We start from the raw sequence: 56,972 nt of genomic DNA on the forward strand, positions 1-56,972 counted from the left end.
GATTAATACAATTTTATTTTTATTTTTTTGTTCTTTTCGGGTAATTTTGGCGACTGGAAATAAAAGACGACATCAAGAATGAGTTTAGAAAATACAGAATCGACCTCTGAACAGGGTGATTTAAAACGGAGTTTATCCAACCGCCATTTACAACTCATTGCGATTGGCGGTGCGATTGGTACAGGTTTATTTATGGGGTCGGGGAAGACGATTAGTCTCGCTGGGCCATCTATTTTAATCATTTACATGATTATTGGTTTTATGGTGTTTTTGGTCATGCGCGCGCTTGGCGAATTACTGCTGTCTAACTTGAAGTACAAATCGTTTATCGATTTCTCTACCGATTTGATTGGGCCGTGGGCAGGCTATTTCGTTGGTTGGACCTATTGGTTATGTTGGATCACGATTGGTATCGCGGACTTATCAGCCATTATTTATTACCTTCAGTTCTTTAATGGAGGGATGCCGTTCACACCTGGGGAAGGGGTGATGATCAGTGTTGCGGCCATTGTGTTCATCATGGGCTTGAACTTGGTCACGGTGAAACTGTTTGGTGAGCTGGAGTTTTGGTTTGCACTGATTAAGATTATTGCCATTGTGGTGTTGATTGCCGTTGGTTTATGGATGATCTTTACAGGTTTCACTTCAACGACGGGTGAAATTGCATCATTTAGTCATCTTTGGTCACATGGAGGAATGTTCCCAACAGGCGTGACAGGCTTCCTTGCGGGTTTCCAAATTGCGATCTTTGCCTTTGTAGGTGTAGAGCTGGTCGGTACCACGGCTGCTGAAACTAAAGACCCAGAAAAGAATTTGCCTAAAGCGGTGAACTCGATTCCAATTCGTATCATTGTTTTCTATGTGCTGTCTTTAGTGATTGTAATGTCTGTGACACCATGGAACGTGATTGATCCGGCGGTTTCGCCTTTTGTGAACTTGTTTAGTCAAGCGGGTATTGCAGCAGCAGCAATCATCATGAACTTGGTGGTATTGTCTTCTGTGATGTCATCAATGAATAGTGGTGTGTTTTCAACGTCGCGTATGTTGTTTGGTTTGTCTCGTGAAGATCAAGGACCAAAAGCATTTGGCCACTTAAACAAGCGTGCTGTTCCTGCAAATGCATTGTACTTTTCAGCAATTTGTTTACTGTTAGGTGCTGCACTGCAGTACTTTGTACCGAACACCGTTGAAGCCTTTACTTTGGCAACTACACTGTCGACGATTTTGTTTATCTGCGTCTGGATTATGATTATCTGGAGCTACATTGTGTATTACAAAACACGTCCAGAGTTACATGCAAAATCGACCTTTAAATTACCGGGTGGTCTGTTTACCTGTTGGTTTGTGATTGTTTTCTTCATTGGCGTGATCTATGTGTTATCACTAGAAGCCGATACCATGAAAGCTTTAATGGTGAGTCCAATTTGGTTCATCATTTTGATTATTGGTTATTTTGGTTTCTACAAACCGAAACATAAATAATCGATACGATTGAGAAAAACGCCAGTCTTTAACTGGCGTTTTTTTTTAACTCACTATAATCTTTAGAGCTTAGTGGTTTGGTCATGTATGTTGATCAGGTTATACTTCTTCAAAATATCAAATAGGTGATCAGATGCGTTCTGTCATTTGCTGCATCAGTGTCTTGGTGATGAGTACTGCATTCGTCGGTTGTGGTCAGTCTGGTACATTACATATGCCAAATGATCCAAACTACGACAAGCGAGCGAAATATTTGCTTTATAAAGACGCAGCATCTAAGCCGTCTGCACAAAAGGAAGATACAGCGCCCGTGAAGCAAGAGTTTGCTGCACCTTCAGTTGAAACCAATCAGCCTTAATACCTTAAACGCTTCATAGAAAGGATACATTCATGAGTTTTACCCGCAATCATGGGGTTTTGCATGCTGAGCAATGCTCACTGCAACAGCTTGCGCAGCAATTTGGTACACCACTGTATGTTTATTCAAAAGCGACTTTTGAAAAACACTTTACAGAGATGGATCGTGCTTTTGACTTTATCGATCATCAAATTTGTTTTGCGGTTAAGTCAAACTCAAACATTGCGGTGTTGAATATCCTTGCAAAGCTCGGTGCGGGTTTTGATATTGTGACCGGCGGAGAGCTGGCTCGTGTACTAAAAGCGGGTGGCGATGCTTCTAAAATTGTCTTTTCGGGTTTGGGTAAAACTGAGATCGATGTTCAAAAAGCATTAGAAGTGGGTATTGCATGCTTCAATGTCGAGTCCCATGCAGAGCTAGATCGGATTCAAAAAGTTGCGGCGAAGCTCGGTAAAAAAGCACCCATTTCACTGCGAGTCAATCCAGATGTAGATGCGAAAACGCATCCTTATATTTCAACAGGCTTAAAAGAAAATAAATTTGGTATTCCTTCAGATACGGTGTTTGAAACCTATCAATATGCTGCAACGCTGCCGAATTTAGATATTATTGGTATTGACTGCCATATTGGTTCCCAGTTGACCGAAACACAGCCTTTTGTGGATGCGCTAGATCGTGTGATTGTGATGATCGATCAGCTGAAAACCATGGGTATTCAGTTGAAACACATCGACATTGGTGGTGGTTTAGGCGTGACCTATAAAGATGAAGTACCGCCTACCGTTTTTGAATATGCCAATGCAATGAAGCCCGCTTTAGAAAAATTGGGTTTGAAAGTGTATATGGAACCGGGACGCAGTATTTCGGCAAATGCAGGGGTACTCCTGACCAAAGTTGATTTACTCAAACCGACCATTCACCGTAACTTTGCGATTATTGACGCAGCTATGAACGACTTAATTCGTCCTGCACTGTATGAAGCATGGATGGATATTCAGCCCGTTACACCGCGTTCGGATGTCGAGGCAAAAGAGTGGGATGTGGTTGGTGCGATTTGTGAAACAGGTGATTTCTTAGGTAAAGAGCGTGTGCTTGCACTCAAAGAAAATGACGTACTGGCTGTATTGGGTGCTGGCGCTTATGGTTTTGTCATGAGTTCAAATTACAACAGTCGCGGTCGTGCCGCTGAAGTGATGGTGGATGGTGAAAACGCACATTTGATTCGTGAGCGTGAAACCATTGAGTCACTTTGGGACAAAGAACGTTTATTGCCTGAAGGATAATTCAAGATGTTACTAGAATTTACCAAAATGCATGGTCTAGGCAATGACTTTATGGTGGTTGATTTAATCAGTCAAAGAGCATTCCTTGATACTGTTACGATTCAGCGCTTGGCGGATCGTCATTTCGGCATCGGTTTTGATCAGTTGTTGATTGTTGAGCCACCTGATTTACCCAATGTCGACTTCAAATACCGTATTTTCAATGCTGATGGTTCTGAAGTTGAACAATGTGGTAATGGCGTGCGTTGCTTTGCACGCTTTGTACATGAGCGTCAGCTCACTACAAAGACCAAGATTAAAGTACAAACCAAGGCTGGAATTGTAGAACCCGAACTCGGTCAAAATGGCTGGGTACGTGTGAATATGGGCTATCCAAAGTTCTTGCCGCAGGAAATTCCATTTATTGCGGATGCACCAGAAACTTTGTATGACATTGCTTTGGCGAACAATGAGCAATTGACCATTGATGTGGTTAATATGGGTAACCCTCATGCAGTTACTATCGTTCCCGACGTGATCACAGCTGATGTTGCACGTCTAGGACCTCAGGTTGAATCGCATGAGCGTTTTCCTCAGCGTGTGAATGTTGGGTTTATGCAAATCATTGATGAAAAGCATGCGCGCTTACGTGTGTTTGAACGGGGTGTAGGCGAAACCTTGGCCTGTGGAACAGGAGCTTGTGCGGCTGCGATTTCAGGTATGCGCCGTGGTTTACTCGATTCATCTGTTGAGATTGAGCTAGCAGGTGGTAAGTTGCATATCGAATGGCGTGAAGGTGATGTGGTTTGGATGACGGGCCCAACCTCAAATGTCTACGAAGGACGTATCGATCTGAGTTACTATCAAAACTAAGTTTAGCGTCACACAAGAAGCACTGATTCATCAGTGCTTTTTTTATGAAAAATGAAATAGGCATATAAAGAACTGAGACAGTGCTACTATACAAAAGCCAATTAATTTTTCACCGAATAGAACTATAGAGGCTGACTTGTGACTTTTGAGCCGATGCAACTGCTCGCGATGTGGTTAAAACAACGAGAAATACAAAATCAGTCTGCCCATACTTTGCAGGCTTATGAACGAGATGCGTCTGATTTTTTATTGTTTTGCGAACAGAAAAAGCTTGAGTTGGGCGATGTTGAAGCCACTGATTTACGCGAATTTATTGCGCAAAAAGTTGAATATCAACAGTTGAGCTCTAGTAGTTTACAGCGGATGTTGTCCTCTATTCGTCAGTTTATGAAATGGGCTGAGCAGGGGCAACATTTGGCTTTTAATCCTGCCGATGACTTTCAACTTAAACGTAAACCTCGTCCTTTGCCAGGTCTAGTGGATATTGAAACCATCAATCAAATTTTGGATCAGGCCTTGCCTGAGAAAGAAGTCGAACAGCAAATGTGGTATCGAGACAAAGCTTTGCTTGAGCTGCTTTATGCAAGTGGTTTACGCTTAGCGGAAGTGCAAGGCTTAAGAATTAAAGATATCGACTTTAACCGACAGTTACTGCGTATTACAGGTAAGGGGAATAAAACTCGGGTTGTGCCTTTTGGTTCTAAAGCCAAAGATGCGGTAATGAAATGGCTGACAATTTATCCGCTGTGGAATGGTGACTTTGTTCCCGATGCACAAGTTTTTATTACTCAAAAGGGCAATCCTTTGGGGATGCGCCAGATTGAAAATCGGGTTAAGTTTCAAGCACAGCGTGCAGGTGTAAATATTGATCTGCATCCGCATTTACTCCGTCATTGTTTTGCTAGTCACATGCTATCAAACAGTGGTGACTTACGTGCAGTGCAGGAAATGTTAGGTCACAGTAACTTAAGTACCACCCAAATTTATACCCATGTCGATTTTGACAGGCTGGCTCAAGTGTATGATCAGACACATCCACGAGCACAGCAAAAGGTGAAAACTTAGTTCATTCATACTTTAAAAATAGTGTCACATAATGCATGCACTATAGCGCTGTGTTTTAGGTTAAATGCCAAAGGTCAGAACAAACAGCGTAAACACATTAGCGGATATCTATGAAAGCGCTAGGGCGCTCTGTGAGATTCGGCATTATTCTTGCTTTACTTACTTTTGCTTGAATCAACTTGATCAATAAGTAGCAATGATCGCTCACTTTTGTTGGAAAAAGTGTGATTATGAACTTTTGTAGAATAATAAATCGGCAAAAAATAGAGTATAAACTTAAAAGAGGATGGGCTTAATGTTCCAGTTTAATGAAACGGTAGATTTAAGCTTATATTGAAGATGACAAATGTGAAAATAGGTCAGTATATGATTTCAGATATACAAGCAAAGTATGATCAACTCAGCTCCGCGCAAAAAGAAATTTTTGCGGGCTATGGTTTGCGTCAGGTCAAACACTTTGTTGAAATTAGTTTAGCCAATATTGAACCTGTACTGCCTGAAAATGCATTTGTTCAAGGCGTCAATGCAGCAGGTAAAGTTCAGGCTTTTAATGCAGAGACTGGGCAATACTATTTATGGATTTCCGATTTACAGTGGCAAGCGACTGCACAGCCCTCAAATAGCATTGATTTAAAAGACGACTTTCTTGAAGTCTGGAAAATTTTTAATCTTGGACAATATGAATTGATTGATTTAAGTCATATTCATCGTGATTTTTTAGAAAGTCAGTTGGCTTAATGGCATAGAGCGTATGTCGAAGCAGAGGGCTATTTTGGTCGAGTTTAGGATGATTAAAATAGCCACGATGTTGCATGCCGAGACGTTTCATTACCGCTTCAGAAGCCCTATTTTGAACTGCGGTAAAACCAACAACTTCATCCAGTTTTAAAACCGAAAAAGCAAAATATAGACAAGCCTGTGCAGCTTCTGTGGCATAACCCTGATGCCAAAACTTCGAGTCCAATCGCCAACCAATTTCGACACAGGGTGAAAAATCAAAGCACTCAGGTTGAGCATCTAAGCCTGTAAACCCAATGAATTCCTGACTATGCTTCAGTTCGACTGCCCAAAAGCCCCAACCATTTTGATTGATGAATTGCTGAAACGTTTGCGCAAGGGCATCGCTTTCTGTTTGCGTGAGTGGACTAGGAAAATAACGCATCACTTGAGCATCGGCATTTAACTGCGCAAATGCAGGAAAGTCATCTGCGCGCCAAGCTCTTAGACGTAAACGCGCCGTTTCTATCGCAAAATTGAAATGCGCTGACATTAGATTTCATCGAGCGGGAGTTGGAAACTTTGTTTAATGATTTGACTTGGCAAGTCTGTTTTGACACTGGTAATGCCATTCTTTTTGGTCAAATGCGTGGATTGGAATTCACGATAGCTTTCTAAATCAGGTACTACAACTTTCAGCATTGCATCGCATTCCCCTAAAATAATGTAGCATTCCATGACTTGAGGGAGCTCTTTCATGGCTTCAATAAAGGTGTCGATGGTTTCGGCATCTTGACCGACCAGCCAAATACGCGAGAACAGGATCAGTTGAAGGCCAATTTTTTGTGGATCGACCACTGTGGTATAATTTTGAATGACGCCTGCTTCTTCTAATAGTTTGACGCGTCTTAGGCACGAAGACGGTGATAGACCGATTTCTCGTGCTAAGTCATTATTTTGAATGCGGCCATTGTCTTGTAAGTGGCGAATGATATTTTTATCAATACGGTCAAGTTTTATGCGCACAGACTTTGGTGATTGTTTCATATCTTAGAATATAATTTGAAAAATACGTTTTATTATAGAATAAATTGAAAGCCAATTTTGTATTATTTCGCACATACTAATTTTCACTTTCTAATGGATGAAAGGGGAAAGAAAATGTCTGTATATGTACTCTTTGCATTGACCGTGCTGCCACTAATTTTTACACCTGGGCCAGATATGTTATTTATTCTGTCTCAAGTTATGGGCAAAGATGCAAAAGCAGGCATGATGGCGACTATCGGCGTATGTACAGGCTATTTACTACATTCAATTTTAGTGGCTTTGGGTATTGCTGCCATTATTGTGTCTTTCCCGCTTTTGTTTGAAACCATCCGCTGGCTGGGTATTGCATATTTGTTGTATTTGGCCTTTGGTTTATTAAAGTCGGTTTTTAGCACTAAAAAATTGCAACTAGACCGAAAAACGGAAAATAACCCGATCAAAAAAGGCTTTTTTACCGCACTGTTAAATCCTAAAGGTATGCTTATCTATTTTGCAATCTTGCCGCAATTTATCGACAAATCTGCCAACACTGTCAGTCAAGGTTTGATTTTATCTTTACTTTTTATCGCGATGATTTTTGTGGTCTACTGTAGTTTGAGTCTGGTTTTTGCAAAACTGACACAGAAGTCCCCAATAGATGAACGTAAGCAAAAATGGATTGATGGCACTTCAGGTGGTTTGCTGGCATTGGCCGCGACATGGCTGATTGCCAATTAAACTGAGAGAAGCATGTCAAAATGGCATGCTTTTTTTTGAGGAAATTTTTAAGATCGCATAATAAAGCAGCAATATTGTGTCATCCTATGTCTAGAATAATGAGTATTTGAATCTAAGGATGTGTGATCTATCTTAAATGACAGATTTGTGAAGCCTGATAAAGATGTGAACAGACAGTCAATAATCTATTTGATGGTGAATGTTAGAGAAAAGAAATCAAATCTTTGAATAATGTAAATCAGATAAAAATATAATAAAAATCATAACTTAATCTGAGTGCGATTTTGTGCAAATATAGTGCGTACAAAAAAGTATGAACGCGTCGTTCAGCTAAATTTACGCATTTTTACAGCTCTTTGGTGAATTGTGACTTGACCGAAATGCCGTACACATTGCAAGATAGGGCACCTAAAAAAATTTAAGTGAAGAGTTAAACTAACTTTTCTCAACATTTACATTTGCTAAAACAGCCGAGGATTACATGAAGGCTCTTGTTGCTGTAAAACGTGTGGTTGATGCCAACGTTAAAGTTCGCGTTAAGCCGGACAACAGTGGTGTTGACTTAACCAACGTTAAAATGTCAATTAACCCATTCTGTGAAATCGCAGTGGAAGAAGCGGTTCGCTTAAAAGAAAAAGGAACTGTTTCAGAAATCATCGTTGTTTCTATTGGTCCTAAAGAAGCGCAAGAGCAAATCCGTTCTGCAATGGCGCTTGGTGCTGACCGCGGTATTTTAGTTGAAGCTGATGACAGCCAACTGGGTGCTTTAGAAATTGCGAAAGTGTTGAAAGGCGTTGTTGACGCTGAACAACCTCAGTTGATTCTTCTTGGTAAGCAAGCAATTGATGATGACTCTAACCAAGTCGGCCAAATGCTTGGTGCGCTTCTAGGTGCAGGTCAAGGTACTTTTGCTTCTGAAGTTAAAGTTGATGGCGACAAAGTACAAGTAACTCGTGAAATCGACGGTGGTTTACAAACTGTTGAACTTGCACTTCCAGCGATCATCACCACTGACTTACGTTTGAACGAGCCACGTTATGCTGCTCTTCCAAACATTATGAAAGCGCGTAAAAAACCGCTGGATACGAAGTCTCCTGCTGATTTTGGTGTTTCTACAACAACTAAACTTAAAACAGTTAAAGTTGAAGCGCCTGCTGAACGTAAAGCTGGCGTACAAGTGAAGTCTGTAGACGAACTTGTAGAAAAACTAAAAAATGAAGCGAAAGTGATCTAATACAGAAGGATAAAATCATGAGTATTTTAGTTATCGCTGAGCACGACAACAAAGCACTAAATGGTGCAACTTTAAACGTTGTTGCTGCAGCTCAAAAAATCGGTGGTGATATCACTGTGTTAGTTGCTGGTTCTGGCGCTCAAGCTGTTGCTGATGCTGCTGCAAAAGTTGCGGGTGTAAGCAAAGTATTGCTTGCAGACAACGCAGTTTACGCAAACCAATTGGCTGAAAACGTTGCAGCTTTGGTTGCAGATATTGCTAAAGGTGGTTTCAAACACGTATTGGCTGCATCAACTACAACGGGTAAGAATATTCTTCCACGTGTGGCTGCTCTTCTTGATGTCAGCATGATTACAGACATCATTGCTGTTGAATCTGCAAATACGTTCAAGCGTCCAATCTATGCAGGTAACGCGATTGCAACAGTTCAGTCTGATGAAGCAATCATTGTTGGTACGGTACGTGGTACAGCATTTGACCCTGTCGCTGCTGAAGGTGGTTCTGCTGCGGTTGAAGCTGTAAGCGAAGCAAAAGATGCTGGTATCTCTAAGTTTGTTGCTGAAGAGATCGTAAAATCTGAACGCCCAGAATTAACTGCTGCGCGTATCGTGGTTTCAGGTGGTCGTGGTGTGGGTTCAGGTGAGAACTACCATACTGTTCTTGATCCATTGGCTGACAAATTGGGCGCCGCTCAAGGTGCATCACGTGCTGCGGTTGACGCTGGTTTCGTTCCAAACGACATGCAAGTAGGTCAAACAGGTAAAATTGTTGCACCTGACCTGTATATCGCTGTAGGTATCTCTGGTGCGATTCAGCACTTGGCAGGTATGAAAGACTCTAAAGTGATCGTTGCGATCAACAAAGACGAAGAAGCACCTATCAATGCAGTAGCAGATTACTGGTTAGTAGGTGATTTGAATACCGTTGTTCCAGAATTAGTATCTAAAATCTAATTCCTAACAACGTTTCAAAAACGCTCCGAAAGGGGCGTTTTTTTATGTACGCTTTGTTTGATAATGCATACTGCCTTTATGCAAATGAAGGGTGAAATAACTTATCGGTATTTTGTTGTTTTAAATCATTGTAATCTGAAAATTTAAGAATTTATTAAGGTTTTTGTGCATCTGAATATTCAGATTTATGATACTATTTGCCATCCATTTTTAAGCTTAACTTACACAAAACATTTTTTGTTAAGTTGGGAGTTGTAATCTTGCTGATTGATATGCGTGTATCTTGGTCTGTTCTGATCCTTGCTGTTCTGTGTCTAATTTTTCCATTTTTAGCTGATCTGCAATTTCCACTTTTAGGTGGTGCTGTTGTACGTGGCGTGGAAAATATTCAAGCGTTACTTTTATTGATATTTGCTGTATTTAGCTATTTTTACATGCAACCGATGCATCTTCCTGAGGGTAAAAAGTATTTTTGGATCTGGGCTGTACTGTGGTGGTTGCTTTTGTTTGGACGTAGCACCAGTTGGGGAGGAGACTATTTCCCTGAAGTCCCAAAAGTATATTTTCGTGGCATCTCGGTGGTTTTGATTGGTTCAGTCGTATTTATGTTGTTGGTTAAACCACTGCGCGATGAGATTGCGATAAAAATGAAGAGCATGGCGATTCCTGCTTGGGCAATGCTGCTCACGGTGTTGGGATTGATTATTTCTGACGGCATTGAGCACAGCCGCATTTATGGTGGAATTTTCTTACATCAGATTGCTTATAAAGACCTTATGGAGGAGCTGTATGAGTTTCCTTTAATACTGGGTTTGTTTATGGTTGCATTTCATATTATGCAGCGCGATAAGCAAGGGATCGATCAGTAAGTCCAAAGATAGGCAAGACATGGCTTAAAGCTCTCAAAAATGAGGGCTTTTTTGCATTTTATGCAACGCTGATAGGGAATGTGATGGAGCTGTAAATGTACATCCTATACATGTGTAAAAAATAACCCCTAAATTAAAGAAAATTAACGAGATTAACTGGGGTGACGTGACACAAAAATCAGAGTGTTTATGCTATAATTTACGGCTATATTTCAGTTTTTAGTTCAGTATTTTGAACTAATAATTTTGCAAGTTTTACGACATATAAATGCAAGCGGTTTTACGTTTGTAGAATAAGGAGTATGCATGAGCGTATCGGAAATCAGACCGATTGCGATTGAGGATGAACTCAAGAACTCGTATCTTGACTATGCAATGAGCGTGATTGTTTCTCGTGCTTTGCCAGATGTTCGGGATGGTCTAAAACCTGTTCATCGTCGTGTGCTTTATGCAATGCACGAATTGGGTAATGACTACAACAAAGCTTATAAAAAGTCTGCCCGCGTGGTTGGTGATGTGATCGGTAAATATCACCCACATGGTGATTCTGCTGTTTATGAAACCATTGTTCGTATGGCTCAAGACTTTAGCTTGCGTTATCAATTGGTTGATGGTCAGGGGAACTTTGGTTCGGTCGATGGCGATAGCGCAGCTGCGATGCGTTATACCGAAGTTCGTATGCGTAAGTTGACTCATGAAATTCTTGCCGATCTTGAAAAAGATACGGTGGATTGGGAAGATAACTACGACGGTTCTGAACGTATTCCGCAAGTGATGCCAACGCGTATTCCTAACTTACTGATTAACGGTACTACAGGTATTGCTGTGGGTATGGCGACCAATATGGCGCCGCACAACATGACTGAAGTCGTGAACGCTTGTTTGGCCTATGCTGAAAACCCAAATATTTCAATTGAAGGATTGATGGAATATATTTCGGGTCCAGACTTTCCTACAGGTGGTATTATTTACGGTAAAGCGGGCATTGTTGATGCTTACCGTACGGGTAAAGGTCGTTTGCATATTCGTGGTAAATACCACTTTGAAGAAGACCAAAAAACAGGTCGTACCACGATCGTTTTCACAGAAATTCCATATCAAGTCAACAAAGCGAAAACCATTGAACGTATCGCTGAGTTGGTGAAAGAGAAAAAACTGGAAGGTATTTCTGAGCTACGTGACGAATCTGACAAAGATGGGATGCGTATTGCCATTGACTTAAAGCGTGGTGAAAACGCTGAAGTTGTGGTGAATAACTTATTCCAAAACACGCAGTTGGAAAACTCTTTCAGCATTAATATGGTGTGCTTAGACAACGGCCAGCCAAAGTTAATGAACTTGAAAGACATTGTTGCGGCATTTATTCGTCACCGCCAAGAAGTGGTAACGCGTCGTACCATGTTTGAGTTGCGTAAAGCACGTGAACGTGGCCATATTTTAGAAGGTTTGACGGTAGCATTAGCAAATATTGATGCGATCATTGAAACCATTAAAACTTCTGCAAACCCGGCTGAGGCGCGTGAGCGTTTACAAGCAGGTGAGTGGGCAGCAGGCAATGTAATTGCACTGCTTGAAAAAGCAGGTTCTGTTTCTGTACGTCCAGACGAAATTGAAGGTGAAGATCCAAGCCGTCCGTTTGGTCTAGATGGTCAGATATATCGTTTATCGCCTGCGCAAGTCGGTGCGATTCTTGAACTTCGTTTGCACCGTTTAACGGGTCTTGAACAAGACAAGTTACAAGCTGAATATACTGAAATTTTAGGTCAAATTGCTGAACTTACAGCTATTTTAAATGACTTCAATTTATTGATGGCAGTGATTAAAGAAGAATTAGCTTTAATTTTGCAACAATACGGTGATGCTCGTCGTACCGCAATTGTTGAGTCTCGTATTGACTTCTCGCGTGAAGATTTAATTCCTGAAGAGCAAGTGGTACTGACTGTTTCAAAAACAGGTTATGCGAAAACACAACCGCTTTCAGACTATGCTGCGCAGCGTCGTGGTGGACGTGGTAAATCTGCGACCTCGATGAAAGAAGATGACTACATCCAGCATCTGATTGTGACCTCTAACCATGCCACAGTGTTGTGCTTTACCAATGTTGGTAAAGTCTATCGCCTGAGAGTGTTTGAAGTGCCTCAAGCATCGCGTGGTTCAAAAGGTCGCCCAATGGTGAACTTATTGCCACTGGATGCCGATGAGACGATCACAGCAATTCTTCCTGTGATTGATGCGCCGAAGAAATTTAAAGAACGCTTAGCTGAGTTCAAAAACTTTGTGCGTAGCAATGTCGCGACATTACGTGAAAATAGTATTATCGACGCGCATTATGAAGCGTTAAAATCTTCATTCGATGAGTTGGCTGAAGATGCCGATGAACTCTCTGATGCATTACGTAAGCAATTGAAAGAGTTGGGTGTTGAGCTTTCAACCACAGATTTGGACAATGAAACAGTTGCTGAATTTGCTGATCTTGCAGAGAAAATGCGTAAGAACTTCTTTGTATTTATGGCAACTGCATCTGGTACGGTCAAGCGTGTTGAATTAGAACAATTTAGTAATGTTCGTTCAAACGGCTTACGTGCAATTGAGCTAAAAGAAGAAGATACTTTGATTGGTGTTGCAATCACCGATGGCGAACAGCAAATCATGTTGTTCTCAAATGAAGGTAAAGCAATTCGCTTCTCTGAAACTGATGCACGTGTGATGGGACGTACTGCAAAAGGGGTGCGTGGTATGCGCGTCACTTTAGCTGCAGCTCAGACCGAAGATGATGTTGAAACCGACACAGATTCAGATGATGAAGAATCTTCTGATTTAAATGTGGCAAGCCGTATTGTTTCATTAGTTGTTGTACCTGAAACTGGCGAAGTACTGTGTGCTTCTGCAAATGGTTATGGTAAACGTACGCCAGTGGATGACTTCCCAACCAAGAAACGTGGTGGTAAAGGCGTTATTGCCATCAAAACATCTGAACGTAACGGTGAATTGGTAGGTGCGGTTGCCATTGATGAATCTAAAGAGCTGATGTTGATTTCTGATGGCGGTACTTTAGTTCGTACTCGTGCCTCTGAAGTTGCTAGAACGGGTCGTAATGCACAAGGTGTACGTCTGATTCGTTTAGGTAATGAAGAAATCTTGGTCGGTGTCGTTGCTGTTGAAGCCGTTGAAGTCGAAGATGATATTTTAGATGCTTCTATTGAAACAACTGAAGAAACTGTGGTTGACGAAGTAAATGTAGATGCATCTGAAAATACAACAGATACCAATACATCGAACGAAGACTAACTGAATGAAAAAGAAAAGGGCGCTTCGGCGTCCTTTTTCATATTGGCGATGACCTAGTGGCGGAGACGATTTTATGAAAGCAAAATTACTGGTTTTGAGTTGTGTATTGGCTTTAACAGCGTGTGATAAATTGGGACAACAGGCATTGGATTCGATCCCAAATCCGAGTCCTGCTCAAGAGCAAGTGGCTCAGCAAGCTTACCAAGCCTTTACTCAGGGGGATTTTCCGCAGCTCTATACTTATTTTGAGCCAGAGTTACAGCGTGAATTTAAAACTCATGAAAAAGACATGCGCAAATTTGCAAAATCGATTCCTAAACAAGCCATTACGACTCAAAAAATTGTATCGAAACACATTGAAAAATCGACGGAAAAACCAAGTTTGTACGCAGTTACCTATGAGTATGCTTATAGCAATAAAAACCTAGTTCAATACGATGTTGGTTTTGATAAAGCAGGCGGAAGCACAAAAATTCGCAGCTTTGATGTCAAGCTTTATGGGGCTTCAACGGATTAAATGGGTAGGATTGCTATCAATACGTTCTAAAATTTAGCGATGCTTGAGACGCCAATAAGCAAATGCTGTGCAAGCTATACCAAACACAAAGAGATAGAGTAGTTTCGGCAGAATAAGTGCAGTTGGTACACCCATTTGGTTCAGTTGAATAAACATTTGAATCCCTTGGGTCGATGGCAAAACATTGCCCAAGTATTGCATCCAAACGGGCATTGCGGCGTGTGGCCATGCTGTTCCTGAGAGAAGAAATAGCGGAATAGAGGTAAATACAATGACATGTCCTGCACGCTCAGGCATATCGAAAAATGTTGAAATCAACATACCTAATGCCACGATACAGCCTATAAAAATCGGCACGGTCAGTAACATGCCGCTAAAATTCCCCCCATGTGGGTAGTCATTTAACCAATAAATAAAGCCAAATAAATATAAACAACCGAGCATACCAATGGTCAGAATGGCGCAAAAAATCGCAAAAAATTCCGTCGTCGTCGGTCGCCATTTCTGTTCGCGGTATCCGGCCAATAACATCCCTAAACCGAGCACGATGGCTTGATGAATAATCAGCGGAGCAATGGCGGGGAAAATATAACTACCATAACCCGACATGGTGTTAAAAAGCGGCGTTTGATGAATGGAAATGGCTGGAGAAAAGTGCGAAATATTACCAAATTTTTCCACGTGCTCGCGTACAGCATTTTCAATAGAGGTAGTGAGACCTAGTCCAATTTGCTTGGTTTTTAAAAAGTTTGCCGCGCTGAGATAGAGCCCAATCCCACCGACTTCGCCATGCCGAAGACTATTGGAAAGATTTTCGGGTAAGAGCAAAATACCATCGACTTGCTGTTGTTTAATCATATTTTCAGCATCGAGGAAATTGCCTGTCACAGCCTTCACTTCAACATTTGGACTGAGCGAAACTTGCTGAATGATGTTATTGGTCACGATACTTTGTTCTTCATCCACAATCACAATCGGTAAAGCTTCTGCTTGCTGTGCTTTGTAGGCAGTCGGATAAAAAATACTATAGAAAATCACCGAGAGGATGAGCGTGGTTAAAATCGACTGATTGGCGATAATGTCTTTAAATGTCTTGAGGTAATAGTGCAAAAATGACTTCATGACACTGTTCCTTTGCTTCGTTTTTTGAGGAGCAGGACAGAGGTCACAGCGTAAAAGACCACATAGAGAATAAGAATGAGTAAAGGCAACAGCGATGAACTGATTGGGCTACCAATGACCCATTGTTCGGTTTGTAGTTTGGCATAAGGTGTGTAAGGGATAATATTGGCCCAAAATTTGGTAAACAGTGGTGCGTTATTTAAGGGGAGGGTCACTCCTGCAAAACTGAGCGAAGAGCCGCCATACACAGCAATTAAACCAAAGGTTTTAGATAAGTTGTTGGTGGCTAAAACAATGGTACTACTGATCAAGGCATAGGCGCTATAAAATAAAAGCTGTGCCAACATGATGAACCAAAGCTGACCAGCAACAAACCAACCGCGAATTTCGACTAGCCAAAACATCCACGCCCATGTCCATAAGCTAAAAATAAGTACATAGGTCAGGTTTTTCGTGAGGATGGCTTTAAAAGCAGATTGGTTGTTTAGCCAATTTTGCGCTGTATGAAACTTAAATTCTTGACCGACTGAAAATGCGACACAGCAGCAGAGTAGTAAATGCAAAATCGCAGGAATCATAAAGGGTTCTAAATAGAACTCATAACTCAAATTTGGATTGTATAAGGTCGAAATTTTAACGTGTGGCGTAGGTACATCTAAATAAGGAATAGTATTTTCTAAATAGCTTTCACCAGCATAGTCTGCCATGGCTTCAACTGTGCTGAGTAACATGGCTGATGAAATGGTGTTACCCACACTAAAGTAACTTTGGTTATAGGCAATGCTGATTTCAGCATCTTTAGCTTGAACAAAACGTTGTTCGGCGCCATTGGGGATACTGACGTAACCCCAAACTTTGGTTTGGTTCAGCAGCTTTTCAACTTCGGTATTTTGATCACTGACGATGGCGACATCTAAAGTATGGTTGAGTCTTAAGTAGCGCTGTATGTTTTGGCTTAGCTCACTTTGGTCCTGATCAATAATCGCAATAGGCAAATGTTCAGGCTTGCCTTGGGCAAACATGCTGGAAAACAGTACGATAATAAACAGTGGGGCAAGCGTGACTAAACATAGATCCCACTTATGTTTGAGTAAATAGTTCAGTTCCCGCAGTAGTCCCCTTAGCATTATTTGCTCTCTTTGACTTTAAACAACACACTCATGCCAACTTTTAGGTCTGGAATGGCTTGCGCAGGCGTCAAATGAACTTTAAAGCTACGAATGTCATAGCCCCCTGTTTGGCGTGTGGTCTTAATGGTGGCAAATTCGCCTTCAGCATCAATATTCTTAATATTAAAGTTGGTATGTAGGTTTAAGGCTGGAATAAAGCCTTCAATTTGTTTTGCCTGATAGATGTTGGCATATTGGTCTTCACGAATATTCAGTGATACCCAAAGCTCGCGATCTTGAATAATACTGACAATCGGTACCCCCATTGCTACCAATTCAGAGGGTTTGCCATAAGTTTTAGAAACGGTACCGTCAATAGATGAGAGTAGTTTGGTTTCAGCTTCAAGTGCATTGACTTCAGCAACAGCTGCTTTTGCAATTTGCACTTGCGCATCTGCTGAACTTTTTTGCTGTGGAGTGCTGCCACGTTCAGCCCGAGCATATTGTTGATATGCGGCTTCTGTCATTTGAGCAGCTGATTGCGCCGCAGCATGCATTTCATCGCGACGTTGGCGTGAGATGACACCTTGTTGGTACAAGTTTGCACCACGTTGATAGGTGGTTTGTGCCAAAGTTTGCTGTGCTTTCAGTGCTTGCCAGTTGGCGTATAAACTCGCAATATTTTCTTCCTGAGAGCCGCGGTCAGCGGTGGATTGTAGTGCTAAAGCAGCCTGTAAGCTGGCCAGCGCTTGCTGTTTTTTGGCATCGACTTCTGGGCTATACAGTCGAACGAGTTCTTGGTTTTTGCTGATCTTCTGTCCGTCATGTACATAAATTTCATCAATTCGACTGGGCACTTTGGTACTGACATGGATCGTTTCTGCCTCAACCCGACCTTGGATTTCAACCGTTTTCGGTTGATAGGCCTTCCACAGTCCAAAAGCAATCACGATGAATAGAATAATAAGAGCGAGTCCCCCAATCAGCTTGATCGCTTTGGACTTTTGCTCGGGGTTTGTATTGGTTGATGCTGGCTCAGTCTGTTCGCTCTCAGTCTGTGCCTGTTCTTGAGTATTATTTGTGGTTAATTCCTCTGTTGATGGCTCCACTTGATCTTCTTGTTTTTCAGGTTTTTGCGGATCAGATTGGTTTTGATCTTGATTCATTAAATGGCTCTCATCAAAGAATTAACGAATAAATCGCGTATTGGGTTGCAGAAGATAGGTTTGGAACTGATGGATCGAACCATGACTTTGTAGAAGCGTCGCCAGTGACATGACATATTTATAGGCATTCAGTGCGGTTTCTGCTTTTAAAGCACTGAGCATATTTTGTGCATCGATCACTTGGGTCGCTGTTCCCATATCTTCTTTAAAGGACAGTTCTTGTATACGTAAATTTTCTTGCGCTGCTTTTATATTTTGCTGTAATAACTGATCACTTTGCTGCGCTGTGGTGGCTTCGCTATACGATTTATAAATCACATTTTCAATTTCTTGTTTAGTCCGTGCTGTCATCAGTTCAGAAGCGTAGCGTTGTAACTCTGCTGCTTGGACATTTTTGTTTTTATCAATGCCTGAGAACAGATTGTACTGTGCGGCTAAACCAACGATCCAGTTATTTTTATCGTCCAGACTGTATTCACCAAAGGCAAAAATATGTGGTTTCTTGGCGGCGTTTTGTGCGGTGACATTGGCTTGTGCCAATTGAGTGTCCATTTGCAGTTTTTGTACTAAAGCCGATTGATCTGCATACGACCTGAGTAGGGTATTCAGATCTTGGTTTTGGGTACTGTTAATAAAGAGTGGTGTGGTGAGCTCAGTAATTTGGCTGCTTTGCAAAAGGTTATTCAGTTGAAATAAACTGGCTTTTAAATTGGCCTGACTGGCTTGCTCACTGCGTTGTGCATTGTTTTTTGCCACTTCAAATTGCATGCGCTGGCCTTTACTAATAAAGCCCTGTTGTTCGAGTTTAAGTGCATTGTCATAGTGTTTTTGCATTGCATGCCAATTATTTTGGCTAGATGCGAGTAACTGTTTTTGCAGTTGGACATTGAAATAAGCTTGAATCAGCTCAAAGCGTTGTAGGTCTTGCTGTTGTTTACTGTTGAGTTCGCTACGTTTTGCTTTGATATTGGCGACTTGTTTTGCACTTGAGGTTAACCCACCTGTATAAAGCGGCATCATTGCAGAAATGGTCGGGCGTATGACTTGATCTTCTAAGGTAATTTGCGAGCTATTCGGAATAAGCCCGACACCATTATGGATGGTTTGATTAATACCTTCTTTTAAAGGATCAGAAATATTAGGTGGCAGGTTTTGTTGATTTATACGGTCATTAATGTTTTGAGAAAGTGTGTGTTCTAAATTATTTTTGAGTGCACCAAGAGGCACATCAAGTTCATTATGAAAAGCATAGGCACGTACGTTCAGATCGATACGGGGGAGCCCCAAACCTTTGACCGCTTCAGCTTCTAGTTTTGAGGCTTGTTGTAAGGCTTGGGTGGCCTGTGTGCTATACGAGTCTTGTAACACACTTTGCTCAGCTTGTTGATAGCTGATAGATGCAGCAAAAGTCGTCGAGCTGATTCCGAGACTGAGACCGAACATGCTTAATGACAAGATTGATGGCAGTGATGTACGCAATAAGAATTTGTTGGCTGGTGTATTAAGCATGTTGAATAGTCTTTGTGGCATGAGCACGACTCTTTTCTATGTTTTTGCACATTATACGCATAATCTAACTGTTCTGAATGCTGACTCAGTTACTGAATTGTTTAATTTGCAAATGTATATCAATAGATTAGCGACATTTTTAAGCAAAGGAAATGCTTTCGTTTGAGCTTAGGTGAATGGGAAAGCACTGCTGTAATTGATTGAGCAGTGCTGGGTTAAAACTGGATCGTTGATCTTGATTGAGTTTTTGACTGTAAAGGTGAGATTACATTGAAATATTTTCAGTTGAATTTACTGCAAACACTGGCTATCTGTGGTTAAATGCCATCATTTTATTGTGTTTCACTTTGAAAGGAAAAATCATGCGCGCGTACAACTTCTGTGCTGGTCCTGCTGCATTACCTACTGCCGTTTTAGAAAAAGCACAAGCTGAAATGCTTGATTGGCAAGGCAAGGGTCTTTCCATCATGGAAATGAGTCACCGTAGTAAAGACTATGTTGCTGTGGCTGAAAAAGCAGAAGCAGATTTACGTAAACTCATGAACATTCCAGAGAACTATAAAGTCTTGTTCCTTCAAGGTGGTGCTTCACTTCAGTTCTCCGCGATTCCTTTAAATTTGTTGGGTAAAAACAGCAAAGCGGACTATATCCATACTGGAATTTGGTCTGAAAAAGCACTGAAAGAAGCGCAGCGTTATGGTGATATCAACGTCATTGAAGCGGGTACGCAAATTGATGGAAAACTTGCCATTACAGACTCAAGCACTTGGAACTTATCTCAAGATGCGGCTTATGTGCATTATGTAGACAATGAAACGATTGGTGGTCTTCAGTTTGCGGCTATTCCAGAAACCAATGCGCCATTGGTTGCAGACCTGTCTTCAAGTATTTTGTCTGCACCTGTTGATGTGACTAAATTTGGTATCATCTATGCAGGCGCGCAAAAGAACATTGGCCCAGCGGGTTTAACCTTGGTTATTGTTCGTGAAGATCTGCTAGATCAAGCCAAACCTGAAATTCCAAGCATCTTGAAATACGCTTCGCAAGCGAAGAATGATTCGATGGTCAATACACCGTCGACCTATGCTTGGTACTTATCCGGTCTAGTATTTGAATGGTTGCTTGAACAAGGCGGTGTTGAAGCGATTCATAAAGTGAACCTTGAAAAGGCGAAACTGCTTTATGGTTATATCGATGCAAGCGATTTTTATGCGAACCCAATTGCTGTGCAAAACCGTTCAATTATGAATGTGCCGTTTACTTTGGCGAATCCAGATTTGGAGAAACTTTTCCTCAAAGAAGCTGAAGAAAACCATTTGTTGAACCTTGCAGGTCACCGCTCAGTTGGTGGGATGCGCGCAAGTATTTATAACGCAGTTCCACTAGAAGGCGTTCAAGCCCTAGTGAATTTTATGGATGACTTTGCGAAACGCAATGCTTAAGTCATAGAAATAAAAAAAGCCCATCAAACGATGGGCTTTTTTTATTGGTTTTTTAATAGATTATCTAAAACAATCGTGACATTTTGGTGTCATGCCAATGAATTATTCATTTTATTTATCGCCTAGTACGGACGCCCACCTGCAAGACTAATACGTTTGAGTAAGCGACGTTGATCGACAGGAAAGGGGCGACGTGAATGTAGTGTCACCTGATTATCCCAAAAGACAATATCTCCAGTTTCCCAGTGATGTTCATAGCGAAACTCAGGTTTCAGGATGTGCGTACGAAGTGCAGCAATCAGTTCACTGCCTTCGGTATCATCGACATTGAGTAATTCAACTTCCGAACGGGTATTGAGCCAAAGCGCTTTACGCCCAGATTCTGGATGTGTGCGGACTAAGGGATGCGGATAGGCAAGACCTAAAATGGGTTGATCTTTAAAGCGATAATAAGGGCTGTCGCCATAACCCGTATTTCCTGTATTACTTTGCGCACGGACGAATGGGTTATAAGTAATCAGCTGTAGCTGGTCGATCTGCTTTTTGACGTCATCGGGAAGCGCATCATAGGCTTTGATGGTATTGAACCAAGAGGTTTGTCCGCCGTCTTGAGGAAGCTCAAGGGCATAGAGCAGAGAGCCAAAAGAGGGAAGCGGTGTCCACTGGTGATCGGCATGTGGGGTGAGTTCGCCATGGCCAGTGTAGTCGCCTTGACCGACCGCATTGGAAACAGGAACCACATCGGGTGGAACACCAGTGTCAGTCTGGCTAGCCAGCACAGGATTGTCTGCACTTGGACGGAAAATAGAACCAAAATAGCTGGCAAAGGCTAAATATTGCAGATCATCCAAAGTTTGGTTTTTAAAAATTAAAATTAGATGTTCAGCCAAAGCTTGTTTTAAGCGATAAATGGTTTCTCCTGCTTGGGCTTTACGGGCATCTAAACCAAAAATCACAGCACCTAAGGCTTCTTCCGCCAGTGGGATAATTTGTATTTCTTCTGGATTTTGAAATTGTTCAGGTTGATGCCAACGCGGGGCATCATAAATCGCTTGTGAAAGTTGGGTTAATGCGGTCATTTTGATTATTTTCTCTAGATATAGGGTCTAGAGAAAATGTAATCAAAATATGTGTAATCTTAAAATTAAAAGAAGTTCTAAACTTATGAAAAAATTTAAAAAAACACTAAGCTAATGATTATATTGCTTTTCTTTTATAATGAAATATATAGCTCAAAATATACAGATTTAATGTGCGCAAAATGCCTGATTAAAATACTCAAACAGGTCAGGCGTATTCAGCCAAAGGCTAATCGCCAGAGCAAACAAAGCAATAATGCTAATGCCGATACCGCATTTGAGCCATAAAAATGAATTAGTCATGGACAACCGCCTTTTCATCGACAAAGAAATGTACCAGTACGCCAAAAACACTCAGAATAATAGAGAACAGCCAAATCAAGTCATAATTACCTGTAACGTCATGGTTCACACCACCCAGCCATCCACCGAAAAATGAACCAACTTGATGAGTAAAGAACACGATCCCGCTCAGCATGCTGAGGTACTTAATACCAAACATATTGGCCACAATACCGTTGGTCAAAGGTACTGTAGATAACCATAATAAACCCATCACCACACCAAAGCTATAGATGGTGAATGTGCTGAGCGGGAGCATTAAAAAGGCAATAATGGCAATGCCTCTGAGCCCATATAAGCCCATCAGTAACTTTGGTTTAGAATATTTCCCACCTAGCCAACCAGCAGTGTAGGTGCCAACGATATTAAATAAACCGACCAGCGCTAAGAAAACAGTTCCTGTGGTTGCATTAAAACCATGGTCAATCAAATAGCCAGGTAAATGGATACCGATAAAGACCACTTGGAAGCCACAGACCAAAAAACCAAGTGATAGGAACCAAAATGGTTTATGGTTTTTCGCAATGACTAAAATATCTTTAAAACTGAGCTGAACTTGATTGGTTGACGCATTCGGTACAACAAAGGCAGGGGCTTTGAGCATCCAGGCCAGTGGAACAATCATCGCAATTAAAAGTGCACTAACGACCAACGCCGCAGACCAGCCAAAGTTTTGTAACAGCAGTAAGGTTGACGGCAGCATAATGAACTGCCCAAAAGAACCCGCTGCACTGGCAATACCCATAGCAAGGCTACGTTTTTCAGGCGGTGCAGCACGACCCACCGCGGATAACAATACAGAAAAAGAGGTCGCAGATAATGCTAGGCCCAAAATAAGACCGACACTTAAGTTGAGTAACCAACCCGTAGAGCTGACTGCCATGAGCAGCAAACCGATGGTATACAACACACCACCGACGGCAACCACGATTTTAGAGCCATATTTATCTGCTAATGCGCCTGTAAAGGGCTGCGCAGCGCCCCAAATCAGGTTTTGCATCGCAATCGCTAGACTAAAAACATTATGTCCCCAGCCAAACTCATCACTCATAGGCACAAGGTAGAGTCCAAAGCCATGTCGGACACCCAGTGATAATGCCAGAATTATTGCACTTCCAATGAGCATATAAATCAGCGGTTTGGAAAAACGAGTTTCTGACATATTTCAACCAAAAAATGAGCTTAGAGTTCGCTATATTAAGTGAATTATTTGCTGAAAGCGATGATAAAAAATTGACTATTTGATCAATAAAAACAATGAATATTCATGAAAAAAGACGACTTGGTGTCGTCTTTTTTGTAGTTCTTTTAAGGCTTAGAACCGGTAGCCGACCCCTGCATAAGCCAGAATCGGGTTAATTTCAATATCGGCTGTAGATTTGATCAGTTCACCGTGCGTAGCATCTTTGACGGTAATCGTGGTTTCATTTTTAAGATGAGCATAGGACACGGAACCGACAGCAAACCATTTATCATTAAAGTCATAGGTGAAACCGACGGTTGCAATAGGCGCGAAGGCATCAGTTGCTTCTAGCTTAACTTTGGGATTGGCTGAACTTTTTTTCCCTTCAAGTGATGCGCCAGCATTTCCTTCTTTAATATTGGCAATCATATGACCTGCTGCAATCAAGTCTTTTTCAGTTTGTGGGTTAATTTCCAGCTCATTAAAGTAGGCATACATCATTCCAACACCGATATAGGGGCGGAATTTATTTACCCCTGTTTTACCAAAGTGATATTGGAACTCGAAAGCAGGTGTCCATGCACGTGCAGATGCCGCAGGGCCGTGTGCTTCCAAATCGGTAATGAAAATATCATTTTCAAGTTCTAAATTTCCTAAAGCTCCGCCCATAGGTGTTGCAGTTGCTGAAAAAGGCGCATAAATTTTTCCTTTACCTTGTAAATCGACTTTTGGTGGAATCCCTGCTTTCATTTCAAAAGAAATATTGTCGGTAAAAAAGTAATTGGTCATGATGCCCAATGTAGTGACATCATCGGCTTCTAAACCCGTACCTGGATTATCCCATTGACTGAGTCCACGGATTTCAGCAGTTCCACTTAGTGCTGAGGGGACATCAGCATTAATTAAAGCTAGCCCATCAAGAGTAGCCTTTAAGAGAGGATTGACGCTACTTCCTGGCTTGATATTGTCGAGCACCGTTTGTGCTTTGATATCTCCAACTTTTGCAGTTTCACCTTCTTTAACCGATGTGTTAACTCGGAAAGGTTGGGCTTTACCTTGTGGCATGACATGTAAAGCACCGACCGATACAGAAAAGCGTTTAAAGCCATCACCATCTTGTAGACTAAAATAAGGTGAATCTGCATGTGTGAGCATAGGTAAAGCAGCAATAGACGTTGCTACACAAAGCAATGTTTTTTTCATTCTGGGACTCCATGTCCAAATTAGCTATTCGTTTTTATAGAGCGTATTATTAAGGTTGCAGCTACGATAAAGCTGTTGTTTTTGAAGGACATGTGTTTTTGACATTTGTGAATGTCAAAACCTGTTTTGTGTGATCATGTTACTAGCTTGCAATCTTTGTTACAGGTGAATGAATGTAATAGAAAGCTACTGTTGAATATTTTTTGATTCTAGCTGTTTGTAAAATAAAGAATAAATTTCAAATCCAATATTTGCTTAATTATAAAAAAGACCACCCGAAGGTGGTCTTTTTGACAGATGGCATCATATTTTATGCCAATGACAGCATTTAAGACTGAAAACGTGATAAATCTTCTTCAGGGCGTGCAGTTAACACTTCAACCCCGTTTTTAGTGACCAACAACGTGTGTTCATACTGTGCAGACAAGCTATGGTCTTTGGTCACTACCGTCCATTTATCGCCCAATAGTTTGGTTTTCCAGTCACCACCATTGACCATTGGCTCAATGGTAAAGGTCATGCCTTCTTCTAAAATCATGCCTGAGTTTGGTTGACCATAGTGTAAGACTTGGGGTTCGTCATGGAACACAGTTCCAATACCGTGACCACAATATTCACGCACGACACCAAAACGTTCCGATTCGACATATTGTTGAATGGCATGACCAATGTCGCCAATGGTTGAACCCGGCTTCACTGTTGCTATTCCACGGTACATTGCTTCTTGTGCCACTTTACATAAACGATTCGCGAGAATAGAAGTTTCGCCACCCACGATGTACATCATGTTGGTATCGCCGTGGAAACCATCTTTAATGACCGTCACATCAATATTTAAAATATCGCCTTTTTTCAACACTTTTGCATCTGAAGGAATGCCGTGACAGACCACATGGTTTACAGAAGTACAAATCACATGTTGGAAAGCAGGGCGACCTGGTGCTGCACCGTAACCTAAACATGCTGGAATCGCGTCTTGTTTATTGACAATATAATCGTGACAAATCGTATCTAACTCAAGTGTAGTCACACCCGGTTTAATATGTGGCTTGATCATATCCAAGACTTCAGCCGCCAGTCGTCCAGCCACACGCATCTTTTCGATGTCTTCAGCGCTTTTGATGAGTCGACGGGGTGCTTCGTAAGTACTGTTCATGATCTCTAAAAACTTTTGGAAATTTGTGTGTGACTATGGTATAAATAGCCGCCCATTTTATCAAATGCTTTTTCGTGAATAAATTTCACGGGCTTTGTGCGATGGGGCAATAAAATCCGCACATATATCGACACATTTCTCTGGGTGCCCGTTAGGGTGGAGGATGCGGATATATGGAGGCCTAACCCAAACTTTAAGGTAAAGAAAATGGCAGATTACAACGTAAGCATGCGCGACCTTCTTCAAGCAGGCGCACACTTCGGTCACCAAACACGTTTCTGGAACCCAAAGATGCGTCAATACATCTTTGGTGCGCGTAACAAAATTCACATCATCAACCTTGAGCACACTGTTCCTGCGTTAAATGATGCTTTGAACTTTGTTAACAACCTTGCTAGCAAAAAGAATAAAGTATTGTTTGTTGGTACGAAACGTGCTGCTTCTAACATCATCCGTGAACAAGCACAACGTGCTGGTCAACCATATGTTGATCACCGTTGGTTAGGTGGTATGTTGACGAACTGGAAAACACTTCGCCAATCTATCAACCGTCTTAAAGACCTTCAAACTCAATCTCAAGATGGTACTTTCGCTAAGCTTACTAAACGTGAAGCTTTAGAGCGTACTCGTGAGATGGAAAAACTTGAACGCGCTTTAGGCGGCGTTAAGAACATGGGTGGTTTACCTGACGCATTATTCGTAATCGACGTTGATCACGAAGCAATTGCAATTAAAGAAGCTAAAAACCTTGGTATTCCTGTAATCGGTATCGTTGATACAAACTCTAACCCAGACAACGTAGACTACGTTATTCCAGGTAATGACGATGCGATCCGTGCAGTTACTTTGTATGCTTCTGCTATGGCTGATGCGATTCTTGCTGGTAAAGAATATGCTCAATCACAAGCAAATGCACAAGCTAAAGTTGAAGAAGCTAAAGAAGCTCCTGAGGCTTAATGCGTTTGACGTAAGCTTGTCATTTTTGCGACATGTGATGGTGGCAAAGTAAGCGTCATGTATGCAGACGGCCCAAGAGACAGCTCTGGGCCGTTTCTGTTCTAAAAAGAATTCATTTTCTACCGTATTTAGGAGATTGACATGACTGCAGTTACAGCAAGCATGGTTAAAGAATTGCGCGATCGTACTGGTCTTGCAATGATGGAATGTAAAAAAGCATTAACAGAAGCGAATGGTGACATCGAATTAGCGATTGATAACCTTCGTAAATCTGGTCAAGCTAAAGCGGCTAAAAAAGCGGGTAACATTGCAGCTGATGGCGCAATCACTATCGCTCAAGACGGTAACAAAGCGCTTCTTTTAGAAGTAAACTGCCAAACTGACTTCGTTGCTAAAGACGAAAACTTTGCTGGTTTCTCTGCTCAAGTTGCTGCTGCTGCGTTAGCTGCTGGCGAAACTGATGCTGCTAAAATTGCTGAATTGAAACTTGAAGATGGTGCAACTGTAGAAGAAGCGCGTATTGCTCTTGTTCAAAAAATCGGTGAAAACATCCAAGTTCGTCGTGCTCAAATCATTGAAGGCGAAAATCTTGCAGTTTACAAACACGGTTTAAAAATCGGTGTTGTTGTATCTTACACAGGTGATGCTGCGACTGGTAAAGGTATTGCAATGCATGTTGCTGCGTTCAACCCAGTTGCTATCTCTGCTGAAGGTGTATCTGCTGAACTTATCGCTAAAGAGAAAGAAATTGCTGAAGCTAAAGCAATTGAATCTGGTAAGCCTGCAAACATCGTTGAGAAAATGGTCACTGGTTCAGTTGAGAAATACTTGAACGAAGTTGCTCTTGATCGTCAAATGTACGTAATCGACAACGACAAGAAAGTTGCTGACGTTCTTAAAGCAACTGGTACTACGGTTGTTCAATTCGCTCGCTTTGAAGTGGGTGAAGGTATTGAGAAAAAAGCTGAACTTTCTTTCGCTGAAGAAGTTGCTGCTGCTCAAGCTGCTGCAAAATAATTGAAAAATTATTTTGAGTAAAAAAAAGCCCCTTTGGGGCTTTTTTTATACAATGAATAAAAATAAAACGGGGAAGTAGATAAGTGGCCAACAAAACCAACCTAAGTATTGGTGCGGTGATCGTCCTTTTGATTGCTGCATATTTCGGAATCGATCTTCAAGAAAATCAATTACAAACATCGACACCATCAGTCACGGTAGAGTCCACTACACAGACCAGTCAACCGCAAAATCAAGTGCTTGAGGGCACAACAAAAATTGCCCAAGCGTTTCAAAGCCGGAAAAGTAATATTCAAGTTCAATCACAAGGGCGTGTTGTGGCTGTGCTTAAGGATGATAATGACGGTACTCGTCATCAAAAATTTATTGTAGAACTCCCTAATGCAATGACGGTTTTGGTTGCACATAATATTGATTTGGCGCCACGTATTGAACGCTTACAAAAAGGGGATACCGTTGGCTTCAATGGTGAATACGAATATAGTGAAAAAGGCGGGGTGATCCACTGGACACATCACGATCCACAACAGCGTCATGAAGGTGGTTGGTTAAAACACCAAGGAAAAACCTATCAGTAATAGAGCAATTTTGTTCTATACGTTTCGCTGAATAGCAGTATGCTGAGTGTTCAGGAGAGGCCAACTCATGCACGAAATCAGACCCAGTGAATTTGTAAATTACCATCATGTTCAAGAACTTGATGGTCTTGAAATGTTAAAAGCCTCCTATCAACATACGCAGTTTTCAAAACATACCCATGAAGGCTACTGTATTGGTTTAATTGATGAAGGTGCGCAGTCTTTTTTACGCACAGGGAATCAGCATATTGCACCGCAAGGCGATATTATTTTAGTGAATGCTGATGAGGTACATACGGGTTCTTCTGCTGTTGAAACTGGCTGGTGTTATCGGGCAATTTATCCGACTCCTGAAATGATCCAAGAGGTGAGTCAAGATTTTTTTCATGAAGCGGGCACTATGCCGTGGTTTCCGCAAGCTGTGGTTCATGATGAAGGGTTAGCTGAACAATTGAATTTGCTGTTCGATTTGTTATTACAGCCTAAAAATACACTGTTTAAGCAGAGTTTATATATTTCAACTTTGGCTTATTTATTAAGCCGTTATAATCAATCTAAAAAAATATTAAAAGACTTGCCCGAAGCACAGCGTAAAGTGGTCTTGGTACAAGAACTACTTGCTGCGGAACCTGAAAGAGAGCATCAACTGGCCGAGCTCGCCGCTGTCGTCGGGATGAGCCCATGGCATTTATTACGTCAATTTAAAAAGTTTACTGGACTTCCACCTCATGCATGGTTGGTACAGTTTCGATTACGTAAATCTTTATATTTACTTAAACAAGGCTGTGAGATTGCGACAGTAGTACAACTCTGTGGTTTCTCTGATCAAAGCCATTACACTCGTCATTTTAAAAAGTCTTTGGGCTGTACGCCTGCGCAATATCTGGCACATAAAATTTAAAATAACAGCAATTTCATACAAGAAAGCCATCTAAGGTATGCCGCATATTGACTCCAATGAATTGAAAAATGGAGTGCTGCTGTGCAGTCGCAATTGATCCAACAGAAAAGTTTAGGTTTTTTCCGTGGTGTGCAAGATATGTTGCCGCTTTCTGTCGCCGTTATTCCATGGGGGATATTGGCTGGCTCAGCAGCGATTAATGCGGGCCTGAGTGTCATGCAAGCTGTAGGCATGTCAGCGTTAGTGTTTGCAGGTGCGGCACAATTGGTCAGCTTGAGTATGCTCATGACGGGTGCATCTTTACTGAGTATTCTGATCACCGTATTTTTCCTCACCAGTCAGCACTTTATTTATGCACTGAGTTTAAGAGAAGAGGTAAAGCCATGGTCACTCAAAAGAAGACTGAGTATCGGTTTTTTGCTGACCGATGAACTCTACGCCACCGCGATGCTGAAGGAAAAACCATCTTATGCCTATATGTTGGGTGCAGGATTCAGCTTTTATGTCTGTTGGGTGCTGTTTAGTTTAATGGGTATTTTGCTTGCAAATACAGTACCTGATCTTTCAAATCTCCACTTAGAGTTTTCAATTGTTGTGGTTTTTTTAGTTATGGCTGTGATGCTGATTCAAAATAAAGCCGCAATTTATGGCGTGGTGAGTTCGTCGATCACGGTGCTGATTTTGAGTTGGTTTGAACTCGGATCAGCTATTTTGCTGGCTGGATTTAGTGGGATGTGGGTTGCTGCGCTCTTTGATCAAGCAGAGGACTAAAACATGACCTGGTTATTTGTTTTGAGTTTGACCTGTGTCACCTTTTTTAATCGGTATTTATTTTTAGAGCCTAAAACTCAAATTCGACTGCCTAACTTTGCGACACGCATGCTGAAATATGCGGCGCCTTGTCTGATGGTTTCGATTTGTTTGCCACTGGTTTTTTTCGAAGGCGGGCACTGGAAAGGGATACTTCAAAATAGTTATTTTTATGGGGCAATTTTTACGCTGTTAATCACTCTTTTGACGAGAAAATTATTGCTCAGTATTTTGCTGAGTTTAGGATTTTTTTACGGTCTGAATCTGTTATTCGATTTCTAGCATTTCATCAGCAAATAGGCCCATAAAATACCGAAAAAAGGATAAAAAAGTGTGCGAGCCCGATCTTTTTCATTGCTTTTAAATTTGTGTTGCTATAAATGCTCACCATTTGCGATTTTTACTATGTCTATCAAATTGGCGTAGCTTTGATTGGGGAACTAAAAAAGTTGAAAATAGAGCAAATGAGGCGGGGTTTGAGAACTTTGAAGAAATAAGAAGGTTTTCTTTTGAGTTTTGGTCCATAGAATGGACTCAATTATATAAAACAAGCAGGGTAATAGTGAATCTAATATCGCAAAAATGGCGCTTAATTTACTAGGTAATTCATAAAATCATTCTAATTTGACGAATGCATAAAACTACAGTTCAGGGTAGGCAGAAAAATTGGCTTTGATCAGATAAGAATGAGCTGAGAAAATATTTAATTTTGCTAGTCTTCCACCGCTGTAAAAATATGAGCGTACTCACTTCAAAAAATCGGATCGATTAGATTTCGCATCTTATTTAAACTAAGCATCTGGAAAAGATCAAATGATGGAGATCGAGTTGTTTACGGTTGTGTAAAACATGAGGCAAAGATGGAACATTAAAAAAGCCACATTACTGTGGCTTTGCTGTCAAATGCATGTTGTAGGGACGAATCTTAAGAGTTTGGCCCATCAATACGTTCAATGCTGACTTTCGCAGTACCTGCATTGGTAATACCCAGTTGCTTAGCAGCACCATAAGAAAGATCAAGCACGCGGTTACCGTGGAATGGGCCGCGGTCATTTACTTTAACCACAACACTTTTACCATTGGTTTTATTCGTTACACGAATAAAGCAGTTTAGTGGCAAGCTACGATGAGCTGCAGTTAATGCATTCATATCGAATGTTTCACCGCTTGCTGTTTTACGACCGTGGAACTGACGACCATACCAAGACGCCATGCCCGTTTGACTAAACTTACGTACTGTATTTGATGCAACAGTATTTAACTTTTCAATCACTGAAGGCTCTTCTTCAGGGATCTCAATTTTTGCAGCGATTGTTTCGCGACGAATTTTATCGCCTGAACGTTCAGTGATTGAAAGGCTATTTAAATTTGAGAAGTGTGAGTTGAAGCCTTGAGCGTCTTTATTCAAGACACGCGCAGCTAGGCGAGAGTTATCATTATCATTGGTAAATGATGACTGAACCATCTCTGCTTGCGATTGGCTCAGCGCGATGGTCGAGGCAATGGCCAGTATATATTTAAGTGAAGACTGCATTTATAAACTCCAAAAGACAATACTTTTTTCTTTAAACTAAGTGGTTGAAAGATAAAAAAACTTGCCTGTTAATTCACTTTTGCAACAACATTTGACGAAATGGATAATATTCATGCAGTCATAAGCATGTCTAGTGTTTAATTAAAATAATGATAAAAACTACATAAACTGAACATTTTTTGGTTAAAAAATAATCAATATTGTAACAAGGTGTGAAAAATGCTGAAATTTACATCATTTTTAAATATTTTTTTATTGACATCTCAAACTTGATTAAAAAGCTAGCCTTATCGGCTAGCAATTTCAGCCCCTAATTGCCACACTGCAGTCGCATACATACGGCTCTTGTTATAGGTCGTAATCACTTGAAAGTTAGGGTAAGTGATGTAATAACTTTGCCCATAATTTTCCTGTAGTTGGATCACATTCACCATATCTAAATCATCGATTTTGACAATCGGATTGGTCGGTTGAATGCCCTGATTTTTTAAAACACCATAAGGCGTCGGTAAAGTTAAATCTTTGGCAATGACCGCTTCAGGATTCGAGCCACTATAACGTGCTGCGAATCCAATTGGCTGATTACGTTGCCAGCCATGATTAGCTAAATAGTTGGCAATCGAGCCGATGGCATCGACAGCTGAATTGCGTAAATCGACATGACCATTGCCATCATAATCCACGCCAAACTTTGGAATGTTGCTTGGCATAAATTGTGGGTAACCAACTGCACCTGCATATGAACCTACAACTGAGTTGGTTGGCACGCTATCTTTATAGCTCCAAGCGATTAAAGCACTGAGTTCATCTTGGAAATATTGCTTACGACGTTCGTAACCAAAACCTAAAGTTGCTAAGGCATCACGGGTGACAAAATTACCTTTGTTCGTCCCAAAACCTGTTTCTACCCCTAAAATGCCGAGAATGACTGATTGCGGCACACCAAATTGTTGTTCGGCGCGGTTTAAAGTATCTGCGTACTGTGCTTTAAAACGGACACCACGTTGAATGGTGCTTTCTGCCATAAAGTTGGTTTTATATTCGTACCACGGTTTACTTTCGCCAGGGCGGTTCATAATGTTGATGATGTTGGGTACATTTTTAGAACCATTCATCGCCCAATCAACTTGTTCAGCAGACAGGCCATAATTTTGCATGGTTTTTTGTTTAAAGCTGTAATAGTCAGGATGAGAAGCGAAATCGTTGGCTTGGCAAAAACTGGTGATCGACAAAGCGCCAATCAATAAAGGTAAACGTTTAACTTTGTTATAAAAGTTTAAATTTAACATAGAAGTCTAATTTCCAGAGTCGTTATTGGCAGTGGAGCAAAGCGAATAGAGTAAAGCCCATAGTTCGCGTTTCTGTTATGTCGAAATTCTTGTGAACGGAGTCTATCGTGAATAGGCTTTAAGATAACATTGTCTGTACTGAAGCGGGCAAATAGGTATACAAAAAAAGACAAACTCAGCCTATATAAAGGACAGATTATTCAAAATGGCGCAGATTTTCAGGCAGAGTATTTACGTGACTATATAAGTCAAGTTTTACTGACTGATATAAAAAGTCTTCCTTCAATCTTTATAAAATGTCATCTTAAAACCCTTCCATCATCTCAATAAAATTTAGTCTTGAATGGTGACTAACATGATTAACCATAGCACGCTTAAAACGTCCTTTAAATAACTCAAGATCATCTTCCTGCATTGGACTATATGATTTAATAACCTTTTCATTCTTCATAATGTGACAGCATACTGTTACTGCCCCCGTTTGGGGATTAGTGTATTTATTGATAATTAGCATAGTTTAATTCCAATTTTCTGAATAACTAAATTCGATTTCTTGTGATTCATCATTGTCATAGATTTCTAAAAACACACTATTAAAAAACAATTGATATATTGTATTTTCATCATCTTCACTTAAATCTAAATCATCACTAAAGCCTACACCATGCCCTATATAGAGGCAATTAAAATTGTAGTGTTTAGGGTCTAGTGACAATGACAAAAAGATCTGGTCTCAGCTTATATATGGCCTTTATATAGCTTTATATAAAGATTAAGAAATTACAGCTTAGAAACCAAAATGACCCTACACACGTAGAGTCATTTTTGATCTGAAAAGTCTCGAAGACTTTTAGTACTTAAGCATGAAATAAGGTGTCGTGATATTCAGCTAAAGCTAAAAGTTCATCTTTGGTTAAATTGGGGATGATTTTATTGGCAGCAATATGCACTGCTTTAATGACAGCTGCAGAACCGATATCGGCCGCTTTACGCTTAATCATGCCCAAATCGAGGGTTTTATTAAAGTCATTCATGAAGTAGCGTACAGTCGCTTCAGCAAACTGTTTATACAGTTCGGTTAACGCGGCTTTATCTACTTCATTGCCTGCTTTAATTTCAGCATAGTTATATTTGAGGCTGGTCACTAAGCTTGCATCTAACGCTTCACCCACACGGAACTGACCTTCAGCATCTTTAAACAAGCTTTTTTCAGAAAACTGAATCGATGCTTGAACCACATCATTCGATGATTTGCCTAAAAGCTGCTTCAACAGAACCGCAACTGTTGACTTAATATAGCCAGCCAGTTTCTCGGCTGTGTCACGTTTATCACTCGGTGGAAAACGGCGAACTAACCCAGTCAAAATGGCATCAATAATTTCATCATTGATGAGTAGTGCTGTTTTATCTCGAAGTGGATATAAAGGTTCACTTGAGTCTTTCTTCTGCTGAGCAGTTTGAATAGTCTGTAAAAGTTCAGTCGATGGAATAAAACCAAAAAATGGCATCGTGTATTAACCTCAATGTTCTTTATTTTATTGTCGCGCCAATCGAATTGGGCGGGGCATCCATGACACATCTGACACACGACAAGGGTTAATGTCTAAACCACCACGACGTGTATAAGCTGCGTACACCATCAGCTTTTCAGGTTTCAAATTTTGCCAAATATCGGCAAATATTTGTTCCACACATTGTTCGTGGAAACCGTTGTGCTGACGATAAGAGATAATATAAGCCAGTATGCTGTTATAACAAGGCTTTTTACCTTTATATCGGATAAATACCGTGCCCCAATCAGGTTGTCCAGTGACTGGGCAGTTACTTCTGAGTAAATGTGAGTAAATCTGTACTTCAACATCTTCCGCAGCATCATCTAATGCCAACAGATTAGCATTGGGGTGATTTTCTAATTGGGTCGGAATCAGTTCATCTATACAGATACCTTCAGGTTGACTAATTTCCACGTCATCGACATGGAAAAGATCAATATTCACATCTGCGCCAGCGGCTACAGATAAATCCTGCTCAACCGTTGCTTTAAATGCCGCTTTAGACTCAAACTGAGTAAAGTTCATGCTATTAAAGTAAAGCTTTAATGACTTTGACTCAATGAGGTTGGGCGAGGTGGCAGGAAGACTGATGCGACCAATGGCAACTTGCGGAACACCATGGTGATTTAACCAAGAAATTTCAAAAACATGCCACCAGTCTTTACCTTGTTGAATACCTTCAACATGCGCATATTGCTCACGTGCTGTAGCACGGGCAATAGGAAAAAGAATATCGGGTTGATAAGTTGTAGGGTAATTGGTGTCTTTACCCAAAAGAGAATGTTCTACACTCATTATTCACGCATTCCTGAACCACGAGAAAGTAAATAGTAAGCAATGCCATAAAGCACTGCACAGCATATGGTCATAACAGATAGGGAGACGACGACGTTAACATCGCTATGACCTAAGATACCGAAACGAAAAGCATTGACCATATATACAATCGGATTGATCAACGATAAATTTTGCCAAAAAGGGCTGAGTGCTGAAATGGCATAAAATACGCCACCTAAATAAGTTAAAGGCGTCAGCACAAATGTTGGGATGATGGAGATGTCATCAAAAGATTTGGCATACACCGCATTGATAAAACCACCCAGTGAAAATAAGAACGAGGTGACCAAGACGGTGTAAATGGTAACAAACCAATTGGTAATATAAAGGTCAGTAAAAAATAAGCTCATTGAGGTGACAATAATACCAACCAAGACCCCGCGACAAATTCCACCTAAGACGAAGCCCCATAAAATGGCATGCAAAGGTACAGGACTCATGATCAATTCTTCAATACTTTTTTGAAATTTGGCACTAAAAAAGCTTGAAGAAACGTTAGCATAGCTGTTGGTAATCACCGCCATCATAATCAGTCCAGGTACGATGAACTGCATATAGCTAAAACCGCCCATCTCGCCAATACGAGAACCGACCAAATTACCAAAAATCACAAAGTACAAACTCATGGTAATGGCAGGTGGAAGTAAGGTTTGCGGCCAGATGCGCATAAAGCGGCGAATTTCTTTATGCACCAGAGTATATAAAGCTACGCTAAGTTGATTTAAGTTCATGGCGTAGTTCCTTCGAGATTTTTTTCGACCATCTTCACAAACAGTTCTTCTAAACGGTTGGATTTATTGCGCATACTGCGGACTTGGATTCCTTGCGATTCGAGCAATTGAAATAAGTCATTGAGAGTATGCGCTCTATCCATGGTCACCTCTAAAGTCACGGCATCGACTAAATGGAAACGAACCCCAATTATGCCGATATGAATCGGCTCAATCGGTGCGGCCAAATCAAAAATAAAGGTTTCTTCATTCAGTTGATTAAGGAAATTTTTCATGCTGGTGTCTTCTTTAATGACACCACGGTCAATAATGGCAATTCGACGACATAGCATTTCTGCTTCTTCTAAATAGTGCGTCGTTAAAATGATCGAGGTACCTTTATTGTTCATTTCTGTGAGGAAGTCCCACATGGAACGGCGCAGCTCAATGTCCACCCCTGCTGTGGGTTCATCTAAAATAAGGAGTTTCGGTTCATGCATCATGGCACGGGCAATCATCAGGCGACGTTTCATACCACCTGAAAGCATACGGGCTTGAACACCGCGTTTTTCCCATAAGCCGAGTTTTTCTAAATATTCTTCGGCACGAACTTCCGCAATTTTTTTAGGAATACCATAATAGCCCGCTTGTGTGACTAAGATATCGAAGGTTTTTTCAAACTGACCGAAGTTAAACTCTTGAGGTACAACCCCTAAGCACTGTTTGGCTTGAGAGGGGTGCGTGTCGAGATTATGTCCAAAAATTTGGACAGTGCCTGAGGTTTTCTTGGTCAATGAGCTGATAATACCAATCGTTGTAGATTTGCCTGCACCATTTGGTCCAAGAAGGGCATAGAACTCACCTTCAGGAACAGTTAAATCGATGCCTTTTAAAGCCTGAAACCCATTTTTATAGGTTTTGGACAAATCTCTTAACGTCAATGCATCAGTCATGAAATTCTCGAATGATTAATAGTGGCACTATTGTGAGCGATTATGCCTAATAAACCAAGTAATCTACTCGTAATTCTGTGTTGCAGATATGGAACATTGTATAAAGCATAAGCAGGAAAATCACTCTAAGCTATATAGATGCTTTACCTTGTGATTTTTTTTGATATGATGTGCTCGCGCGCTCATAGCTCAACTGGATAGAGTACAGGTCTCCGAAGCCTGTGGCGTGGGTTCGAGTCCCGCTGAGCGCACCATTTACCTATTTCAATACATACCAACATAGCCTCAAACACCTATAAATACTGTATTATCTGCCTTTCTCTTGTTTCAATTTGTTCCATGCTGTACCCCTATAATCCATTTTTTTTAGGGGCTATACTTAGCAGTACATCAAAACAATAGTCTAAAATCTTTGTAAAAGCTTATTGGCTCATTCATTCGTGTGGCTTTCCCACCCACTAAAATCACTAGTGCTGTTGCTGGGTAGTTTTGCATGCCTTTGATCTAACATTCGTATGTAGGGATAATAATGCTCGTTAAATATTCAAGGGTACGGTCTAAGACAAAGCTGTTCATGCCTTAAGACCGTGTGCAAAAAGCACTTGGTTTGTATCACTATCCAATCGATGTTCTTAGATCGAGATGAAATCGACATAGTCCAATGTTACAGGGGCATCAGATCGAGCAGGGATTCGAACAATACTATTGGCTCGATTTAAATTACTGAGCATGTGGGATTGTTGTTTGCCGAGTTTGGAAACGGTTAATTGTCCAAACTCGTTGACATCTAATACCATGCGAACCAGTTGCTCACGGCTGTCTTGTTTAATGCTGTCGTTGAAGCGAGCTTTTTTCCAAGCGGGTGCAGGAGACGTAACTCCCTGTAAAGCCGCTAATAGTGTCGATACATGTACAGCAAGACAGGTGAGCACAGCAGCAGGGTTCCCAGGCAAACCAATCAAATAAGAATGATGACGGTCTGTTTGATATTCAGCAAAATACAGCGGTTTACCCGGTTTTTGTGCAACTTGCCAGAAAATCTCTTTTGCACCTAAAGCCATTGAAACAGGTCGAATCAAGTCATAATCGCCAACCGAAACACCGCCTGTAGTAATGACCACATCATAATGATTCATGGCATTCGAGAGCGCTTGTGTGAGTATCTTCTCATCATCAATCACATGCTCTAAATGCACTTCAGCAAAACCCTGTTCTTTGAGCCAAGTACGGATCATTGGCGCATTGGCATCGAACACTTTAGATTGATTGTCCAGTTGCGTACTGACTTCATCACCAGTAATAAGCACTGCAATTTTAGGTTGGCGATAAACCTCGACATGCTGAACACCCGCCATACTGAGTGCCGCAATTAAACCGCTGCCTAAACGCTGGCCTTGTTGCGCAAGTGTTGTCCCGATGGATAACTCCTCACCTTGATAACGAATGTCTGCGCCTTTGTCCAAAGCTTGAGTTAGAGTCGCTTGTTTATGGCTACGCGTGATAATTTCCTGTCGAGCCACAGTATCTGCTGAGTTTGGCAGCTTGCCCCCAGTAAAAATACGAACAGTTTGACCTGCTTGAATCTCAATATGTTCTTCAATACCCGCACGAATTTCACCAACCAATTCAAAGCTGGTAATTCCAGCTTGCAAGTCTTCAGAGCGCAGCGCATAGCCATCAACCGCACTTTGGGTAAATAGAGGCAAGGCAACTGTTGATAAAACATCTGCCGCTAAAATATGTTGATGCGCCTGTACTAAAGGCAAAGTAACGACAGGCAATGTTTGGACGGCGCTATAGTGTTCAAGAGCTTGATCGAGTGTAATTAAACCAACGCTAGAGCAACTCATTCATAACCTCCTGGATGGGGGAGATCACGGCAGACATCAAAAATATGGACCAAAGCAGGTAAAATGGCTGCCATAGATTCACTTGCACCACCACGGCTGCCCGGAAGGGTAATTACCAATGAACGGTCAATAAAACCTGCAACGCCACGTGACATCGCAGCATAGGGGGTACGCTTTTGTCCGAAAGCACGTGCAGCTTCCATCAGCCCATTGAGCTCACGCTCAAGTAGAGGCTCAAGTGTATCTACAGTAATGTCACGCTTGCCGATACCTGTTCCACCCACAGTAATAATGCAGGCATAAGATTGAGTGAGCTCTAAGACCAATGCTTTTAACTGATCGGCTTCGTCAGGTAAAATTTGATAGTGAATTGGATCAAAACCAGCTTCGGTTAAGGTCTCGACGACGGAGCGGCCAGCAGTATCGGGTTTTCGACCTGCGGCAACGGTATCTGATAGAACCAATACTGCCGCAGAAACAGGCTGACGCAAATGACGTTTAAAGTGTGATTTTCCGCCTTTTTTCAGATCGAGTTTACATTGCTGAATGATCAACTCATGCGGTTCGCAATGGGGTTTGAGCATGTCGTAAATGGTGAGAGCCGCAATACTGGCAGCGGTCAACGCTTCCATTTCTACACCTGTTGGCCCAATCGTTTCAACGGTTGCACGAATAATCACACGGTCGACAAGTAGTTCAAAATCGACATCGGCACGATAAATAGGTAGCGGATGGCACAGCGGAATCAGTTCATCGGTACGTTTTGCGGCTAAAATCCCAGCAATGCGGGCTGTTTTGAGAGCATCACCTTTTTCAGTATTGCCGTCGGCAAGAAGTTGTAAACAATGTGCAGGGGCAAGCAGTTCAGAGCTTGCAGTTGCAACGCGATAGCTTTCTGGCTTCATGCCAACGTTTTTCATAAAGTATTCCGAAACATTGAAGTGTTGATTTAACGTGAAACTGTTCGATCAAGAGAAAAAGTTTATGACGTATTTAGATAACACAAAAATAAATGCGGATACAGTCGAATGACTGACAAACTCAAAATTAACCCGCGAATTAACCCCCTATGGCATGCATACTGATTTTGCGCGTTGGGGCATGTTGATGTTCAATAAACCCTGCTTTTTTATGCCATACCGCGTTCAGAATCTGGGCCTGTAATAAAGCGGGATCTTTTTGTTGAAGTAAATGACGTAGCGGTGTTCCCTTGTTGGCAAATAAACAGGTAAAAAGCTCTCCCGTTGGTGTGATACGTAAACGGTCACAGCTTTGACAAAAAGGTTTACTGATGGTGGAAATAATGCCTAATGTGTACTGATCATTGAGCAGATAAATGGTTGCAGGGTCATGTTGTCTGGCTTGTTTCTGAATCTGAAAATGGGGTTCAAGTATTTGGACAATGTTATCTTCAGTGATGACTTTTTGACGCTGCCAGTGCTTAGGTTGATCTAAAGGCATATATTCAATAAAACGTAATGCGATCTTCTGTTGATAAGCCCATTGGGTCAGTTCAAGCACTTCATGATCATTTTGTCCTGCGACTAAAACACAGTTCAATTTTATCGGGAGATTGGCTTGCTGTGCTGCCGTAATGCCTTCGAGAACAGGTGCTATCGGACGTTTGGTCATGTTCATAAACGTGTCTGCATGAATGCTATCGAGGCTGATATTGAGATCATCTAGTCCCGCTTCTTTTAGCGCTCGTGCATACTTGTTTAAATAGAAAGCATTACTGGTCATGGAAATACGTTCTAAACCCTGTACCTTGAGCCGATTTAAAGCATCAATAAAATTGACCACGCCTTGACGCATCAAAGGCTCGCCACCTGTTAAGCGAATGTGCCGAATACCTAAACTGACCATCATTTCACAAAATGTTAACAGCTCTTCAAAGCTTAAGATGTCCTTTTTGGCCAACCATTCAGGTATATCGGGCATGCAATAACTACAACGAAAGTTACAACGATCTGTCAGTGAGATTCGGAGTTTATGTTTATGACGGCCAAATTGATCGATCAGTTGCGCTGACCTATGTTCTAAGCGTGTAGTCATCGAACCGTCCATAGTCGCTCCACCTCGTATTTACATACGATTTAGTTTTTATAAACGAGAGTATGAAATGTTTTATTTTAAAGATCAAAGGGAGTATTGAAGTCGCTTAGTTCATTCATTTTCAAAAAATGAGTTGGTGTTCCTCGAACACGATCCATCAAGTCTTTGCCTTTTGTAATAATTCATCTATTGAAATTGCATATCAAAAGGGTGATATTTTTGATCAGAAGTGTTTTTGGAATTGTGCCAAGAAACGCAGGCATGATGAATAAGAAAAGAGCAATAAAAAAGGGTTGAGCAATCCAAATCGCTTGCAAGTATGAGCAAAGCGAACAGTGAATTGATCATTGCAGAACTTTTTACCGAAGATAAATATTGAGGGCGGTGAGATGGAAAACACTGAAGATAAAAAGCATGATGAAGAAACCAGCTATGCACGAATAGAACCTTATACCAATCCTGCGGGTGGATGGGGCGCGTTGTTAAGTGTTGCAAGAAACTTAAAGAGACAGGAAGTTTTCAAAAAAGGTGCGATTACGCTCCTCAATATTAACCAACCCACGGGTTTTGACTGTCCAGGCTGTGCATGGCCTGAAAAGAAAGATGCACATGCCTTTAACTTTTGTGAAAATGGTGCAAAAGCCGTTGCCTTTGAAGCCACTTCAAAACGTGTTACGCCTGAATTTTTTGCGACCCATACGGTCAGTTGGCTGTCTGAGCAAAGTGATTTCTTGCTTGAAGATTCAGGTCGTCTAACCGACCCAATGCGCTATGACAGCGCGACCGATAAATATGTGCCCATCTCGTGGGATGATGCTTTTACTTTAATTGCAAAACATTTACATGCCTTGGATCATCCAGATCAAGCGGCATTTTATACTTCTGGTCGTGCCAGTAATGAAGCGGCGTTTCTGTATCAACTCTTTGTCCGTGCTTTTGGTACCAATAATTTTCCAGACTGTTCCAATATGTGCCATGAGACCACCAGTGTTGGCTTACGTGACTCAATTGGTTTGGGTAAGGGAACAGTGACTTTAGAAGATTTTGATATCGCCGATGCGATTTTCAGTTTTGGGCATAATCCAGGCACCAACCATCCGCGGATGCTGGGGACTTTACGTGAAGTGTCGCGTCGTGGTGGCAATATCGTTGCCATCAATCCACTCAAAGAGCGTGGATTGGAGCGCTTCCAAGATCCGCAAGCAGCTGTTGAGATGATGACCAATGGCAGTACACCCATTAGTCGTTATTATTTCCAACCCAACGTGGGTGGCGATTATGCACTCATGTTCGGGATGCTGAAACATTTACGTGAGTGGGACATTCAAGCACTGGCAGCTGGGAAAAAGAGCGTTTTTGACCGGTCTTTTATCGAAATGAATACAGTCGGTTTTGATGCCATGATGGAAGAAATTGATCGAACTACATGGTCAGATATTCATGCACATACGGGACTTAGCCCCGAGCATTTAGAGTCTTTAGCTAAAATGTATTTGGATGCCAAAACGGCCATTTTCTGTTGGGGCATGGGGATTACACAGCATCGGCATGGGACTGCGAATGTACATATGCTCGCAAACTTAATGTTGGCAAGAGGGCATATTGGTCGCTCAGGGGCAGGCTTAGCACCGATTCGCGGGCACAGTAATGTGCAAGGCGACCGAACTATGGGGATCAATGAACGACCAAGCCCAAAATTGCTGGATAGTCTGGACCGAGTATTCGGCATTCAGTCGCCACGTGAACATGGTTTTGGCGTGGTGGATACCATTCAGGCGATGTATGAAGGTGGTGTAAAAGTCTTTATTGGTTTAGGTGGTAATTTTGCTGTTGCCACTCCCGATACACCGTATACACAAGAAGGCTTACGTCGTTGTGATTTGACGGTACAGATTGCAACCAAGCTGAATCGTAGCCATTTGGTTTGTGGTAAAGAGGCATTACTTTTACCCTGTTTGGGCCGTACCGAAGTTGATATGCAACAGCATGGGCCGCAGGCAATCAGTGTTGAAGATTCCATGAGTAATGTGCATCTTTCAGCAGAGCGTAATGAGCCTGCTTCTAAGAATCTACTTTCAGAGCCTGACATTGTGGCGCGTATGGCGGCAGCCGTCTTGCCAGACAGTGATATCAAGTGGAAATGGTATGTAGAAAGTTATGACCGTATACGCGATTCGATTGAAGAGGTCTTTGATGAATTCCATGATTTCAATGCACGTGTCTATCAGCCGGGTGGCTTTCACTTAGAGCATCCAGCCAATCAGCATGTATGGAATACGCCTGTAGGCAAGGCTCAGTTCTTAATTACGCCGTTGGCTGAAGTGTATGCCGATAAAGAGAATAAATACGCTGAACAATATACAGGGGCCAAAGTCTATACCCTAATGACCACACGCTCTCATGACCAATACAACACAACCTTGTATGGACTCGATGACCGTTATCGTGGGGTATTTGGTCAGCGCCGTGTTTTGTTTATGAATGCAGAAGATATCGCTGCGGCTGGTTTTGTTGCAGATCAATGGGTGGATATCGAAAGTATTTATTCGGATGGTGTTAAACGTGTGGTTCAAAGCTTCCGTATCGTACCGTATAACATTCCACGGAGTAGCCTCGCAGCCTATTATCCGGAGACCAATCCATTGGTTGCGCTCAGTAGCCATGATAAATACGCCAAAATACCGGCTTCGAAAAGCGTGCCTGTGATTTTGCATGCAGGCCAAGCACCTGAACATTTTAATTTGGCACAAGCGGTTGATCCTGAAGATGCCAATCAGATCGTGAATCGAACTGGCTAGTTGATTCAATACTGAAATGGCACCTGATTTAGAGGTGTCATTTTTTTCATGATTGAAGGGTTTAGTGTTTGGGGAAGATTGGAAAATTATTATGGATATTCGGGCGTCGACGTTGAATTCTCTGGGGTATGAAGCTGTTGATATTCAGCGTTTAAGTGAAAATAGAGCTGTTGAACAATCTGATTTTGTGGTGCAAGAACATCCTATTGCTTTAGTTTATAATGGGATTTCCCATGCGGTAATGATGGCGACGCCAGCAGATATTGAAGTCTTTGCCAAAGGTTTTAGCTTGTCTGAAGGTATTTTGACGAGTTTGAAAGAGCTTTACTCTTTGGACATACACGAAACGGAATTCGGGATCCAAGTCGAAATGACAATTTCTGCCCGTGCCTTTATGGCGCTCAAACAACATCGACGGATGATGGTTGGACGCACGGGTTGTGGTCTCTGTGGGATTGAAAGTTTGCAGCAGCTTCATTTGGATTTATCTCAAATTACCACAGCCCTTTGTGAGGGATGGTTGGCTCAAATTCCGCAAGCCATTGCTCAACTCAATACCCGACAGAAAATCACCCAAATGACGGGTGGTGCACATGCGGCTGCATGGGTTGAAGCAGGGGAAATAGTGGCTTTATTTGAAGACGTAGGCCGACACAATGCTTTAGATAAACTATTGGGTTATATTGCAGAAAATCATTATGATGTAAATCAAGGTTTTGTAGTGATGACCAGCCGAGCTAGTTATGAGTTGATTCGTAAGTGTGCTCAACTGAATATTGCCTTGCTGGCGTGTATTTCAGCTCCAACCAGTATGGCGATTAATATGGCAAAGCAGTCAGGTTTGACCTTAGCGAGTTTTTGCCGCGGTAATGGTTTTGTTTTATATACTTGATATTCAAAATTTTGCTGTATAAAAAGTAAAAGGTTTTTCTTTAGGTCATCTGTGTTGAGGACAGGTCTTTATTTGAGGGAATGTATGCAGGATGTCAAATTAAAATTACAGCTCAGAATACTTCTCAATCAAGACATTGCCTTTGGGCCAGGTAAGGCCGAGTTATTGGAAGAAATTCGACGTACTGGCTCAATTTCTCAAGCTGCAAAAAGTATGAATATGAGCTACCGCCGTGCATGGCAGTTGGTTGAAACCATGAATCATAGCTTTCAGTCAGGCTTGGTCGAAACTCAAAAAGGTGGAACGCATGGTGGTGGGGCAAAACTCACGGACTTGGGCGAAAGTATTTTAAGTCAATTTAGACAGATGGAAATAAAAGCACGCGTTGCGATTGAGCAAGATTTTGCAGAAATAGCTCGATACCTTAAACAATAATCTAGTCTGGTCAGCTAGATCTTTCTCGTACTCAGTCATGGCGTACACGAATAAGCTTCTTATGTTTAAAAAGCTCTTATTTTTACTGACTAAATTGCAAGAGCAGTATTCAGTCACGTGATTAAGATACAAACCCTTTAACTTGAACGATAAATAATCTGTTTCTGGAATTGACGTTGCTTATGTATCAATATATTTTTGAAAACATATCGGTCAATTTATAACGCTTAAGGGGAACATGGTGCTGCTCAATTTTAAGAATAAGTGCATGCAATATGCGATGTTGTGTTGTGCTTTGGCTCTTGCGGCACAGGTACATGCAGAGCAAGCTATTACCGTTTATGCAGCAGCCAGTTTGACCAATGCTATAGCAGATGTCGATGCAATGTTTGAACAACAAAAAAGAGTACGCGTGAAAACCTCTTATGCAGGGTCGTCGACTTTGGCTAAGCAAATTGAAGCGGGTGCACCTGCTGATGTTTTTATTTCGGCAGATGAACAATGGATGAATTATCTGCAAAATAAAAAGTTAATTGTGCTGAATAAACGTGTGAATTTATTGGGCAATCGTCTTGTTCTAATTTCGCCCAAAGCTAAGCCCGTCAAAATAAAAATGGATAAAAGTTTTGATCCTTCTACTGCCTTTCAGGGCAAGCTTTGTACAGGTGACACCAAAAGTGTTCCTGTAGGAAAATATGGGAAACAAGCACTGACCGCATTGGGGTGGTGGTCAAAACTTGAACCAAGATTGGTTGAAACTGAAGATGTCAGAGCTGCGCTCAACTTTGTAGCGCGTGGCGAATGTCAGCTTGGCATTGTCTATGCAACCGACGCTGCTATCAGTAAAGATGTCACCGTCGTTGGCGTTTTCCCTATCAGCACCCATACCCCGATTGTTTATCCCTTAGGTCTTGTCAAAAATAATCCAGATGCGCTAGCGTTTTATCAGTTTGTACAAAGTAAACAAGCACATGCTGTCTTTAAAAAATATGGCTTTACCGTTTTATCTGCTGCTAAGTGATGATGTTTTCTTTATCGGCTGAAGAAATAGAGGTACTCAAGTTATCCTGCCAAGTGGCTGCAACCTGTTTGGCATTGAGTCTGACCCCTGCGTTGGCAGTGGGTTGGGTTTTGGCACGTAAAGAGTTTTTTGGCAAATCCTTATTTGAAACGTTTATTTTTCTACCTCTGGTGCTGCCGCCTGTGGTGCCAGGATATTTGCTGTTACAGATTTTTGGCGGAAACGGGATACTGGGTAAGTATCTTGAGCCCTTTGGACTCAATTTTGCATTTAACTGGAAAGGCGCAGTTTTAGCTTCAGCCGTGATGGGCTTTCCACTCTTGGTTCAATCGATTCGTTTGGCCATAGAGTTGGTGGATCAACGACTAGAAATGGCGGCGAAAACGCTCGGTGCTTCCTCCTTGAGCACTTTTTTTTATGTCACTTTGCCTTTAGCCAGCAGTGGCATATTGGTGGGGGCAATTTTATGTTTTTGTCGCAGTCTGGGCGAGTTTGGCGCAACTATTACCTTTGTCGGTAATATTGCAGGGGAGACCAGAACTTTGCCCTTGGCCATGTATAGCTTGATGCAGCAACCCGACACAGAACAAGCGGTTTGGCGATTGATTATACTGTCATTAACTGTGGCATTTTTGGCGTTATGGTTTGCCCAGTGGTTCCATCGCTATCAGAAAAATAAACGAGGGCATTAAGACGATGATTGACTGTCATATTCAGTTAAATTTAGGCAAATTTAAACTCGATCAGACATTTTCATCTGAACATCATGTCATTGGTTTATTTGGAGCGTCAGGCTCAGGAAAAACCAGTATTTTGCATGCCATTGCAGGGCTTAATACTCCAGTCAAGGGCTGGATTAAAATCAATCATCAGACATGGTTCGATGCTGAAAATAAGATCAATTTAAACGTGCAGCAACGTCATGTAGGTTTGGTTTTTCAGGATGCGCAACTGTTTCCACATATGACGGTGATGCAAAATTTATTGTTCGGCTATAAGCGCATTCCGCCTGAAAGCCGACGTTTTGATCCCGATTATATTATTGAACTGCTTAAACTTAATCATTTACTCAGTCGTATGCCGACGAAGCTTTCAGGTGGTGAAAAGCAGCGTGTTGCATTAGGTCGGGCATTGTTGTATTCGCCAAATTTATTATTATTAGATGAACCATTGTCTGCATTAGACGCTGCACATAAACAGGAAATCCTTCCTTTTTTTCAAACTGTCCAACTTGAAACCCATATCCCGATGTTATATGTCAGCCATGATATGGATGAAATTAAGCAGCTGACCGAAGCAGTTTGGTTGCTTTAATTGAACAGATTTCAGCTTCAACTTTTAAAGAGGGAACGAATAAAAACAGAAAAAATGGGCCTCCGTATCAGCTTAGGATCATTCGGTACCATTTTTATAAACAGACGGCGCTTGGCCTGTCCAGCGTTTAAATGCCCGACGAAATTCACGTACTTCACTAAAACCTAAAGCTTGGCTAATGTCCCCAATGGAGAGATTATTTTCAAGCATCTGTTTCGCTTTTCGCTCTAACACGGTTTGTCGAATTTGCTGAAAACTAATGCCTTCTAGCAATAAGTAGCGTCGAAGATGACGCTCACTCATTTGTAAATAGTCTGATGCGAGTTGCATATCAAAGCGCACAGGAAGATGCTGCTCGATAAGCTGTTCTAATAAATATGCATATTGTGCATCACTGAAAAGAATTAGAGAGTAGGGTTGTAAATGAGCATTCAAGGGGGGATTTTCGGTCAAAAGTAAGGACTTATTTTATAAATTGAGCCAGTGAGAAATGAGTGCCTTGCATTAGAGTAGATGGTGATGCCGTTTAGTGAACGTTGATGCAGCCTAAGTAGATGGCGTGGTTGGATGTAATTAAGGAGTGTCGCTCTTATAGGGATTTTGTGGCGAGTAACCTTAACAATAGCAATAATCGTCAGATTTTGATCAAACGACTGCCCTACAAATATATAAGACAGTCGCATTTTTATTTACCAATCGACGCGTTTGAATAAAATGTCTTTATACATTTTAAAGTCACAAACGAAACTGTAAAACGGATATGTAAATGTGGCTGGTTTATTATGTTCAAAAAAGAAATGACCGATCCAAGCAAATCCATAACCCACTACAGGCAAAGCCCAGAGTAGTTTTGGATTTTTGGTCATCGCCGCAGCCGCAGTAATCCCGATCACACAGGTGGTTCCCACAAAGTATAAACGTCGGCAAGTGGGGTCTTCATGCTGAGAAAGATAGAAGGGATAGAATTCTTTTAAGGTTTTATAACGGCCATCACTTCCCTTAATTTGCACAGCAGGGCTTGCAACCAATGCAGCAGAAAGATGGGCGTTATTCACCAAATCTTGCATATTGTTTTTAATTTGGGTTTGGGTATTCTGTAACATGTCCTACTCCTTTAGTGGTTACAAGGCGTAGTTTTAAACAGGAAACCAAAGATGGTCTTGAACGAATATGCTATCGCAAAGCAAGGACGCGAGTTTAGGGTTAGCGCATCAAAGTAAAATTTACACTTGGGATGGTGTCATTTTGTATGTGACTCATGAGCAGTTGAATAATGCCCATGCCCATGCCCATTTTCCAGCACTTTTACAAATTGGTTTGGGAACACCTTTTGCAATCACTTTAGACGACCAAGTACGTCGTTATCACGATATTGTGGTGATGGCACCCAATGTGATGCACAGTACCGATTCAGAAAATCAACCTTATCTTGCGCTCATGATTGATCCTGATCATGCACTTTATGGATACTTGTATCCATTGCTGAATGGCGAACAGATTTGTTCTTTATCTGCCGCTTGCCTTGCTACGTTTCATTCACAGTTTCAAAAGTTGATCGCTGGGCAACTCACTCCTGATGAAGCCAAACAATTGGTCTTAGCGCTACTGTCAACGTTAAACCCAAATCCGTTACAGGTATTGCCATGGGATGCCCGCGTTTTACAAGCCTGTCGTTATATTCAAAAACTTGTACCTCAGCAGATTCCCACAGTAGCTCAAGTCGCGGCACACACGGGACTGTCTGAGTCGAGGCTGATGCACTTGTTCAGTCAGCAATTGGGGATTTCCATGCGGCGCTACATCCTTTGGTTGCGTATTCGCTATGCCATCAAACTCTGGGCAGCAGGTCAGAGTTTGATTGATATTGCCTTGGAAGCGGGTTTTGCCGATCAGGCGCATTTCACCCGAACTTTACGAAGCATGGTCGATTTTGCACCCTCGATGCTGAAAGGCAAAACCATCTTCGTGAATGACTGCATTAAAACACCATCGACGTCATAGCGTGTTAAGTTGCTTGATAGCACACGGAAATAGCAGAATCATTCAAGACAGGTTTCGCTATTTTACGAAGAATCAGTTTATGTTGAGAGAAGGACTTAAGCAGGATTGAGCTTTTTCCTTCAAGCTCAATGTTAACTTTAATGGATAGAGATAATAGGGATAACAAATGACCAGTTTACATGCGATGAAAAGTCTAAAAGATGTCGTGTCAGAAAAAGAATGGGATGCGCGTTGTCAGCTTGCGGGGTTGTACCGTCTAATTGCGCATTTCCGCATGACCGATTTAATTGATACGCATATTAGTCTACGCGTACCCGACGAAGACGGTCATTTTCTGATTAATCAATATGGCATTCCCTTTGAAAAAATGACGGCTTCGCATTTGGTTAAAATTGATTATGCAGGCAATATTATTGCGGATTATGATCAGGGGAAATTGGTCAATACCGCAGGTTTTGTGATTCACTCCGCGATCCATGATGCACGTAAAGATGTGCACTGCGTGATTCATACGCATACCGCAGATGGCATTGCAGTGTCTGCACAAAAACATGGTTTATTGCCTTTGTCTCAACATGCTTTGAAGTTTTATAACAAAGTGAGCTATCACGAGTATGAAGGGGTGGCATTATTGACCGAAGAGCGTGAGCGTCTCGTGAAAGACTTGGGGCAAAACCGAGTCATGATTTTACGTAATCATGGTTTGCTATCGACAGGGGATTCAATTCAACGTGCTTTTCACGAGATCTACTTCCTTGAACGTGCATGCCAAGCGCAGATCAAGGCGATGGCGGGAGGAGCAGAGCTTCATCTTCCGTCTGAAGCTGTACGTCAACACACAGCTCAACAGTTTGAAAGTGAATTGATTGAAATGGTGATGCTGAAAGCATGGAATGCCGCACTGTCTTTAATTGAGCATCAACGTGACGAGTATTGTTCATAAGCCATTCAACCATTTTAATAAAAGCCTCTATTTCTAAGTAGAGGCTTTTATTATGTTGAGTTTTGCTGTGGAGCTAACACATTTTTGAGCGTTTCGAAAATAGGCGGATCTACCGATTGTGCGACATTGAAGCGTAAGAAATTCTGTGCATTTAAGGATTGGCTAAACGCATTTCCTGGTGCTAAAACAACGCCGTGTTTTAAACACTCTCGCGCAATGAGCGCAGCATCGAAACCGTCGGGAAGTTTACACCACAGGAATATGCCCGCTTGTGGGACTAGCCACGGGTGAATATTTAAAGCCCCGAGCTGAGTGATGACTTTTTGCATTTCATGAGCTAGGCGTAAGCGCACCGTTTCCATATGCTTACGATATCCACTGTCTTTTAAGGCAATCAGCACCATATCGGCGGCAAGTCGGCCTCCACCAAAAGAGGTGGCGATCTTTAAATCGATTAGATTTTCAATCCATTCATTTTTGGCCACGATATAGCCACAGCGCAAAGAGGCTGAAATCGTTTTTGAAAAACTACTAACTTGAATGACACGATTGAGTCCATCAAAAGCAGCCAGTCGTGGGGCAGGGGTATGTTCAAAGTCGGCAAAAATATCATCTTCCACAATGACTAAATTGGTTTGATCGACCAATTTAAGTAAGCGATGCGCCGTGACGGGGGAAAGCACTGCACCAGTTGGGTTGTGTATGCCTGAGTTGGTGATATACAGCCGTGGTGAGTGTTCAGCTAAAACAGACTGAAAGATCTCCAAATCTGGGCCATGGGGAGTATACGGCACACTCACAATATTAATGCGATGAGCTTTGAGGAGAGCATGAAAATTAAAATAACAAGGGTCATCGACAATAACAGTATCCCCAGCTTCCAATAAAAAACGACAGATCAAATCAATTGCTTGCGTGCCAGACTCGGTGAGCATGATGTGTTCAGGCGAAGCTTCAATGCCAATGTGAATTAAACGACGAGAAATTAATTGTCGCAGTTCAGGATGTCCTGCTGGTGTTGCATACTCCACCAGTTCTAAGCTATCTGCTTTTGCCATGCTACGCAGAGCACGTCGAACACCTGTCTCATATAACCATTCGGGTGGTAACCAGCCGCAACCTGGTTTGAGTGTGCTGTGATCTGTATCTAAGGCTTGTCGAGAGACCCATAAAGGGTCGACCTCTCTATCGAGCTTAGGCCCTATTTGGGCTAAAGCCAGTGGCGCGACAGGGCTAGACACATAAAAGCCCGATCCGGGTTGGCTTTGTTGCACAAACCTATCTCTAAAGGCTTATTCCATAATATAATTTTCGAATGAATAAGCCTACACCTAAAATCTACCGTACAACCAATTGGTCCACATATAACCAAGCTCTCATTAATCGTGGGAATATTGCCATTTGGTTTGATCCCAAAACACAATGGTACGCTCAACCAAAAAGCAAACATGGTCGAAATCAGACTTATTCCGATACAGCTATCCAATGCTGCTTAATGATTAAATCCATATTTCGTCTTTCCCTACGCATGGTCACTGGCTTTATACAAAGCCTGATTAAACTCTGTGGATTAGATTGGACAGCCCCAGATTATTCCACCATTTGCAGAAGACAAAGGTATATTGATCTTGCAATTGGCTATCAAAAAAGTTGTGATGGATTACACCTACTCGTTGATTCTACTGGCTTAAAGTTTTTAGGTGAAGGTGAATGGAAACGTAGGAAACATCAGCCTGAATATCGTCGTCAATGGCGTAAACTTCACATTGGTATAGATGCTAAAACCCTGCAAATACGGGCTGCACAGTTGACTACGAACAATGTGAGCGATTCACAAGTCCTTGGGGATTTACTTGAACAAATCCCGTTGGATGAACAGATTGATTCAGTTTATACAGACGGGGCTTATGACACAAAACAATGCCGTCAGGTCATTGCAGATCGGCAAGCGAATGCAGTTATTCCACCCAGAAAAAATGCAAAGCCTTGGAAAGATACAAAAGTTCATTCGCAAGAGCGAAATGAATTACTTCTTACTGTTAAACATTTAGGCAGGACACTATGGAAAAAATGGTCAGGCTATCATCGGCGAAGTTTGGTCGAAACCAAAATGCATTGCATTAAATTATTAGGCGATCGACTATATTCAAGAAACTTTGGGAGCCAAGTCAATGAGATACATGCCCGTATAGCCGTACTGAATAAATTTACGGAATTAGGCCGACCTCATACCCGAGTTGTAACTTAAATTTGAGTGAGTTGGGGAGTGCTTCAAATTATAAATCTTTGTGCAACAAAGCCAATCTAAACTATGAAAAACAGATTTCTTGATCACTCATGCCCCCAAGACAAGAACAGATTTTTTAAAGTTTTGTTGTGACGCCTGTAGAAGCTCAATTCTCATGACTGAAATCAATCTGGGTGAAAATTGATCGAATTTGCTTGCTGGTATTTTTCTAAGTATAGAGAAACTTCATATTAATATATATGTAATTTTTATATAAAAATTACATTAGTTTTCATTAAGATAATATGAATAGTACACAATAGCGCCTCATCAATCAAAAGCACTATTAAAGTTTAATGAAAACAACATTAAATTGACATGCCTAAACGTAATAATGAGCTCTTTATTATTTCGATCATTGGAGAACAAACATGAATTGGCAGAGTATTGATCACTTTATTATCATTCATTGGGTTAGGGGCGCTCATTACCGGTTTCGTTGTGGGTGAAACATTCTTTATCGTGATTGGATTACTTTTATTTATTATGGTTTTTTTGGTTTGGTTAAGTATTAAAGATAAAGTTTCAAACCCTTTTAAAGATTAAGAATGTTGTGTTTGAGTGATTTTTATACTTTTACGATAGATCAATATTGATCAAGCTCAGATAGATGGATGTAGATTACGTTCCTTGCATCTACTTCGTGTTTATATCATATGCAGTACCAGCCCAAAGGCTGGTAGCTTTGCAGTTTTTTTGAGTCTAGGCTTCAATCCAATTATCTTTAATTTCTTGGGCATCTTTGCTTAACATGACCTGATCCTCTCGAATTTCTCTTACCCATGCACTTGGGATAATATGGTGTTTGCCATCGCCATGTTTAGTCAGTTTGATCTCTTTACCTTCTATATGGTCAACATCTCCAACTTTAGTGCCACATACGGCAATTACACTAGAATGTTCTTTAATGTCTGAAATATTAATCGTGGTCATGATGTACCTCTATTTTACTCATCGAACAAAAACGAAGATTTACCCTAACCTAATTTCTCGTAGTCATGAGCTTTTTAAATACAACACCAACATATTATGTCTTAAAATTCACGAAGTATAAAAATTGTCAGTCTGTGTTTTATTTATAGAGTGCTAAGTTGATTAAATTATGCTGATGTTATTTTTATTTTCAATTCAGCCAACGTCTATTTACTGAGTTTCCAGCATTATTATAGTGGATAACTTTTGCATAATTACCTACGGCTGTTGCATTATCAGGAATATCTTTGGTCACTACACTCCCTGCACCGATGGTGGCATTATCGCCAATTTTAACATGATCGATAATACAGACATTTGGGCCAATATATACATTATCGCCAATTACAGCGGCCTGCCGACCGCCATTGGCACCAATCGTTGTAAACTGCGATAGGTTGCATTGTTTCCAAGAACAGTAGTTACGTTGACAATCAAAGGTCTCTCATAACAGATGAACAAGCCATAGCCCATTTTTGTGGTGCAGTGGATATCGATCCCTTATTTCTTCTTACAGTAAAAATAGAGTAGAGCAGTTTGCCGATCTGCTGTTTGCAAGCCGAAAGACGTAACCAACGCTAAAGTTCAAAACTGTAATTAAACAAATCAGTTTTGATAAATGAGTTTAGTTTTGTATTGCGACAATACCGATATAAATCACTCAAAATGGATTGAACTAAGATGGAAAAGAACTCATAGGCTGAATGTGTGATTTACTTGATTTGATGCTGAGCTGTTATCTAGATTTAGCCTTTCAGTATGGTCTCTTATTTTTAAAAAATATCAATTGGCTTTTATTTGTACAGTTGTTTCGAAATGTCATAAGTCCTTGTCGAGAGTCAAAAATACTTTTATATTGTACTAACAGTAGGTCGATAACTAAGACGCTACGATGTAGTTGGACGGATCAATGACAGCTCGTTGAGTTTAGAACGAAATGTTCAAACAATAAATCAGCACTAGCCTTCCAACATAGAAAAGCTCGCAGCAATGCGAGCTTTTTTTATGTAAAAAAAATATGACTATGTATCTCGCTTGTTAAGCATATTTGATTTAAGTTTATGATTTATAGTTATGATTTTGAAAATATTTATATAAATTAACATTGCGATAAATTCTAACAACTCTAAGGGCAGTGTTGGAAAAAACTTGTGCTATAAGATTAAACAGAGCTAAAAAAAGAAAAGGAAAATGACCATGACTCAGCTTGTAGATGTAAAGGTAAAGGACCAGTACAGTCAAACGTATAATGTGAAGGCCCAGTTAAGACAAGTACCTGAAAACTCCGAAGCAGAACGTTTGGATTTGTTTAAACGAATTGAACATATCGTTGTTGATGGTGAAGTGATTCTGCCTAGTATTGAACTGTTATTTGAAAGTCGACAAACGGAAAATATATACCGAGTTGTTGATTAACCCTATTGAAAAAAGCCCATCTTTACATGGGCTTTTTTTATGGGCGATCTAAGTTAGGCCATCGAAGAATATAAGGGATAAATTTTTTGTGCGATTATATTGAAGATCCTAAAGTGAAATTAGGATATCACTTCACACATATTTCCTATTTATCAATCTGTTTGATGAATGGTTCGAGTAACCATGGTGCCAAAGTCTTATAAAGTCGATGAAAGACATTAAGATTTATTGCCTGAATAAAATGTAAAATAATTGATTGCTAATCAAACTTGTAATTTTTAAATCTTAACTAAGACTCAATTATCCATTGAATCTATTTATTTAGGCTGCCTGCAAACGCAACAGTGAGTGATTGATCTGTTGTAAGTGTTGGTTGAGTACTATGGGTTCTATTCGACTTTCCTGTAACGTCGTAATCCATTGCATTTGGCAGCGTTTGAGACTGTGTAAGTCTGTCGCCGATTGAATTTGAAGAATGAGTTGTTTTGCCATTAAGCCACAATAACGTTGTAATAAGCTCATCATCAAATCGCGTGTTTCTTCAAAGCTATAAGCTTTAAGCGGTGGGGCTGGGCTTTGTGTAGGGGTGGGTGGTGAAGGAGTCTGCGCTGTGCTGTCTAAATCTATTGGATTGACGTTATTCTGACTATTTTCGAGTACAGACGTCGATGATTGAGCCTCCGATGACGGCTGTATTGGGCTAGAGACGCGAGCTGTTTGTATGGAATGAATTAAACCTAATTCAATTAATTGTCCGAGGATTTCAGGCGTTGCGATGCGTTGTTTGAATTGGTCAGCCAATTGTTCAAAATCTTCTGTACCAATTAAAACCAATAGTCGTCTTTGACGTGCATTGAGTGGGATATGACGTTGTTGTAAAGCATCTAAACCCAATGCTGTTTTTTGATAATGATTCATACCTTAATTTACTCCCCCGAACAAATAAATTAAGGCTGAACATACAGGGCGAAAATTACAACAATATTAAGAATTTATGACAATACATTTTAGAGCGTTTTAATGCTCGTATTTTCTAAAGCTTTACGTAAATACGGATCGAGTTCATCTTGACGCATTAACCACTGAATATAGTCAGCAGGGAGTTCGGCAATCGCTGTTCCGCGATGCTTGCCAAAATTAATGATTCGCGGAATACGAGCATCTTCAGAGACAGCAAATAATTGCTCCATGCTGTTTATTTTTAATTGATGAACCACATGCATTAAAATATTGGCCGTTAAAATAATATCCATATCGGCACGATGAGCTTTTTTAATCATTTCACGGGCTTTTTCACTGCCTTTTGAAATCATATAAATGAGTGCCGAAATATTGTGGGCTTCAGCATCAGGCCAGACCAAACGTGCAAGGGCGAGTGTACAAATCGCTTTAATATGAGAAGTATCGACACCACATTTTTCGATAGCACGAATATCATAATCAATATTATGACCAATGATGTATTGCGTTTCTGCAGGGAGTTTAAAGGTCGTATAGTGAGGCTTCCCAACGAGGTCTGACTCTAAAATATGATGCACAGCCATCGCTGCGAATGAGATTGGTTCATCGACGGTATAGAGCTGATCAAATACTTGGCTTTTGTCTAGGCTTAATTTGCCATTTGCAATTTCAATCGGTGCATATGCAATCTCAATGGGTTGACCATTTAGGGTATGGGTTTCTGTGTCGAGAATAATGGCTTGCATGTGCATATCCGAAAATTAAAAGCTGAATAAATTTATCATTTCCAAGACTATCAAGACAGCCTATGACTGCCAGATTTGTGGTTTATTCGCTGATTTTGTGCGGTGATGTTGTTTAAATCATCGGGTGAACCTAGGTGATTAGAGATCAGACTTTATTAAGCAAGGGAAAAGTTGGAAGCTACTTGTTGATTTATTTAGGCAGATTACAAGGAAAATTTTTGCTTAAAATTAAAATAATTCTTTGGGATTCGGTTCAAACAAAGACTAGAGAAGAGCTTAATGCCTGAATTCAGTTGTGGGATCAGGATTTATTTTAAGTTCCAATGACCAGTTTTTATAACAATGGTAAGTGCTCACTTGCAGACAATGCTCACTTTGTATCATTCTCGTAACTGGTCTTGCCATGTGTCATTTTGAGGCGTAAATCATTAATGTATTCAAGTGATT

General features: G+C 41.1%; 56 protein-coding genes, 1 tRNA gene and 1 pseudogene. 30 read left to right on the forward strand and 28 right to left on the reverse strand.

Features of this window, described 5'->3' with window-relative positions; translation table 11 throughout:
• Positions 1-78 precede the first annotated feature (78 nt).
• The 6 genes from ACY3FQ_RS05075 to ACY3FQ_RS05100 all read left to right on the forward strand — a co-directional run bounded on the left by ACY3FQ_RS05075 (position 79) and on the right by ACY3FQ_RS05100 (position 5,778).
• Positions 79-1,482: an amino acid permease gene (locus tag ACY3FQ_RS05075; protein WP_004695775.1), complete on the forward strand. Its 1,404-nt coding sequence runs from the start codon at positions 79-81 to the stop codon at positions 1,480-1,482.
• 133 nt (positions 1,483-1,615) lie between these two features.
• On the forward strand, positions 1,616-1,840 hold the full coding sequence (locus ACY3FQ_RS05080) for a hypothetical protein (protein ID WP_004982578.1): 225 nt from the start codon (positions 1,616-1,618) through the stop codon (positions 1,838-1,840).
• Between the two features lie 32 nt (positions 1,841-1,872).
• The gene (gene lysA / locus ACY3FQ_RS05085; RefSeq protein WP_489773661.1) at positions 1,873-3,123 is read left to right on the forward strand and encodes a diaminopimelate decarboxylase; all 1,251 of its coding nucleotides are present in this window, start codon (positions 1,873-1,875) and stop codon (positions 3,121-3,123) included.
• A gap of 6 nt (positions 3,124-3,129) precedes the next feature.
• The gene (gene dapF, locus ACY3FQ_RS05090; protein WP_489773662.1) at positions 3,130-3,975 is read left to right on the forward strand and encodes a diaminopimelate epimerase; all 846 of its coding nucleotides are present in this window, start codon (positions 3,130-3,132) and stop codon (positions 3,973-3,975) included.
• A 153-nt stretch (positions 3,976-4,128) separates the two neighbouring features.
• Positions 4,129-5,040, forward strand: coding sequence for a tyrosine recombinase XerC (locus tag ACY3FQ_RS05095; protein WP_279044460.1), 912 nt, complete (start codon positions 4,129-4,131; stop codon positions 5,038-5,040).
• A gap of 339 nt (positions 5,041-5,379) precedes the next feature.
• Positions 5,380-5,778, forward strand: a complete 399-nt coding sequence (locus ACY3FQ_RS05100) for a hypothetical protein (protein ID WP_017397046.1) — start codon at positions 5,380-5,382, stop codon at positions 5,776-5,778.
• On the opposite strand, the gene ACY3FQ_RS05105 is transcribed toward ACY3FQ_RS05100, so the two are convergent.
• Positions 5,705-6,310, reverse strand: a complete 606-nt coding sequence (locus ACY3FQ_RS05105; protein ID WP_062033907.1) for a GNAT family N-acetyltransferase — start codon at positions 6,308-6,310, stop codon at positions 5,705-5,707. The two genes, ACY3FQ_RS05100 and ACY3FQ_RS05105, sit on opposite strands and share 74 nt — an antisense overlap.
• Complete coding sequence (locus tag ACY3FQ_RS05110) at positions 6,310-6,804, reverse strand: Lrp/AsnC family transcriptional regulator (RefSeq protein ID WP_004695793.1); 495 nt, start codon at positions 6,802-6,804, stop codon at positions 6,310-6,312. Before ACY3FQ_RS05110 ends, ACY3FQ_RS05105 begins: the two co-directional genes overlap by 1 nt.
• Before the next feature lie 114 nt (positions 6,805-6,918).
• Here ACY3FQ_RS05110 and ACY3FQ_RS05115 point away from each other — a divergent pair, with 114 nt between their 5' ends.
• The 6 genes from ACY3FQ_RS05115 to ACY3FQ_RS05140 all read left to right on the forward strand — a co-directional run bounded on the left by ACY3FQ_RS05115 (position 6,919) and on the right by ACY3FQ_RS05140 (position 14,385).
• Positions 6,919-7,524 carry a LysE family translocator gene (locus tag ACY3FQ_RS05115; RefSeq protein ID WP_078425376.1) on the forward strand — a complete coding sequence of 202 codons (606 nt, stop codon included), beginning with the start codon at positions 6,919-6,921 and terminating at the stop codon, positions 7,522-7,524.
• A gap of 481 nt (positions 7,525-8,005) precedes the next feature.
• Positions 8,006-8,758 carry an electron transfer flavoprotein subunit beta/FixA family protein gene (locus ACY3FQ_RS05120; RefSeq protein WP_005400499.1) on the forward strand — a complete coding sequence of 251 codons (753 nt, stop codon included), beginning with the start codon at positions 8,006-8,008 and terminating at the stop codon, positions 8,756-8,758.
• Positions 8,759-8,775: 17 nt separating this feature from the next.
• On the forward strand, positions 8,776-9,711 hold the full coding sequence (locus ACY3FQ_RS05125) for an FAD-binding protein (protein ID WP_004982561.1): 936 nt from the start codon (positions 8,776-8,778) through the stop codon (positions 9,709-9,711).
• 260 nt (positions 9,712-9,971) lie between these two features.
• Positions 9,972-10,580 (forward strand): hypothetical protein, encoded by a 609-nt coding sequence (locus ACY3FQ_RS05130; RefSeq protein ID WP_489773663.1) that lies wholly within the window; start codon positions 9,972-9,974, stop codon positions 10,578-10,580.
• Positions 10,581-10,886: 306 nt separating this feature from the next.
• On the forward strand, positions 10,887-13,868 hold the full coding sequence (gene gyrA / locus ACY3FQ_RS05135; protein ID WP_236769720.1) for a DNA gyrase subunit A: 2,982 nt from the start codon (positions 10,887-10,889) through the stop codon (positions 13,866-13,868).
• A gap of 73 nt (positions 13,869-13,941) precedes the next feature.
• On the forward strand, positions 13,942-14,385 hold the full coding sequence (locus ACY3FQ_RS05140; RefSeq protein ID WP_236769718.1) for a DUF3887 domain-containing protein: 444 nt from the start codon (positions 13,942-13,944) through the stop codon (positions 14,383-14,385).
• A gap of 33 nt (positions 14,386-14,418) precedes the next feature.
• Here the strand turns inward: ACY3FQ_RS05140 and ACY3FQ_RS05145 are convergent, their stop codons facing one another.
• The 4 genes from ACY3FQ_RS05145 to ACY3FQ_RS05160 are packed head-to-tail and all read right to left on the reverse strand — an operon-like array spanning position 14,419 to position 19,312.
• On the reverse strand, positions 14,419-15,507 hold the full coding sequence (locus ACY3FQ_RS05145) for an ABC transporter permease (RefSeq protein ID WP_236769717.1): 1,089 nt from the start codon (positions 15,505-15,507) through the stop codon (positions 14,419-14,421).
• On the reverse strand, positions 15,504-16,634 hold the full coding sequence (locus ACY3FQ_RS05150; protein WP_236769716.1) for an ABC transporter permease: 1,131 nt from the start codon (positions 16,632-16,634) through the stop codon (positions 15,504-15,506). The genes ACY3FQ_RS05145 and ACY3FQ_RS05150 overlap by 4 nt, the downstream gene beginning before the upstream one ends.
• Positions 16,634-17,782: an HlyD family secretion protein gene (locus ACY3FQ_RS05155; protein WP_236769715.1), complete on the reverse strand. Its 1,149-nt coding sequence runs from the start codon at positions 17,780-17,782 to the stop codon at positions 16,634-16,636. Before ACY3FQ_RS05155 ends, ACY3FQ_RS05150 begins: the two co-directional genes overlap by 1 nt.
• A 21-nt stretch (positions 17,783-17,803) precedes the next feature.
• Positions 17,804-19,312: a TolC family protein gene (locus ACY3FQ_RS05160; protein WP_439098907.1), complete on the reverse strand. Its 1,509-nt coding sequence runs from the start codon at positions 19,310-19,312 to the stop codon at positions 17,804-17,806.
• Positions 19,313-19,653: 341 nt separating this feature from the next.
• Between ACY3FQ_RS05160 and serC the strand changes: the two genes are divergently transcribed.
• Entirely contained in the window at positions 19,654-20,733 is a 1,080-nt protein-coding gene (gene serC / locus ACY3FQ_RS05165; protein ID WP_325086462.1) for a 3-phosphoserine/phosphohydroxythreonine transaminase, read from the forward strand.
• A 122-nt stretch (positions 20,734-20,855) separates the two neighbouring features.
• On the opposite strand, the gene ACY3FQ_RS05170 is transcribed toward serC, so the two are convergent.
• From ACY3FQ_RS05170 to map, 5 genes are all read right to left on the reverse strand, one after another.
• Positions 20,856-21,812 (reverse strand): TauD/TfdA dioxygenase family protein, encoded by a 957-nt coding sequence (locus ACY3FQ_RS05170; RefSeq protein WP_489773664.1) that lies wholly within the window; start codon positions 21,810-21,812, stop codon positions 20,856-20,858.
• A gap of 168 nt (positions 21,813-21,980) precedes the next feature.
• Positions 21,981-22,115 carry a hypothetical protein gene (locus ACY3FQ_RS05175; RefSeq protein ID WP_004982541.1) on the reverse strand — a complete coding sequence of 45 codons (135 nt, stop codon included), beginning with the start codon at positions 22,113-22,115 and terminating at the stop codon, positions 21,981-21,983.
• Positions 22,108-23,316, reverse strand: a complete 1,209-nt coding sequence (locus ACY3FQ_RS05180; RefSeq protein WP_236769713.1) for an MFS transporter — start codon at positions 23,314-23,316, stop codon at positions 22,108-22,110. Before ACY3FQ_RS05180 ends, ACY3FQ_RS05175 begins: the two co-directional genes overlap by 8 nt.
• A gap of 153 nt (positions 23,317-23,469) precedes the next feature.
• Positions 23,470-24,540: an OmpW/AlkL family protein gene (locus ACY3FQ_RS05185; RefSeq protein ID WP_004982538.1), complete on the reverse strand. Its 1,071-nt coding sequence runs from the start codon at positions 24,538-24,540 to the stop codon at positions 23,470-23,472.
• Positions 24,541-24,868: 328 nt separating this feature from the next.
• Positions 24,869-25,696 (reverse strand): type I methionyl aminopeptidase, encoded by an 828-nt coding sequence (gene map / locus ACY3FQ_RS05190; protein WP_004695821.1) that lies wholly within the window; start codon positions 25,694-25,696, stop codon positions 24,869-24,871.
• 207 nt (positions 25,697-25,903) lie between these two features.
• Between map and rpsB the strand changes: the two genes are divergently transcribed.
• The 6 genes from rpsB (at position 25,904) to ACY3FQ_RS05220 (ending at position 30,241) form a co-directional block, all read left to right on the forward strand.
• Positions 25,904-26,653, forward strand: coding sequence for a 30S ribosomal protein S2 (gene rpsB, locus ACY3FQ_RS05195; protein WP_004982536.1), 750 nt, complete (start codon positions 25,904-25,906; stop codon positions 26,651-26,653).
• 141 nt (positions 26,654-26,794) lie between these two features.
• Positions 26,795-27,670 (forward strand): translation elongation factor Ts, encoded by an 876-nt coding sequence (tsf, locus tag ACY3FQ_RS05200; RefSeq protein WP_004695824.1) that lies wholly within the window; start codon positions 26,795-26,797, stop codon positions 27,668-27,670.
• 83 nt (positions 27,671-27,753) lie between these two features.
• The gene (locus ACY3FQ_RS05205) at positions 27,754-28,248 is read left to right on the forward strand and encodes a DUF3465 domain-containing protein (protein WP_489773665.1); all 495 of its coding nucleotides are present in this window, start codon (positions 27,754-27,756) and stop codon (positions 28,246-28,248) included.
• Between the two features lie 67 nt (positions 28,249-28,315).
• On the forward strand, positions 28,316-29,149 hold the full coding sequence (locus ACY3FQ_RS05210; protein WP_130234926.1) for an AraC family transcriptional regulator: 834 nt from the start codon (positions 28,316-28,318) through the stop codon (positions 29,147-29,149).
• Positions 29,150-29,230: 81 nt separating this feature from the next.
• Positions 29,231-29,920: an AzlC family ABC transporter permease gene (locus tag ACY3FQ_RS05215; protein WP_165382169.1), complete on the forward strand. Its 690-nt coding sequence runs from the start codon at positions 29,231-29,233 to the stop codon at positions 29,918-29,920.
• Positions 29,921-29,923: 3 nt separating this feature from the next.
• Entirely contained in the window at positions 29,924-30,241 is a 318-nt protein-coding gene (locus tag ACY3FQ_RS05220; RefSeq protein ID WP_130234928.1) for an AzlD domain-containing protein, read from the forward strand.
• A 643-nt stretch (positions 30,242-30,884) separates the two neighbouring features.
• On the opposite strand, the gene ACY3FQ_RS05225 is transcribed toward ACY3FQ_RS05220, so the two are convergent.
• The 7 genes from ACY3FQ_RS05225 to ACY3FQ_RS05255 all read right to left on the reverse strand — a co-directional run bounded on the left by ACY3FQ_RS05225 (position 30,885) and on the right by ACY3FQ_RS05255 (position 36,835).
• Positions 30,885-31,493 (reverse strand): septal ring lytic transglycosylase RlpA family protein, encoded by a 609-nt coding sequence (locus tag ACY3FQ_RS05225; RefSeq protein ID WP_004695839.1) that lies wholly within the window; start codon positions 31,491-31,493, stop codon positions 30,885-30,887.
• Positions 31,494-31,780: 287 nt separating this feature from the next.
• Positions 31,781-32,782, reverse strand: coding sequence for a lytic murein transglycosylase B (mltB, locus tag ACY3FQ_RS05230; RefSeq protein ID WP_489773666.1), 1,002 nt, complete (start codon positions 32,780-32,782; stop codon positions 31,781-31,783).
• Positions 32,783-33,086: 304 nt separating this feature from the next.
• On the reverse strand, positions 33,087-33,296 hold the full coding sequence (locus ACY3FQ_RS05235) for a hypothetical protein (RefSeq protein ID WP_333641674.1): 210 nt from the start codon (positions 33,294-33,296) through the stop codon (positions 33,087-33,089).
• 343 nt (positions 33,297-33,639) lie between these two features.
• A complete protein-coding gene (locus ACY3FQ_RS05240) occupies positions 33,640-34,290 on the reverse strand; it encodes a hypothetical protein (RefSeq protein ID WP_489773667.1) in 651 nt (216 codons plus the stop codon).
• A gap of 27 nt (positions 34,291-34,317) precedes the next feature.
• Entirely contained in the window at positions 34,318-35,130 is an 813-nt protein-coding gene (queF, locus tag ACY3FQ_RS05245; RefSeq protein WP_489773668.1) for an NADPH-dependent 7-cyano-7-deazaguanine reductase QueF, read from the reverse strand.
• Positions 35,130-35,903 carry an ABC transporter permease gene (locus ACY3FQ_RS05250; protein WP_489773669.1) on the reverse strand — a complete coding sequence of 258 codons (774 nt, stop codon included), beginning with the start codon at positions 35,901-35,903 and terminating at the stop codon, positions 35,130-35,132. Before ACY3FQ_RS05250 ends, queF begins: the two co-directional genes overlap by 1 nt.
• A complete protein-coding gene (locus ACY3FQ_RS05255; protein WP_236769704.1) occupies positions 35,900-36,835 on the reverse strand; it encodes an ABC transporter ATP-binding protein in 936 nt (311 codons plus the stop codon). The genes ACY3FQ_RS05250 and ACY3FQ_RS05255 overlap by 4 nt, the downstream gene beginning before the upstream one ends.
• 178 nt (positions 36,836-37,013) lie before the next feature.
• Here ACY3FQ_RS05255 and ACY3FQ_RS05260 point away from each other — a divergent pair.
• Positions 37,014-37,089, forward strand: a tRNA-Arg gene (locus ACY3FQ_RS05260).
• A gap of 378 nt (positions 37,090-37,467) precedes the next feature.
• On the opposite strand, the gene ACY3FQ_RS05265 is transcribed toward ACY3FQ_RS05260, so the two are convergent.
• The 3 genes from ACY3FQ_RS05265 to moaA all read right to left on the reverse strand — a co-directional run bounded on the left by ACY3FQ_RS05265 (position 37,468) and on the right by moaA (position 40,752).
• Positions 37,468-38,685: a molybdopterin molybdotransferase MoeA gene (locus ACY3FQ_RS05265; protein ID WP_489773670.1), complete on the reverse strand. Its 1,218-nt coding sequence runs from the start codon at positions 38,683-38,685 to the stop codon at positions 37,468-37,470.
• Positions 38,682-39,605, reverse strand: coding sequence for a bifunctional molybdenum cofactor biosynthesis protein MoaC/MoaB (gene moaCB, locus ACY3FQ_RS05270; RefSeq protein ID WP_004695990.1), 924 nt, complete (start codon positions 39,603-39,605; stop codon positions 38,682-38,684). The genes ACY3FQ_RS05265 and moaCB overlap by 4 nt, the downstream gene beginning before the upstream one ends.
• A gap of 139 nt (positions 39,606-39,744) precedes the next feature.
• Positions 39,745-40,752 (reverse strand): GTP 3',8-cyclase MoaA, encoded by a 1,008-nt coding sequence (gene moaA, locus ACY3FQ_RS05275; protein WP_489773671.1) that lies wholly within the window; start codon positions 40,750-40,752, stop codon positions 39,745-39,747.
• Positions 40,753-41,129: 377 nt separating this feature from the next.
• On the opposite strand from moaA, the gene ACY3FQ_RS05280 reads away from it, so the two are divergent.
• The 6 genes from ACY3FQ_RS05280 to ACY3FQ_RS05305 all read left to right on the forward strand — a co-directional run bounded on the left by ACY3FQ_RS05280 (position 41,130) and on the right by ACY3FQ_RS05305 (position 47,200).
• Positions 41,130-43,538, forward strand: coding sequence for an FdhF/YdeP family oxidoreductase (locus ACY3FQ_RS05280; protein ID WP_489773672.1), 2,409 nt, complete (start codon positions 41,130-41,132; stop codon positions 43,536-43,538).
• 91 nt (positions 43,539-43,629) lie between these two features.
• Entirely contained in the window at positions 43,630-44,430 is an 801-nt protein-coding gene (gene fdhD, locus ACY3FQ_RS05285) for a formate dehydrogenase accessory sulfurtransferase FdhD (protein ID WP_236769698.1), read from the forward strand.
• Positions 44,431-44,514: 84 nt separating this feature from the next.
• Positions 44,515-44,865, forward strand: coding sequence for a winged helix-turn-helix domain-containing protein (locus tag ACY3FQ_RS05290; protein WP_236769696.1), 351 nt, complete (start codon positions 44,515-44,517; stop codon positions 44,863-44,865).
• Between the two features lie 280 nt (positions 44,866-45,145).
• Entirely contained in the window at positions 45,146-45,886 is a 741-nt protein-coding gene (gene modA / locus ACY3FQ_RS05295) for a molybdate ABC transporter substrate-binding protein (RefSeq protein ID WP_439098908.1), read from the forward strand.
• Positions 45,886-46,578 (forward strand): molybdate ABC transporter permease subunit, encoded by a 693-nt coding sequence (gene modB / locus ACY3FQ_RS05300; protein ID WP_236769692.1) that lies wholly within the window; start codon positions 45,886-45,888, stop codon positions 46,576-46,578. The genes modA and modB overlap by 1 nt, the downstream gene beginning before the upstream one ends.
• Positions 46,579-46,582: 4 nt before the next feature.
• Complete coding sequence (locus tag ACY3FQ_RS05305) at positions 46,583-47,200, forward strand: ATP-binding cassette domain-containing protein (RefSeq protein WP_236769690.1); 618 nt, start codon at positions 46,583-46,585, stop codon at positions 47,198-47,200.
• 78 nt (positions 47,201-47,278) lie between these two features.
• On the opposite strand, the pseudogene ACY3FQ_RS05310 reads toward ACY3FQ_RS05305, so the two are convergent.
• Together ACY3FQ_RS05310 and ACY3FQ_RS05315 are read right to left on the reverse strand one after the other, a co-directional pair.
• Positions 47,279-47,584: pseudogene (locus tag ACY3FQ_RS05310) on the reverse strand (helix-turn-helix transcriptional regulator); the annotation flags it as partial.
• 305 nt (positions 47,585-47,889) lie between these two features.
• Positions 47,890-48,303, reverse strand: coding sequence for an Mpo1-like protein (locus ACY3FQ_RS05315; RefSeq protein WP_126037312.1), 414 nt, complete (start codon positions 48,301-48,303; stop codon positions 47,890-47,892).
• Between the two features lie 67 nt (positions 48,304-48,370).
• On the opposite strand from ACY3FQ_RS05315, the gene ACY3FQ_RS05320 reads away from it, so the two are divergent.
• Both ACY3FQ_RS05320 and ACY3FQ_RS05325 read left to right on the forward strand, forming a co-directional pair.
• Positions 48,371-49,201, forward strand: a complete 831-nt coding sequence (locus ACY3FQ_RS05320; RefSeq protein ID WP_489773673.1) for a helix-turn-helix transcriptional regulator — start codon at positions 48,371-48,373, stop codon at positions 49,199-49,201.
• Positions 49,202-49,367: 166 nt separating this feature from the next.
• Positions 49,368-50,144, forward strand: a complete 777-nt coding sequence (locus ACY3FQ_RS05325; RefSeq protein WP_004982474.1) for a class II aldolase/adducin family protein — start codon at positions 49,368-49,370, stop codon at positions 50,142-50,144.
• Between the two features lie 50 nt (positions 50,145-50,194).
• Here ACY3FQ_RS05325 and ACY3FQ_RS05330 read toward each other — a convergent pair whose 3' ends face one another.
• Positions 50,195-51,418: an aminotransferase-like domain-containing protein gene (locus ACY3FQ_RS05330; RefSeq protein WP_236769687.1), complete on the reverse strand. Its 1,224-nt coding sequence runs from the start codon at positions 51,416-51,418 to the stop codon at positions 50,195-50,197.
• 41 nt (positions 51,419-51,459) lie between these two features.
• Here ACY3FQ_RS05330 and ACY3FQ_RS05335 point away from each other — a divergent pair, with 41 nt between their 5' ends.
• Positions 51,460-52,392 carry an IS5 family transposase gene (locus ACY3FQ_RS05335; protein ID WP_126037306.1) on the forward strand — a complete coding sequence of 311 codons (933 nt, stop codon included), beginning with the start codon at positions 51,460-51,462 and terminating at the stop codon, positions 52,390-52,392.
• 741 nt (positions 52,393-53,133) lie between these two features.
• Here the strand turns inward: ACY3FQ_RS05335 and ACY3FQ_RS05340 are convergent.
• Both ACY3FQ_RS05340 and ACY3FQ_RS05345 read right to left on the reverse strand, forming a co-directional pair.
• The gene (locus ACY3FQ_RS05340) at positions 53,134-53,364 is read right to left on the reverse strand and encodes a DUF2171 domain-containing protein (RefSeq protein WP_087013366.1); all 231 of its coding nucleotides are present in this window, start codon (positions 53,362-53,364) and stop codon (positions 53,134-53,136) included.
• Positions 53,365-53,554: 190 nt separating this feature from the next.
• Positions 53,555-53,782, reverse strand: a complete 228-nt coding sequence (locus ACY3FQ_RS05345) for a DapH/DapD/GlmU-related protein (protein WP_489774387.1) — start codon at positions 53,780-53,782, stop codon at positions 53,555-53,557.
• Between the two features lie 818 nt (positions 53,783-54,600).
• Between ACY3FQ_RS05345 and ACY3FQ_RS05350 the strand changes: the two genes are divergently transcribed.
• On the forward strand, positions 54,601-54,819 hold the full coding sequence (locus ACY3FQ_RS05350) for a hypothetical protein (RefSeq protein ID WP_004696033.1): 219 nt from the start codon (positions 54,601-54,603) through the stop codon (positions 54,817-54,819).
• A 321-nt stretch (positions 54,820-55,140) separates the two neighbouring features.
• Here the strand turns inward: ACY3FQ_RS05350 and ACY3FQ_RS05355 are convergent, their stop codons facing one another.
• Entirely contained in the window at positions 55,141-55,737 is a 597-nt protein-coding gene (locus tag ACY3FQ_RS05355; RefSeq protein ID WP_236769685.1) for a hypothetical protein, read from the reverse strand.
• An 89-nt stretch (positions 55,738-55,826) separates the two neighbouring features.
• The gene (locus ACY3FQ_RS05360) at positions 55,827-56,525 is read right to left on the reverse strand and encodes an exonuclease domain-containing protein (protein ID WP_004696037.1); all 699 of its coding nucleotides are present in this window, start codon (positions 56,523-56,525) and stop codon (positions 55,827-55,829) included.
• Positions 56,526-56,972 lie beyond the last annotated feature (447 nt).

The organism is Acinetobacter sp. AB03 (assembly GCF_058107045.1).

Excerpts from the sequence above, each read along its gene's own strand:
- ACY3FQ_RS05075 (WP_004695775.1), top strand. The coding sequence starts at position 79 with ATGAGTTTAGAAAATACAGAATCGACCTCTGAACAGGGTGATTTAAAA.
- ACY3FQ_RS05080 (WP_004982578.1), top strand. The coding sequence starts at position 1,616 with ATGCGTTCTGTCATTTGCTGCATCAGTGTCTTGGTGATGAGTACTGCA.
- lysA (WP_489773661.1), top strand. The coding sequence starts at position 1,873 with ATGAGTTTTACCCGCAATCATGGGGTTTTGCATGCTGAGCAATGCTCA.
- dapF (WP_489773662.1), top strand. The coding sequence starts at position 3,130 with ATGTTACTAGAATTTACCAAAATGCATGGTCTAGGCAATGACTTTATG.
- ACY3FQ_RS05095 (WP_279044460.1), top strand. The coding sequence starts at position 4,129 with ATGCAACTGCTCGCGATGTGGTTAAAACAACGAGAAATACAAAATCAG.
- ACY3FQ_RS05100 (WP_017397046.1), top strand. The coding sequence starts at position 5,380 with ATGACAAATGTGAAAATAGGTCAGTATATGATTTCAGATATACAAGCA.
- ACY3FQ_RS05105 (WP_062033907.1), bottom strand. The coding sequence starts at position 6,310 with ATGTCAGCGCATTTCAATTTTGCGATAGAAACGGCGCGTTTACGTCTA.
- ACY3FQ_RS05110 (WP_004695793.1), bottom strand. The coding sequence starts at position 6,804 with ATGAAACAATCACCAAAGTCTGTGCGCATAAAACTTGACCGTATTGAT.
- ACY3FQ_RS05115 (WP_078425376.1), top strand. The coding sequence starts at position 6,919 with ATGTCTGTATATGTACTCTTTGCATTGACCGTGCTGCCACTAATTTTT.
- ACY3FQ_RS05120 (WP_005400499.1), top strand. The coding sequence starts at position 8,006 with ATGAAGGCTCTTGTTGCTGTAAAACGTGTGGTTGATGCCAACGTTAAA.
- ACY3FQ_RS05125 (WP_004982561.1), top strand. The coding sequence starts at position 8,776 with ATGAGTATTTTAGTTATCGCTGAGCACGACAACAAAGCACTAAATGGT.
- gyrA (WP_236769720.1), top strand. The coding sequence starts at position 10,887 with ATGAGCGTATCGGAAATCAGACCGATTGCGATTGAGGATGAACTCAAG.
- ACY3FQ_RS05140 (WP_236769718.1), top strand. The coding sequence starts at position 13,942 with ATGAAAGCAAAATTACTGGTTTTGAGTTGTGTATTGGCTTTAACAGCG.
- ACY3FQ_RS05145 (WP_236769717.1), bottom strand. The coding sequence starts at position 15,507 with ATGAAGTCATTTTTGCACTATTACCTCAAGACATTTAAAGACATTATC.
- ACY3FQ_RS05150 (WP_236769716.1), bottom strand. The coding sequence starts at position 16,634 with ATGCTAAGGGGACTACTGCGGGAACTGAACTATTTACTCAAACATAAG.
- ACY3FQ_RS05155 (WP_236769715.1), bottom strand. The coding sequence starts at position 17,782 with ATGAATCAAGATCAAAACCAATCTGATCCGCAAAAACCTGAAAAACAA.
- ACY3FQ_RS05160 (WP_439098907.1), bottom strand. The coding sequence starts at position 19,312 with ATGCCACAAAGACTATTCAACATGCTTAATACACCAGCCAACAAATTC.
- serC (WP_325086462.1), top strand. The coding sequence starts at position 19,654 with ATGCGCGCGTACAACTTCTGTGCTGGTCCTGCTGCATTACCTACTGCC.
- ACY3FQ_RS05170 (WP_489773664.1), bottom strand. The coding sequence starts at position 21,812 with ATGACCGCATTAACCCAACTTTCACAAGCGATTTATGATGCCCCGCGT.
- ACY3FQ_RS05175 (WP_004982541.1), bottom strand. The coding sequence starts at position 22,115 with ATGACTAATTCATTTTTATGGCTCAAATGCGGTATCGGCATTAGCATT.
- ACY3FQ_RS05180 (WP_236769713.1), bottom strand. The coding sequence starts at position 23,316 with ATGTCAGAAACTCGTTTTTCCAAACCGCTGATTTATATGCTCATTGGA.
- ACY3FQ_RS05185 (WP_004982538.1), bottom strand. The coding sequence starts at position 24,540 with ATGAAAAAAACATTGCTTTGTGTAGCAACGTCTATTGCTGCTTTACCT.
- map (WP_004695821.1), bottom strand. The coding sequence starts at position 25,696 with ATGAACAGTACTTACGAAGCACCCCGTCGACTCATCAAAAGCGCTGAA.
- rpsB (WP_004982536.1), top strand. The coding sequence starts at position 25,904 with ATGGCAGATTACAACGTAAGCATGCGCGACCTTCTTCAAGCAGGCGCA.
- tsf (WP_004695824.1), top strand. The coding sequence starts at position 26,795 with ATGACTGCAGTTACAGCAAGCATGGTTAAAGAATTGCGCGATCGTACT.
- ACY3FQ_RS05210 (WP_130234926.1), top strand. The coding sequence starts at position 28,316 with ATGCACGAAATCAGACCCAGTGAATTTGTAAATTACCATCATGTTCAA.
- ACY3FQ_RS05220 (WP_130234928.1), top strand. The coding sequence starts at position 29,924 with ATGACCTGGTTATTTGTTTTGAGTTTGACCTGTGTCACCTTTTTTAAT.
- ACY3FQ_RS05225 (WP_004695839.1), bottom strand. The coding sequence starts at position 31,493 with ATGCAGTCTTCACTTAAATATATACTGGCCATTGCCTCGACCATCGCG.
- mltB (WP_489773666.1), bottom strand. The coding sequence starts at position 32,782 with ATGTTAAATTTAAACTTTTATAACAAAGTTAAACGTTTACCTTTATTG.
- ACY3FQ_RS05235 (WP_333641674.1), bottom strand. The coding sequence starts at position 33,296 with ATGCTAATTATCAATAAATACACTAATCCCCAAACGGGGGCAGTAACA.
- ACY3FQ_RS05240 (WP_489773667.1), bottom strand. The coding sequence starts at position 34,290 with ATGCCATTTTTTGGTTTTATTCCATCGACTGAACTTTTACAGACTATT.
- queF (WP_489773668.1), bottom strand. The coding sequence starts at position 35,130 with ATGAGTGTAGAACATTCTCTTTTGGGTAAAGACACCAATTACCCTACA.
- ACY3FQ_RS05250 (WP_489773669.1), bottom strand. The coding sequence starts at position 35,903 with ATGAACTTAAATCAACTTAGCGTAGCTTTATATACTCTGGTGCATAAA.
- ACY3FQ_RS05255 (WP_236769704.1), bottom strand. The coding sequence starts at position 36,835 with ATGACTGATGCATTGACGTTAAGAGATTTGTCCAAAACCTATAAAAAT.
- ACY3FQ_RS05265 (WP_489773670.1), bottom strand. The coding sequence starts at position 38,685 with ATGAGTTGCTCTAGCGTTGGTTTAATTACACTCGATCAAGCTCTTGAA.
- moaCB (WP_004695990.1), bottom strand. The coding sequence starts at position 39,605 with ATGAAAAACGTTGGCATGAAGCCAGAAAGCTATCGCGTTGCAACTGCA.
- moaA (WP_489773671.1), bottom strand. The coding sequence starts at position 40,752 with ATGGACGGTTCGATGACTACACGCTTAGAACATAGGTCAGCGCAACTG.
- ACY3FQ_RS05280 (WP_489773672.1), top strand. The coding sequence starts at position 41,130 with ATGGAAAACACTGAAGATAAAAAGCATGATGAAGAAACCAGCTATGCA.
- fdhD (WP_236769698.1), top strand. The coding sequence starts at position 43,630 with ATGGATATTCGGGCGTCGACGTTGAATTCTCTGGGGTATGAAGCTGTT.
- ACY3FQ_RS05290 (WP_236769696.1), top strand. The coding sequence starts at position 44,515 with ATGCAGGATGTCAAATTAAAATTACAGCTCAGAATACTTCTCAATCAA.
- modA (WP_439098908.1), top strand. The coding sequence starts at position 45,146 with ATGTTGTGTTGTGCTTTGGCTCTTGCGGCACAGGTACATGCAGAGCAA.
- modB (WP_236769692.1), top strand. The coding sequence starts at position 45,886 with ATGATGTTTTCTTTATCGGCTGAAGAAATAGAGGTACTCAAGTTATCC.
- ACY3FQ_RS05305 (WP_236769690.1), top strand. The coding sequence starts at position 46,583 with ATGATTGACTGTCATATTCAGTTAAATTTAGGCAAATTTAAACTCGAT.
- ACY3FQ_RS05315 (WP_126037312.1), bottom strand. The coding sequence starts at position 48,303 with ATGTTACAGAATACCCAAACCCAAATTAAAAACAATATGCAAGATTTG.
- ACY3FQ_RS05320 (WP_489773673.1), top strand. The coding sequence starts at position 48,371 with ATGCTATCGCAAAGCAAGGACGCGAGTTTAGGGTTAGCGCATCAAAGT.
- ACY3FQ_RS05325 (WP_004982474.1), top strand. The coding sequence starts at position 49,368 with ATGACCAGTTTACATGCGATGAAAAGTCTAAAAGATGTCGTGTCAGAA.
- ACY3FQ_RS05335 (WP_126037306.1), top strand. The coding sequence starts at position 51,460 with ATGAATAAGCCTACACCTAAAATCTACCGTACAACCAATTGGTCCACA.
- ACY3FQ_RS05340 (WP_087013366.1), bottom strand. The coding sequence starts at position 53,364 with ATGACCACGATTAATATTTCAGACATTAAAGAACATTCTAGTGTAATT.
- ACY3FQ_RS05350 (WP_004696033.1), top strand. The coding sequence starts at position 54,601 with ATGACTCAGCTTGTAGATGTAAAGGTAAAGGACCAGTACAGTCAAACG.
- ACY3FQ_RS05355 (WP_236769685.1), bottom strand. The coding sequence starts at position 55,737 with ATGAATCATTATCAAAAAACAGCATTGGGTTTAGATGCTTTACAACAA.
- ACY3FQ_RS05360 (WP_004696037.1), bottom strand. The coding sequence starts at position 56,525 with ATGCAAGCCATTATTCTCGACACAGAAACCCATACCCTAAATGGTCAA.